The sequence below is a fragment of the Lacticaseibacillus zhaodongensis genome, assembly GCF_009687905.1.
Classification (GTDB): domain Bacteria; phylum Bacillota; class Bacilli; order Lactobacillales; family Lactobacillaceae; genus Lacticaseibacillus; species Lacticaseibacillus zhaodongensis.
The window spans coordinates 1-57,671 of sequence record NZ_BLBG01000006.1 but is presented as its reverse complement, the minus strand read 5'-3'; the positions used below and the strand labels follow the sequence as shown (position 1 = coordinate 57,671).

General features: G+C 53.9%; 54 protein-coding genes, 1 other RNA gene, 1 pseudogene, 1 riboswitch and 1 other annotated feature (1 of these 58 running past the window's edge). Of the genes and pseudogenes, 48 read left to right on the top strand and 8 right to left on the bottom strand.

Translation table 11 applies throughout. The annotated features are described in order from the left end of the window. From GN107_RS06075 to GN107_RS05890, 38 genes and pseudogenes are all read left to right on the top strand, one after another. On the top strand, window positions 1-459 hold the 3' end of the coding sequence (locus tag GN107_RS06075; protein ID WP_155287106.1) for an extracellular solute-binding protein. The gene continues 777 nt to the left of window position 1, outside the view; 459 of the gene's 1,236 nt are visible here — the last part of the coding sequence; its start codon lies beyond the left edge, outside the window; the stop codon is at window positions 457-459. Between the two features lie 89 nt (window positions 460-548). Further along, window positions 549-1,907: a carbohydrate ABC transporter permease gene (locus tag GN107_RS06070; protein ID WP_155287107.1), complete on the top strand. Its 1,359-nt coding sequence runs from the start codon at window positions 549-551 to the stop codon at window positions 1,905-1,907. Window positions 1,908-1,909: 2 nt separating this feature from the next. Then, complete coding sequence (locus GN107_RS06065; RefSeq protein WP_155287108.1) at window positions 1,910-2,767, top strand: sugar ABC transporter permease; 858 nt, start codon at window positions 1,910-1,912, stop codon at window positions 2,765-2,767. 221 nt (window positions 2,768-2,988) lie between these two features. Then, window positions 2,989-3,942, top strand: a complete 954-nt coding sequence (locus GN107_RS06060; RefSeq protein ID WP_155287109.1) for a LacI family DNA-binding transcriptional regulator — start codon at window positions 2,989-2,991, stop codon at window positions 3,940-3,942. A 118-nt stretch (window positions 3,943-4,060) separates the two neighbouring features. Next, the gene (locus tag GN107_RS06055) at window positions 4,061-4,408 is read left to right on the top strand and encodes a hypothetical protein (RefSeq protein WP_155287110.1); all 348 of its coding nucleotides are present in this window, start codon (window positions 4,061-4,063) and stop codon (window positions 4,406-4,408) included. Window positions 4,409-4,473: 65 nt separating this feature from the next. Then, window positions 4,474-4,806 carry a hypothetical protein gene (locus tag GN107_RS06050; protein WP_155287111.1) on the top strand — a complete coding sequence of 111 codons (333 nt, stop codon included), beginning with the start codon at window positions 4,474-4,476 and terminating at the stop codon, window positions 4,804-4,806. Window positions 4,807-5,230: 424 nt separating this feature from the next. Next, a complete protein-coding gene (locus GN107_RS06045; protein WP_155287112.1) occupies window positions 5,231-6,439 on the top strand; it encodes a quaternary amine ABC transporter ATP-binding protein in 1,209 nt (402 codons plus the stop codon). Continuing rightward, the gene (locus tag GN107_RS06040) at window positions 6,432-7,301 is read left to right on the top strand and encodes an ABC transporter permease (RefSeq protein ID WP_155287113.1); all 870 of its coding nucleotides are present in this window, start codon (window positions 6,432-6,434) and stop codon (window positions 7,299-7,301) included. The genes GN107_RS06045 and GN107_RS06040 overlap by 8 nt, the downstream gene beginning before the upstream one ends. 9 nt (window positions 7,302-7,310) lie before the next feature. Beyond that, window positions 7,311-8,219: a glycine betaine ABC transporter substrate-binding protein gene (locus GN107_RS06035; protein ID WP_230678576.1), complete on the top strand. Its 909-nt coding sequence runs from the start codon at window positions 7,311-7,313 to the stop codon at window positions 8,217-8,219. A 519-nt stretch (window positions 8,220-8,738) separates the two neighbouring features. Next, on the top strand, window positions 8,739-9,197 hold the full coding sequence (locus GN107_RS06030; protein ID WP_155287114.1) for a GNAT family N-acetyltransferase: 459 nt from the start codon (window positions 8,739-8,741) through the stop codon (window positions 9,195-9,197). A 605-nt stretch (window positions 9,198-9,802) separates the two neighbouring features. Next, on the top strand, window positions 9,803-10,417 hold the full coding sequence (locus GN107_RS06025) for a class I SAM-dependent methyltransferase (protein ID WP_155287115.1): 615 nt from the start codon (window positions 9,803-9,805) through the stop codon (window positions 10,415-10,417). A gap of 2 nt (window positions 10,418-10,419) precedes the next feature. Continuing rightward, window positions 10,420-10,917: pseudogene (gene tadA, locus GN107_RS06020) on the top strand (tRNA adenosine(34) deaminase TadA); the annotation flags it as partial. Window positions 10,918-11,190: 273 nt separating this feature from the next. Next, window positions 11,191-11,288: signal recognition particle sRNA small type (gene ffs / locus GN107_RS06015), an RNA gene on the top strand. 364 nt (window positions 11,289-11,652) lie between these two features. Then, window positions 11,653-13,401 carry a DNA polymerase III subunit gamma/tau gene (gene dnaX, locus GN107_RS06010; RefSeq protein ID WP_155287117.1) on the top strand — a complete coding sequence of 583 codons (1,749 nt, stop codon included), beginning with the start codon at window positions 11,653-11,655 and terminating at the stop codon, window positions 13,399-13,401. An 80-nt stretch (window positions 13,402-13,481) separates the two neighbouring features. Next, window positions 13,482-13,781, top strand: coding sequence for a YbaB/EbfC family nucleoid-associated protein (locus GN107_RS06005; RefSeq protein WP_155287161.1), 300 nt, complete (start codon window positions 13,482-13,484; stop codon window positions 13,779-13,781). 33 nt (window positions 13,782-13,814) lie between these two features. Next, entirely contained in the window at window positions 13,815-14,414 is a 600-nt protein-coding gene (gene recR / locus GN107_RS06000) for a recombination mediator RecR (protein ID WP_155287118.1), read from the top strand. Between the two features lie 13 nt (window positions 14,415-14,427). After that, on the top strand, window positions 14,428-14,691 hold the full coding sequence (locus GN107_RS05995; RefSeq protein ID WP_155287119.1) for a DUF2508 family protein: 264 nt from the start codon (window positions 14,428-14,430) through the stop codon (window positions 14,689-14,691). A 16-nt stretch (window positions 14,692-14,707) separates the two neighbouring features. After that, on the top strand, window positions 14,708-15,352 hold the full coding sequence (gene tmk, locus GN107_RS05990; RefSeq protein ID WP_155287120.1) for a dTMP kinase: 645 nt from the start codon (window positions 14,708-14,710) through the stop codon (window positions 15,350-15,352). Between the two features lie 24 nt (window positions 15,353-15,376). Beyond that, window positions 15,377-15,712 (top strand): cyclic di-AMP receptor DarA, encoded by a 336-nt coding sequence (gene darA / locus GN107_RS05985; protein WP_155287121.1) that lies wholly within the window; start codon window positions 15,377-15,379, stop codon window positions 15,710-15,712. Beyond that, window positions 15,712-16,692 (top strand): DNA polymerase III subunit delta', encoded by a 981-nt coding sequence (gene holB, locus GN107_RS05980; RefSeq protein ID WP_155287122.1) that lies wholly within the window; start codon window positions 15,712-15,714, stop codon window positions 16,690-16,692. Before darA ends, holB begins: the two co-directional genes overlap by 1 nt. 61 nt (window positions 16,693-16,753) lie before the next feature. Continuing rightward, window positions 16,754-17,101 carry a DNA replication initiation control protein YabA gene (locus tag GN107_RS05975; protein WP_155287123.1) on the top strand — a complete coding sequence of 116 codons (348 nt, stop codon included), beginning with the start codon at window positions 16,754-16,756 and terminating at the stop codon, window positions 17,099-17,101. A 41-nt stretch (window positions 17,102-17,142) separates the two neighbouring features. Continuing rightward, window positions 17,143-18,021, top strand: coding sequence for a 16S rRNA (cytidine(1402)-2'-O)-methyltransferase (gene rsmI / locus GN107_RS05970; protein WP_155287124.1), 879 nt, complete (start codon window positions 17,143-17,145; stop codon window positions 18,019-18,021). Then, a complete protein-coding gene (locus GN107_RS05965; protein WP_155287125.1) occupies window positions 18,021-18,755 on the top strand; it encodes an acyl-[acyl-carrier-protein] thioesterase in 735 nt (244 codons plus the stop codon). The genes rsmI and GN107_RS05965 overlap by 1 nt, the downstream gene beginning before the upstream one ends. 152 nt (window positions 18,756-18,907) lie before the next feature. Next, window positions 18,908-19,243, top strand: a complete 336-nt coding sequence (locus GN107_RS05960) for a hypothetical protein (RefSeq protein ID WP_155287126.1) — start codon at window positions 18,908-18,910, stop codon at window positions 19,241-19,243. Window positions 19,244-19,308: 65 nt separating this feature from the next. Continuing rightward, window positions 19,309-19,404, top strand: a riboswitch (THF riboswitch). 30 nt (window positions 19,405-19,434) lie between these two features. Then, complete coding sequence (locus tag GN107_RS05955; RefSeq protein ID WP_155287127.1) at window positions 19,435-19,962, top strand: folate family ECF transporter S component; 528 nt, start codon at window positions 19,435-19,437, stop codon at window positions 19,960-19,962. 131 nt (window positions 19,963-20,093) lie between these two features. Beyond that, entirely contained in the window at window positions 20,094-20,816 is a 723-nt protein-coding gene (gene tsaB, locus GN107_RS05950) for a tRNA (adenosine(37)-N6)-threonylcarbamoyltransferase complex dimerization subunit type 1 TsaB (protein ID WP_155287128.1), read from the top strand. Beyond that, a complete protein-coding gene (rimI, locus tag GN107_RS05945) occupies window positions 20,800-21,369 on the top strand; it encodes a ribosomal protein S18-alanine N-acetyltransferase (protein WP_155287129.1) in 570 nt (189 codons plus the stop codon). The genes tsaB and rimI overlap by 17 nt, the downstream gene beginning before the upstream one ends. Then, window positions 21,362-22,384 carry a tRNA (adenosine(37)-N6)-threonylcarbamoyltransferase complex transferase subunit TsaD gene (gene tsaD, locus GN107_RS05940; RefSeq protein WP_155287130.1) on the top strand — a complete coding sequence of 341 codons (1,023 nt, stop codon included), beginning with the start codon at window positions 21,362-21,364 and terminating at the stop codon, window positions 22,382-22,384. The genes rimI and tsaD overlap by 8 nt, the downstream gene beginning before the upstream one ends. A gap of 160 nt (window positions 22,385-22,544) precedes the next feature. Then, entirely contained in the window at window positions 22,545-24,080 is a 1,536-nt protein-coding gene (locus GN107_RS05935) for an ABC transporter permease/substrate-binding protein (RefSeq protein WP_155287131.1), read from the top strand. Beyond that, entirely contained in the window at window positions 24,080-25,063 is a 984-nt protein-coding gene (locus tag GN107_RS05930; RefSeq protein ID WP_155287132.1) for an ATP-binding cassette domain-containing protein, read from the top strand. The genes GN107_RS05935 and GN107_RS05930 overlap by 1 nt, the downstream gene beginning before the upstream one ends. A gap of 53 nt (window positions 25,064-25,116) precedes the next feature. Continuing rightward, window positions 25,117-26,454, top strand: coding sequence for a dihydrolipoyl dehydrogenase family protein (locus GN107_RS05925; protein ID WP_155287133.1), 1,338 nt, complete (start codon window positions 25,117-25,119; stop codon window positions 26,452-26,454). Between the two features lie 148 nt (window positions 26,455-26,602). Continuing rightward, window positions 26,603-27,544 carry a LacI family DNA-binding transcriptional regulator gene (locus GN107_RS05920; protein WP_155287134.1) on the top strand — a complete coding sequence of 314 codons (942 nt, stop codon included), beginning with the start codon at window positions 26,603-26,605 and terminating at the stop codon, window positions 27,542-27,544. A 3-nt stretch (window positions 27,545-27,547) separates the two neighbouring features. After that, entirely contained in the window at window positions 27,548-28,321 is a 774-nt protein-coding gene (locus tag GN107_RS05915; protein WP_155287135.1) for a Cof-type HAD-IIB family hydrolase, read from the top strand. 286 nt (window positions 28,322-28,607) lie between these two features. Next, entirely contained in the window at window positions 28,608-30,059 is a 1,452-nt protein-coding gene (locus GN107_RS05910; RefSeq protein ID WP_155287136.1) for an NCS2 family permease, read from the top strand. Window positions 30,060-30,101: 42 nt separating this feature from the next. Beyond that, window positions 30,102-31,049: a nucleoside hydrolase gene (locus tag GN107_RS05905; protein ID WP_155287137.1), complete on the top strand. Its 948-nt coding sequence runs from the start codon at window positions 30,102-30,104 to the stop codon at window positions 31,047-31,049. Window positions 31,050-31,947: 898 nt separating this feature from the next. Beyond that, complete coding sequence (locus tag GN107_RS05900; RefSeq protein WP_155287138.1) at window positions 31,948-32,580, top strand: sugar O-acetyltransferase; 633 nt, start codon at window positions 31,948-31,950, stop codon at window positions 32,578-32,580. Between the two features lie 221 nt (window positions 32,581-32,801). Continuing rightward, window positions 32,802-34,685, top strand: a complete 1,884-nt coding sequence (locus GN107_RS11470; protein ID WP_155287139.1) for a sensor domain-containing diguanylate cyclase — start codon at window positions 32,802-32,804, stop codon at window positions 34,683-34,685. Between the two features lie 79 nt (window positions 34,686-34,764). Further along, window positions 34,765-37,302, top strand: coding sequence for a M1 family metallopeptidase (locus GN107_RS05890; RefSeq protein WP_155287140.1), 2,538 nt, complete (start codon window positions 34,765-34,767; stop codon window positions 37,300-37,302). 112 nt (window positions 37,303-37,414) lie between these two features. On the opposite strand, the gene GN107_RS05885 is transcribed toward GN107_RS05890, so the two are convergent. Beyond that, complete coding sequence (locus tag GN107_RS05885; protein ID WP_155287141.1) at window positions 37,415-38,128, bottom strand: histidine phosphatase family protein; 714 nt, start codon at window positions 38,126-38,128, stop codon at window positions 37,415-37,417. A 171-nt stretch (window positions 38,129-38,299) separates the two neighbouring features. Between GN107_RS05885 and GN107_RS05880 the strand changes: the two genes are divergently transcribed. Beyond that, complete coding sequence (locus GN107_RS05880) at window positions 38,300-39,493, top strand: MFS transporter (RefSeq protein ID WP_155287142.1); 1,194 nt, start codon at window positions 38,300-38,302, stop codon at window positions 39,491-39,493. A gap of 71 nt (window positions 39,494-39,564) precedes the next feature. Here GN107_RS05880 and msrA read toward each other — a convergent pair whose 3' ends face one another. Continuing rightward, window positions 39,565-40,401 carry a peptide-methionine (S)-S-oxide reductase MsrA gene (msrA, locus tag GN107_RS05875; protein WP_155287143.1) on the bottom strand — a complete coding sequence of 279 codons (837 nt, stop codon included), beginning with the start codon at window positions 40,399-40,401 and terminating at the stop codon, window positions 39,565-39,567. A 306-nt stretch (window positions 40,402-40,707) separates the two neighbouring features. On the opposite strand from msrA, the gene GN107_RS05870 reads away from it, so the two are divergent. Both GN107_RS05870 and GN107_RS05865 read left to right on the top strand, forming a co-directional pair. Continuing rightward, window positions 40,708-41,124: a cytidine deaminase gene (locus GN107_RS05870; protein WP_155287144.1), complete on the top strand. Its 417-nt coding sequence runs from the start codon at window positions 40,708-40,710 to the stop codon at window positions 41,122-41,124. A 118-nt stretch (window positions 41,125-41,242) separates the two neighbouring features. Continuing rightward, on the top strand, window positions 41,243-42,097 hold the full coding sequence (locus GN107_RS05865) for a patatin-like phospholipase family protein (protein WP_155287145.1): 855 nt from the start codon (window positions 41,243-41,245) through the stop codon (window positions 42,095-42,097). Between the two features lie 965 nt (window positions 42,098-43,062). Here the strand turns inward: GN107_RS05865 and asnA are convergent. Next, entirely contained in the window at window positions 43,063-44,070 is a 1,008-nt protein-coding gene (asnA, locus tag GN107_RS05860) for an aspartate--ammonia ligase (RefSeq protein ID WP_155287146.1), read from the bottom strand. A 102-nt stretch (window positions 44,071-44,172) separates the two neighbouring features. Further along, window positions 44,173-44,415, bottom strand: a binding site (T-box leader). A gap of 193 nt (window positions 44,416-44,608) precedes the next feature. Continuing rightward, on the bottom strand, window positions 44,609-45,355 hold the full coding sequence (locus tag GN107_RS05855) for a matrixin family metalloprotease (RefSeq protein ID WP_230678577.1): 747 nt from the start codon (window positions 45,353-45,355) through the stop codon (window positions 44,609-44,611). Window positions 45,356-45,558: 203 nt separating this feature from the next. Between GN107_RS05855 and GN107_RS05850 the strand changes: the two genes are divergently transcribed. The 3 genes from GN107_RS05850 to GN107_RS05840 all read left to right on the top strand — a co-directional run bounded on the left by GN107_RS05850 (window position 45,559) and on the right by GN107_RS05840 (window position 49,358). Beyond that, on the top strand, window positions 45,559-46,431 hold the full coding sequence (locus GN107_RS05850) for an ROK family protein (RefSeq protein WP_155287147.1): 873 nt from the start codon (window positions 45,559-45,561) through the stop codon (window positions 46,429-46,431). Window positions 46,432-46,501: 70 nt separating this feature from the next. Next, window positions 46,502-47,494 (top strand): aldo/keto reductase, encoded by a 993-nt coding sequence (locus GN107_RS05845; RefSeq protein ID WP_155287148.1) that lies wholly within the window; start codon window positions 46,502-46,504, stop codon window positions 47,492-47,494. Window positions 47,495-47,912: 418 nt separating this feature from the next. Then, a complete protein-coding gene (locus GN107_RS05840; RefSeq protein WP_155287149.1) occupies window positions 47,913-49,358 on the top strand; it encodes an amino acid permease in 1,446 nt (481 codons plus the stop codon). A 66-nt stretch (window positions 49,359-49,424) separates the two neighbouring features. On the opposite strand, the gene GN107_RS05835 is transcribed toward GN107_RS05840, so the two are convergent. Next, entirely contained in the window at window positions 49,425-50,117 is a 693-nt protein-coding gene (locus GN107_RS05835) for an N-acetylmannosamine-6-phosphate 2-epimerase (RefSeq protein ID WP_155287150.1), read from the bottom strand. A 216-nt stretch (window positions 50,118-50,333) separates the two neighbouring features. Between GN107_RS05835 and GN107_RS05830 the strand changes: the two genes are divergently transcribed. Next, a complete protein-coding gene (locus GN107_RS05830) occupies window positions 50,334-51,212 on the top strand; it encodes an RluA family pseudouridine synthase (protein WP_155287151.1) in 879 nt (292 codons plus the stop codon). Between the two features lie 207 nt (window positions 51,213-51,419). Here GN107_RS05830 and rpmG read toward each other — a convergent pair whose 3' ends face one another. Beyond that, the gene (rpmG, locus tag GN107_RS05825; protein ID WP_155287152.1) at window positions 51,420-51,569 is read right to left on the bottom strand and encodes a 50S ribosomal protein L33; all 150 of its coding nucleotides are present in this window, start codon (window positions 51,567-51,569) and stop codon (window positions 51,420-51,422) included. A 173-nt stretch (window positions 51,570-51,742) separates the two neighbouring features. Between rpmG and GN107_RS05820 the strand changes: the two genes are divergently transcribed. Both GN107_RS05820 and GN107_RS05815 read left to right on the top strand, forming a co-directional pair. Then, window positions 51,743-52,282, top strand: a complete 540-nt coding sequence (locus GN107_RS05820; protein WP_196246284.1) for a GNAT family N-acetyltransferase — start codon at window positions 51,743-51,745, stop codon at window positions 52,280-52,282. Between the two features lie 96 nt (window positions 52,283-52,378). Beyond that, a complete protein-coding gene (locus GN107_RS05815) occupies window positions 52,379-52,933 on the top strand; it encodes a hypothetical protein (protein WP_155287154.1) in 555 nt (184 codons plus the stop codon). 105 nt (window positions 52,934-53,038) lie between these two features. Here GN107_RS05815 and GN107_RS05810 read toward each other — a convergent pair whose 3' ends face one another. Together GN107_RS05810 and GN107_RS05805 are read right to left on the bottom strand one after the other, a co-directional pair. Further along, window positions 53,039-54,556, bottom strand: a complete 1,518-nt coding sequence (locus GN107_RS05810) for a helix-turn-helix domain-containing protein (protein ID WP_155287155.1) — start codon at window positions 54,554-54,556, stop codon at window positions 53,039-53,041. A gap of 146 nt (window positions 54,557-54,702) precedes the next feature. Beyond that, window positions 54,703-55,341: a deoxynucleoside kinase gene (locus tag GN107_RS05805; protein WP_155287156.1), complete on the bottom strand. Its 639-nt coding sequence runs from the start codon at window positions 55,339-55,341 to the stop codon at window positions 54,703-54,705. 428 nt (window positions 55,342-55,769) lie between these two features. Between GN107_RS05805 and serS the strand changes: the two genes are divergently transcribed. Then, on the top strand, window positions 55,770-57,053 hold the full coding sequence (serS, locus tag GN107_RS05800) for a serine--tRNA ligase (RefSeq protein ID WP_155287157.1): 1,284 nt from the start codon (window positions 55,770-55,772) through the stop codon (window positions 57,051-57,053). Window positions 57,054-57,671 lie beyond the last annotated feature (618 nt).

The following is a 57,671-nucleotide window of genomic DNA, read 5'->3' as shown; positions in this document are numbered from 1 at the left end:
GCCAACATTAAGAAAGTTTTGGGCAGTAACTTTGGGGTTGCACCATACCCAACGGTCACAATTGGGGGCAAGAAAGTGCAAATGCAGGCCTTCCTCGGAATCGAAGCCTTTGCGGTTAACTCACACACTGATGCTAAGAACCAGAAAGCAGCAGCAAGCCTTGCACAGTTCATTACCAACAAACAGTCACAGCTGATTGTCTACAAGCACTCCGGCCAGATTCCTGTCGACAAGTCAGCACAGAAGGATTCCGCTGTCGCTAATGATGCCGCCGCACGGGCAGTTATGACCATGGCTAAGGAAGGTAATTCCACAGTTATGCCGAAGATGTCACAGATGGCAACCTTCTGGAACCTGGCAACGCCACTCATCAATGGTGCTTACACCGGTTCTATTAAGGCTAACGAGTACCCAGCCAAACTGCAGAAATTCTATGACGGGATTTCCAAAGCTAATTAGCACAAATTTAGGCTAAGGACGGCTTAACAGAAAAGTACTATTGCTAACCGGTAGCACCGTTGCCGGTTGGTGTTGAGGAAGGAGAAGCTATGTTTCAACGTAAGAAAAAGTTGCCACAAGCGGCAACGTATAGGGAAGTGTGGCAGCACGGTGATACATCCACCAAGCTATCCTTCCTCATCATGGGTTTGGCCCAACTGAGAAACAAACAGTGGGTCAAAGGCTTAGGGTTTTTGATCACCGAAATCGTTTTTGTTCTCTGGATGGCGTTCAGTGGAATCAGTACGCTGAGCATGCTGACGACCCTAGGAACAATCAAACACAAGAAAGTGGTATTTGACGCGGCACAAGGAGTTTACATCACGAAAATGCCGGATAACTCGGTTGTTATCCTACTCTTCGGAGTGTTGGCGGTCATTCTCTTGGTTGCCATGATTGGCCTGTATATTGTTAACTTGAAATCGGTTCGCAACCTATACGTCTTGCACCGTGATGGGGAACACGTTCCGACCAACGGTGAGGAATTAAAGTCACTGCTTGATCAACGCTTGCACATAACATTGCTAGCAATCCCCATTGTTGGAATTGTTGCCTTCACAATTTTGCCAACGGTTTACATGATTTCAATGGCGTTTACCAACTACGATGCTAAACATTCAATTGGTTTTTCTTGGACTGGTTTCAAGGCGTTTGGCAATGTTCTAACCGGCGACCTGGCCGGGACTTTCTTCCCCGTTCTGGGCTGGACCCTAGTTTGGGCGGTTTGTGCAACAGCCACCACGTTTTTCTTCGGGGTATTGCTGGCCATGCTGATTGAGTCTAAGGGGATTAAGCATAAGGGGCTGTGGCGGACAATTTTCGTGATTGTCTATGCTGTCCCGCAGTTTATCTCGCTGCTCATGATGGCTCAGTTCTTGGATCTACAAGGGCCGCTGAACACGTTGCTCCTCAATTGGGGGTGGATCAGCCACCCAATCAATTTCATCAGTGCATCGGCTAGCCCATTAGTGGCCCGAATCACTGTTATCGTTGTTAACATGTGGATTGGGATTCCAGTTTCAATGCTGGTCTCTACGGCTATTATTCAAAATCTGCCGCAAGATCAAATCGAGGCCGCACGGATGGACGGTGCGAACGCCTTTCAAGTGTTCAGAGCAATCACTTTCCCCCAGATTCTCTACGTAATGGCGCCAGCACTGATTCAGCAGTTCATTGGGAATATTAACAACTTCAACGTCATCTATCTGTTGACCGGTGGTTACCCAATGAACAATAACTACAATGGTGCCGGGGATACAGACTTGCTTGTTACCTGGCTCTATAACTTGGTATTCGGGCAAACGCAGCGATACAATGCATCGGCAGTGTTGGGGATTCTCATTTTCATAATCAGCGCTACCTTCTCGCTTCTGGCATATCGCCGTACCAACGCATTTAAGGAGGGTTAGCCTTGAAATCGTATAAAACGCAGCGCCGCATCTCACTGATTTTGCGCTACATCCTACTAAGTCTGCTGGCCGTTGTTTGGATTTTCCCGATTGTTTGGATCATTTTGGCCAGTTTCTCGTACAACGATACGGGGTTCGTTTCGACCATCTGGCCGGATAAATTCACGTTGCAGAACTACGTTGGTATTTTCACCAGTTCACAATTTCCGTTTGTGCACTGGTTGGCCAACACGTTCTTTGTTGCAGTAATCTCCGCCACTTTGTCCACCTTCGTAACCATCTGTGTGGCGTATGTTCTCTCGCGTTTGCGTTTCCGCTTGCGCAAACCATTCTTGCAAATTGCCTTGGTCCTCGGAATGTTTCCGGGCTTCATGTCAATGATTGCGCTTTACTACATCCTGAAGAGCTTCAACATGTTGAATCTTTTCGGACTGATTCTGGTGTACGTTGGTGCTGCAGGCTTAGGGTTTTATGTCGCTAAAGGGTTCTTCGACACTATTCCCCGGGCAATTGACGAGGCAGCAGAGATGGATGGTGCTACTAAGTGGCAGACCTTCATTCACATCGGCTTACCAATGTCACGGCCAATCATCGTTTACACGGCCTTGATGGCATTCATCGCACCATGGATTGATTTTATCTTCTCGGGGATTATCCTGTCGTCTAGTGGTAACGCGAAGAACTATACCATTGCGTATGGGCTCTACAATATGGTGCACACAACAAAGGGCACCTCTACGTTGTACTTCACCCAGTTCATCGCGGGTTGTGTTATCATCGCGATTCCGATTACGATTCTGTTCATCATCATGCAGAAGTTCTACGTGAACGGTATTACTGCTGGTGCAGATAAAGGATAACTATGAACAGCAACTGCTGCAGCCAGTGGTTGCTGTTTTTGAGCTCTTTGGCAAAGATAACTGATGCGAACGTACACATACGCATTTGTGGATTAACAAGCATATGTTGTTGGGCAATTGTCCCACCAATAAAAGCGCTTTAATAACGGCAGTAATTTATGCTAAACTTATAGGTGCGGCTCGCCGCTGAATAGAACATAACAAACAGGAGGGACCCGCACTTGGTTACTTTATCTGATGTCGCAAAAGAAGCAAATGTTTCCAAAATGACAGTGTCACGAGTCATCAATCATCCGGAACAGGTGACAGATGAGCTGCGGCAACTGGTAAAGGACGCAATGGCGTCGCTCCAATACCAACCTAATGTGGCGGCTAAGGCTCTTGCCAACAATCGCACGAATGTGATCAAAGTGGTCATTCTTGAGGATGTAGAAGTAACTGAACCGTACTACATGAATTTATTGTTTGGCATTGCTAAGGGGTTGGATCGGCAGCAGTATGCACTACAGCTTGTGACTGATCGAAGTCACTTGACTGATGGTAATCCGGATGGCTACATTGTGACCGGAGCACGCAATGATGATATCAAGTTGCTAGATCAGCTGGCCGAGCCCGTTGTGGTTTTTGGCGAGAATCGGTACGGCTATGATTTCATCGATACCGACAACAAACTCGGCATCCAAAAGGCGACCGAGTTTGCAGTCGCCAAAAATTATCAGTCAATCATCTTCATTGGTATTGACGTGAAAGAACCGTTCGAATATTCACGTGAAGCGGGTTATATCAATACCTTGCAGAAGCATAAAATGCTGCCCCGGATACACCGGATGGCGAATCACTCCCATCTGTCGCAAAGGTTCATTAACGAACACTGGCATGAATTTGCACGGAATACTATTTTTATTTGTGCCAGCGATCGGCTTGCGGTAGGGGTGGTTCGGGCAATCATCCAAAACGGCGGTAGTATCCCCAAAGATTTTGGGGTCATTGGTTTTGATGGAGTGCTACTTGATCAGGTTAGTAATCCACAACTAAGCACGGTCCGTCAGCCAATTATGCAGTTGGGTGAACTACTTGCACGCATGCTACTGCAAAAGATTGCCCAGTCGGGTGCACAGCAAGGAGAAACAATGATTACGCCTGAATTGGTGATCCGTGACACAACCAGAAACTAGGATGATAATCGGTTACGGGTATCAATAGGCTTAGACGTTTATTAGTTTTAATTTACGCGCAAATGATTGTGTTAATTTGCGACTGGGTTTATGCTGGTGGCACTTTGGAGGGGATAACATGGCTAAAAAAGTTGAGCACCAAACTGATGCAGACCGGGCTGCTGCGTTGCTGGCTGCGCTCAGTCAGGCGTATGCAAGTGACTACGCGCAGGCGCACCCAGACTTGCGGCAGCAACTCTTGCAGGCTGCCAAGGAGCTGGATGCACACGCGGACCATTACGTGCAGGTCAGACACGACTTGCGCCAGATTTTGTTGAACCTGATCATGGTTGGCGGCATCAAGGAGCTGGACCCCGGGCTGGATGCGGTGGGCAAAATTGTCCTGGCCGTGGATAACGGCAGCCTGGAGAAAACGGCGGGGTTGTCGACCATCATGCTGCCAATTTGGTTTGGCGGTAAGCTGTAAGTCGCCCCAGTGTTGCTTAAGTGTAGTAAACTATATCTAGACAATTTAGAACTGGAGACGAGTTAATGCTCAATAAGGTGCAGCAAAATAAGTATGAGGTTACAGAGCCATTCAGCGGAGTGATTACGGTTGATGGCGCGGAAGCCAAGCAGGAACTGACGCGCGGCGACATCTTTGAAGTTGTCGAAGTGCGCAGCGATGCGGATGGCAACAAAATCGCCGTCGTGTGCAAGCCGGGCCTGAGCGACTACCTGGAACTGCCAGCCGCCGCTGTGCAGACCAACTGCCGGCCACTGACACAACTGGAGTTTATGCAGCGCGACGAAAAGTTTGGCGCCGCCAGCTGGAACTACCGCCTGTACCAGCAGGATGACCTCGAGGACGACTGCGCAGACTAAGACAATGTAATAAATCTAAACTGGACCACCCGCATGAGCAATGGGGGTGGTTTTTTAGTGGGTTGCGGAATCTAGAGGTAAACCTGATGTTGTTATCGTATGCAAAATGAATGCCGCCAAGCCGTCCAGAAGAGCTCCCATCTATGCAACAATAAATAAAGTGTAGGCCCTTTCAAAAAAATCTCTTAACTAAATAATTGACATATGAAAACAGTAAAATCGGCTTGTTTCCCAAAACGCTTACAAACCGTACCGCGTGCGGATTGGGGCAAAAGACAATGTTGTTGTTATGTTGCGAGATTCGTCACAAATTTGACATAGAGTTAAAATCTATGCAAAAATAAAGACAGTTGTTAACCCCGAAATAATAATCAAATAGTTACATCAGCATCGAAGAGTTGATTATATCTAAGAAGGAGAGCGTATGGAAAAAATAAGAGTGGAAAAGCTTACAAAGATTTTTGGCGGCCACGTCAAACAAGTGCAAAACATGCTTAAGGACGGCAAAAGCAAGCAGGAAATTCTCGCCGCAACTGGAGCAACGGTTGGGGTCAACCAGGCCTCCTTCAGCATTGAAGACGGCGAGATTTTTGTAATTATGGGTTTGTCCGGATCCGGTAAGTCGACCATGATCCGAATGATCAACCGCCTGATCGACCCGACCAGCGGCAGCGTGTATCTGGACGGCAAGGACATTGCTAGCATGGACAAAGAGGCCCTGCGCAATGTGCGCCGGCAGCAGCTGAGCATGGTCTTCCAGAATTTTGCCCTCTTCCCTAACCGCAGCGTGCTCGATAATGCCGCGTATGGGCTCGAGATTCAGGGTGTTAAGCAGGACGAACGCTACGAGAAGGCCATGGTCGCACTCAAACGTGTTGGTCTTGAAGGCTATGAGCAGCAATATCCAAGCCAGCTCTCTGGCGGGATGCAGCAGCGGGTCGGTTTGGCCCGCGCACTTGCCAACGATGCGGACGTGCTCCTGATGGACGAAGCCTTCTCCGCACTCGACCCCTTGAACCGGAAGGACATGCAGGATGAACTGCTGGAACTGCAGGAAGAACTGCACAAAACCATTATTTTCATCAGTCACGACCTGAACGAGGCGCTGCGAATTGGGAATCACATCCTGATCATGCGCGATGGGAACGTCGTGCAGGTGGGGACGCCTGAAGACATCCTCACCCAGCCGGCGAACGAGTACGTCGAACGCTTCATCGAAGACGTTGATCGGACCAAGGTCATCACCGCCGGGAGCGTCATGATCCGGCCGTACACCGTGAACATCGATACCGACGGGCCGCGAGTCGCGTTGCGGCAAATGCGGGCCAACGAGGTTTCTACCCTCATGGTCGTCGACAGCAAGCGTGAGCTCATCGGCGTGATCGATGCGCGGGACACAATCAAGTTGATTGAAGATGACAAGGAGCACAAGGTGCAGCGGCTCGACAGTATCGTTAACCACGACGTTGCTACTACGACCGCGGACACGCCATTGCACAAGCTGATGGATACCTTTGCGCAGACATCGATGCCGGTTGCCGTGCTTGATGACCGCAAAAAGCTGCGCGGCATCGTGATTCGTGGGGCCGTGCTCGCCGCAATGGCCGGAAGGGAAGTGGCAGATAATGACTAACTTATTCGCCTTAACGAGCGTGCCGAAGCTGCCACTTGCCGGCTGGATCGACAGTTTTGTTGACTGGCTTGCTAGCTTCACCGGCTTTTTCAACGCCGTGACCAATTTTGTTGCGGGCATAAACGCCGCGATTCAGTGGGTGTTTGATTTATTACCGATCCCGCTCTTCATCATCGTGATTATGGCCTTGACCTGGTACATCACCCGCAAAAAGCCGCGGAAGTGGAGCCTGCTTGTTTTCGAAGCGGTCGGCCTGCTGTACGTCTGGAACCAGGGCTTCTGGCGCGACATGACCCAGACGATTGCCTTGGTCTTGACCGCCAGCCTGATTGCGCTCGTCATCGGGATTCCGCTCGGGATCTGGATGGCCAAAAGTGACATCGTGCAGGCAATCTTCAAACCCGTCTTGGACTTCATGCAGACGATGCCCGCCTTCGTTTACCTGATTCCAGCGGTTGCACTGTTCGGAATTGGGACCGTACCTGGGGTGATTTCCGCGTTGATTTTTGCGATGCCGCCAGTTGTGCGCATGACCAACCTGGGGATTCGCGAGGTGCCGAAAGACCTGATCGAAGCCGCCGATGCGTACGGTTCAACGACCTGGCAAAAGCTGATTAAGGTGCAGTTGCCACTCGCCCAGCAGTCCATCATGGCCGGGGTCAACCAGACCATGATGCTCGCGCTGTCCATGGTTGTGACCGCATCAATGATTGGTGCGATGGGCTTGGGTGAAAAAGTTTACTTCGCTGTCGGCCGTAACGACGCCGGGAACGGCTTTGCCGCCGGGCTCGCCATCGTCATTTTGGCCATCATCCTGGACCGGATCACGCAGGCGCTGAACGCTCAGGGTCAGGGAAAGTAGGTGCTGATTTTGCATAAAGTTACTAAGCTCAAACTACTACTGAGCGGCTTGGCACTGCTGCTGGTCGTGCCACTCGCCGCTTGTTCGGCCAAGGCGGCCGCGTACGATTCCAGCAAGCCACTCGGACCGCAAGTTAACTACACCATTACTGGCATCGACGCCGGGGCCGGGGAGATGGAAACCACGCAAAAGGCCCTCAAGCAGTACCACCTTGAGGACCATAAGTGGCAGCTGCAAACCAGCTCGACCGCCGCGATGACCACGCAGCTCGGCAAGGACATCAAGAACAAGCAGCCGATCGTCATCACTGGCTGGCAGCCACACTGGATGTTCACCAAGTACAAGCTGAAGTTCCTGAAGGACCCCAAGAACGTTTATGGTAGTAGTGAAAATATCCACACCATCGTGCGCAAGGGCCTGAAGAAGGACAAGCCGTCCGCGTACACGGTGCTCGACCGCTTCTACTGGACGCCAGCGCAGATGTCGGCGGTCATGATCAAGGTCAACGCGGGGATGGCGCCCCGCAAAGCCGCACGGGAGTGGCTCAAGGCCCACCCCGAGCAGCTCGCCAAGTGGACCAAGGGCGTTAAGCACGTACACGGGGACAAAATTAAGATGACCTATGTATCCTGGGACTCAGAGATTGCCTCTAGCTTCGTGGCCGCTGAGGCACTGCGGACTGTTGGCTATAAGCCGACGCTGCAGGCGATGGAGATGCAGCCGCTGTGGGCATCGATTGCGACGAACGCCGCGGACGCGATGACCTGTGCCTGGCTGCCGAACACGTCCGGCCGTTTCTATCACCAGTACCGCAGCGAAATCACCGACTTGGGTGTTAACCTGCGCGGGGCGAAGGTTGGCCTTGCGGTGCCGACCTACATGACGAATGTGAATTCGATTGAAGATTTGAAGAAGTAGGGAAATGCTGCTGCATGACTGACTGGTCGTGCGGCAGCTTTTGTGTCTTAGTGGCCGGGTGGGGTGCGCATCTTCCTCCATTCCGCTATTGGGGGTGACGGCAGGCATGCTGGGGCCGCCTGCAGCCTTGGCAAAGTTCGTGCCAAGGCTTCCGGCTGAACTTCGAGCCCGCCGTGTTATCGTGCACTGCCACGGTAAACTATTTTGTGATACTTCCTAGTTACCAGCGGTCTCTACGTTCTCCCCGATAATCAGCGAAAATCACGCTGATTATCGCGACAGCATGGTCACCCCCAATAGCTGCACTCCGGAAGAGACGCACCCCGCCCTACTTTAGCTGTTTTGTAGTCGTATTGACGCGACTGGAATCACCGCGGCTTTTGCCAGTATATTGTCCAACCATCTGTTGTGCGGGTAGTAGTAAGAATTGACTCCAGCATGATTGGCTCTAATGCCCTGTTGTGTTAAATTTAGCGTTAATAAAGTCGCAGCGTTCAGACACTGAAAAAGGAGCTCATCATGATAGAAATTCGCTACATGAACCGTCCCGAAGCCAAAGAATATTTGCAATGGGACTATCCTGCACCGTACGCGTTTTACAACATTCCGGCCGCCGCACACGTTGACGAGATGGCGAATATTTTTGCTGACGATGGGGATGACTACTATTCCGTTCTTGAAGACGACATCTTGATTGGCATGTATGAGTTTTCCTTCCCGGACGGGGTGCTGGAGCTCGGATTGGGTTTAGCTCCTGAGTATATGGGTGCTGGGCGCGGGCGTGATTTTGTGCAGCAGGGAATTGACTTCGCCCGTAGTCGCTACCACTATGCCGGTCCAATCACATTAGAGGTAGCGGACTTCAACGCCCGTGCGCGCCACGTGTACGAAGAACTGGGCTTCAAGCAGATTGGTACGCGTGATGCCAATGCTTACGGGACGCCGGTGACGTTTATCAAAATGCAACTCGATAAGTAGGGCTTGACTGTGTTATCGCGACAACCGTGCTTTTCGGTATATTACCCGGGAAATAAGTCGGTATCATCGTTTGTTCACGCTGCAGTCAGCATTAACCGAGGCATACAATGTAGAACATTCTGATGGGTTTAGCTTAGACATTACCTGATAGTAGACAATTTTTTAGACAATCTGTTTTGCTTTGAATCGCTTAAGTAGGGCGGTGGGCGCCTCTTCCGGAGCGGAGTTTGTGGTAGTGACCATGCCGAAACGAATATTGAAGGTAGTAGTCTTGCGGGCTTTGCAAGGCTACTACATTCAATATTCGGGGATAGTGGAGAGACCGCTAGTATGATTAAAACTGCCTGGTAAGCTTACCGAAGACGTTGCGAAAACACGGCGGGCTCGGAGCTAAGGTGGAATAATTGACCCGGTTCTGGTCAATTATGTAACCGACCCCGGCATGCCTGTCTGTCACTACCGCAAACGTAGCGGAGGAAGATGCGCCCACCGTCCGGCAGCTTCACACCCACCCGATTTTGCGCGAACATTTACTGTGCTCTCAAGCAGCAACTGTTGTTTTCAGATATACTAGTCTGCAAAGAGTAATTACGAAAGGAACAATCATGAATCACTATTACACCAACGACCCAGATTTAGAACACAATGAACACACCTTCGCCTTTGAACTCGGCGGCCACGAGCTGCGCTTCACCAGCGATAACGGCGTGTTCTCCAAGCACACCATCGACTACGGCAGCCGCGTCCTTATCTCCGCGGTGCTGGACCAGCCCGCGCTGGCGGCCGGGTCCATTCTGGATCTTGGTTGTGGTTACGGCCCCATCGGTATTTCCATGGCGGCGGCCCTGCCAGAACGCAAAATTGTGATGAGTGATGTTAACGAGCGGGCGCTCGCGCTGGCTAAGCGTAACGCCGCCGCTAACGGGGTGGATGCGCGCTGCACCATCGTTGAGTCCTCCGTTTACGACGCAATTAGTGACCAGTTCGGGGTCATCGTCACCAACCCCCCAGTCCGGGCGGGCAAGGCAATTGTTAGTGCCATGATTAGTGGTGCCAAGGAGCACCTGCTGCCGGGCGGTGAGATTTTCGTTGTCCTCCAGAAGAAACAGGGGGCGCCGAGTGCCAAGAAGTTGCTCGCGGCAACTTTTGGCAACGCTGAAGTCATTAAAAAGGACAGTGGTTACTACATTCTGCACGCAACTGCCGCGCAGGAGGCTTAGTAATGGCACCGACACCTAAACAAATTACTGAATTCATGCACGCCGCTGAAGATGAGGCGCAGATGGCCGGCATCATCGGTGAAGTCCCCATCGGCGCGGTGGTCGTGCATGATGGCAAGATTGTCGGCCGTGGCCACAACCTGCGTGAGCACAGCCAAAATGGAACGCATCACGCGGAAATGATGGCGATTGAAGAGGCCTGCCTTGTTTTGCACACCTGGCGGCTGGAAGAGTGTGACCTTTACGTCACGCTCGAGCCCTGCCCGATGTGCGCCGGTGCGATGATCAACAGTCGCGTGCGCACCTGTTACTGGGGTGCGGCTGACCCTAAGGCCGGGGCCGCGGGGACACTTGTGGACCTGTTAACAGACACCCGTTTTAACCACCAAGTTGGTTCCGTTGGCGGCGTGGATGCGGACATCAGTGCCAAAATGCTGCAAGACTTCTTCCGCGGTATCCGGGCCAAGCGCAAGGCGGCTAAGAAGCAAAAGCAGGCTGCAGCCGCAGCTAGCACTACCACTGTGGTCGCTGACCCAGCCGTGGCGCACGCGGAAGCTGAGCACGAGGAACCGGAAATCACCGGGTTGGCCGTGCTTAAGTACGCCGCTAAGCTGGAAGCCAAGCAAAAGCAGGCGGACCAAGACGCAAAAGCTGCTAACAAGTAGGTAGAACATCATTTTGTCACTGGTAATGTGACACAGAACTTACCCGCGACATTAATGCGCGCTTCAACCCTAGCCAAACTAAGTGCAGGCGTGTATAATTAATTTTGCCGCAAGGCCTTAAGGCAATGGTGGGCTTCTGAATCGTGTCAGGTCCGGAAGGAAGCAGCACTAAGGTTGCATCGTCATGTGCCTTTTGTTTTTGAGATAATTGACACCCGAGAGTCGGAAACGACTGCTCGGGTTTTTGTTTTGAGAGTGGGCCCCAATGTGGTTAGCTCCTGAGCATTAGTATAAAAGCCACCAAGTCCTGTACCTTAGGACTTGGTGGCTTTTGGACTAAGCGGAAGGAGCTGCATTGGGATCCACGTTTGTAGGCCGACTCCTCACCGTAACTAAGATTGGTCAGGAGTCGGCCGGCAGCGATGGTGTTTACTAAACTTGGGATAGCTAAATATGCATTAACACTTTTGTTTTGCCCAGTGCTTTCCGCGGGAGAAAGCCCAGCTATGTATGTTAGAATGGAATGCAGATATAATATTTACATATAGGACGGAAGAGAGGATGGTTGCGGTGAGTTATCAGGCATTATACCGGGTGTGGCGCCCGCAGACTTTTGCGCAAGTGGTCGGTCAAGAGGCCATCACCCAGACGCTGAAGAACGCGGTCATCAGCAAGCAAACTAGCCACGCGTACCTGTTCACCGGACCGCGGGGCACAGGAAAAACGTCCGTGGCCAAAATTCTGGCGAAGGCGCTCAACTGTTTGCACCCAGTTGACGGCGAGCCGGACAACACTTGTGAAATCTGTACGGCAATCAACGAGGGCAGTGAGCCTGATGTCATCGAAATCGATGCCGCCAGTAACAACGGGGTCGATGAGATTCGCGACATTCGCGACAAGGCGAAGTACGCCCCGGCCGAAGCTAAGGTCAAAGTCTACATCATCGATGAAGTCCACATGCTGTCGACGGGGGCCTTCAACGCCCTGCTGAAGACGCTGGAGGAACCACCGGAGCACGTGGCCTTCATTCTGGCGACCACCGAACCGAACAAAATTCCGGCGACCATCATCTCGCGGACGCAGCGCTTTGATTTCCGCCGGATTACCAGTGCGGACATTCAAAAGCACCTCGCATTAATTTTGGACGACAAGGGCATCAGCTACGACCAGAAGGCGCTCGCCGTGATTGCGCGGGCGGCTGACGGCGGGATGCGGGACGCACTTTCCATTCTCGATCAGGTGCTTAGTTTTGGTCAGGATCACGTGACCGAAGCCAACGCCCGCTCGGTAACTGGCTCCGTCACCACGGCCCAACTCGGCGCCTACCTGAAGGCGGTCCATGGTGGCGACGCGGCCAGCGGAATGGGTATCATTGATGACATCCTGAGCGCCGGCCGGGATAGTGCCCGCTTGCTTGAGGACCTGATTGCTTACGCGCGCGACTTGCTTGTGCAGCAGTCAGCACCCAAGCTGATTGATGCCGCGGAGATGGCACTGCTGGACGAGCAGTTCGCTGACCTCGCCAAAGCATTGCCATCGCGCTGGCTCTACCACGCGATTGACGCCATGAGCAGCACTCAGCAACAGTTGCGGGCGACCAATCAGCCGGACCTATATCTGCAGGTCCTGACGGTGCGCTTGAGTGAGCCGCTTCCGGAAGTGAGCGGTGCAACTGCGGCTGCAGCGGCACCTGCACCGCAGCGCAATGACGCGGACGCCGCGACCATTGCCAAACTGCAACAGGCTGTCCAGCAGTTGCAGGCAACTGTTCAGACGCTCAGCACCACTGGGACTTCAGCGCCCCAGAAGGCCAAGGCCGCGCCGAAACGCAGCGGTCGGCGTCCGGCGGCGGTCAACACCAATGCGATTTACCCGATTTTGGAACACGCGACCCGGGATGACTTGAACAAACTCAAGGATGTCTGGCCGGACGTTTTGGACCGGCTCGCGGGCATGCAAAAGAGCATGATGAAAATCAGCGAACCCGTTGCCGCCAGTCCAGACGGCGTGATCGTTAGTTTTGACAATGACTTCTACATCGAGCAGGTCAAAAGCGACGCAACGCTGCTCCAGGACATGGCGGACGGCTTGAAGGCCATGACCGGGCGGGACGAACGTGTCGTGCTGGTCGAGCAGAAGCAGTGGCCAACGGTGCGGCAGAACTTCATCAAGGAAGTCGGCTTCAAGAAGAGCAAGCAGCAGGAGCAGGAGAATCCGCCCCTCCAGCCGCAGCCGGCCCCAGAGAAGCAGGAGCCGGAAGTGGTTAAGAAAATTACCGATTTGCTCGGTAGCGACAACGTTCAAATCAAGAACGACTAATATACAAGCATATGCTCCCCGCGTGTGTGGGGGTAATTAAAACAACTAACAAGGAGAACTGAACAATGCCAAATATGGGAATGGGTAACATGCAGAACATGATGCGTCAGGCACAGAAGCTGCAGAAGCAGATGGAAGAAGCACAAAAGGAGCTGAACGCCAGCACTTTTGAGGGCGTTAGTGCCCAGAACTTAGTCAAGGTCACCTTCACTGGTGAACGCAAAATGACCGACATCAGCATTGACCCAGCCGCAATCGATCCCGACGATCCCGACACGCTGGCGGACCTGGTTCTAGAGGCCGTTAACGATGGTTTGGGCAAAATCGACACCACCACGCAGCAGAAGATGGGCCGGTACACCAAGGGCTTCGGAATGTAATTTTTCCTGCCAGCAGGTTTAGTGAGGTAAGCAATGCAATATCCTGATCCAATTAACAAGTTAATTGATAGTTACATGAAGCTACCCGGAATCGGCGAGAAGACCGCGACCCGGCTGGCTTTTTTCACCATCGACATGAACAAGGACGACGTGGACGCTTTTGCCAAGAGCCTCGTTGATGCGAAGACCAAGCTGCACTACTGCTCCATCTGCGGGAACATCACCGAAGACGATCCCTGCAGCATTTGCAGTGACCCGTCCCGCGACCAGAGCAAAATTCTGGTGGTTGAGCAGCCAAAGGACGTCATGAGCATGGACCGCATGGATGAATTCCACGGCTTGTTCCACGTTTTGCACGGGGTACTGTCCCCAATGGAGGGCGTCGGGCCCGATGACCTCAACATCGCTAGCCTGCTGCGTCGCCTGCAGGACAACGAAACGGTGACCGAGGTGATCGTTGCGACCAACGCTACGCCTGAGGGTGAGGCAACCGCAACCTACTTGGCGCGGCTGATCAAGCCCGCTGGTATCAAGGTCACCCGGCTCGCGCACGGCTTGTCCGTTGGTAGTGACATCGAGTACGCCGACCAGATGACCTTGATGAAGGCTGTCGAGGGCCGGACAGAACTGTAAGGAGAGGATTCCGATGTTTGGACGCAAGAAAGAAACAGTTAAGCAGGAAACAGACGGGAAGCTGCTGGAACTGATTTATGCGACGCGTGATCAGCTCGCCAAGGAGCGGAAGCTGCTGAACACCGCCACTGACGTCGACACGGAGCGGCAAAAGGCCAGTGTGGCGCTGCAGGAAGGCTTGTTTGATTTTCTGCACCGGCAGGCTCGGACCAGAAACGTTGATCCAGCGCAGGTGGCCAGTTTCTCCATCCGCAATAATTTGGAACGGATCAACTAAGTAAGGATGAGTGAACATGACAACTAGGTTTATCACCTTCGAGGGTCCGGACGGTGCTGGTAAGGACAGTGTCTTGGACATAGTGATTCCCCAGGTGCGGGAACATTTACACCGCGAGCTCGTGGTCACCCGCGAACCGGGTGGCGACCACATTGCCGAGCAGATCCGTGACCTGATTTTGGATCCCGATAACAAGGCAATGGACGAGCGGACCGAGGCGCTGCTGTATGCGGCGTCCCGGCGCCAGCACCTGCAGGCGGTCATTGAGCCGGCCCTGGCGCGCGGCGGCGTGGTGATCTGCGACCGCTTCGTGGATAGTTCCATCGCTTATCAAGGTGCCGGGCGCGGCATCGGCGAACAAGCAGTTGCGGATCTCAATGGTTTTGCAACGAACGGCCGGACTCCGGACCTGACGATTTATCTCGATGTACCTGCCGCCGTGGGGCTCGAGCGGATCCGGACGCACCGGAAGAATCAGCAATACGACCGCCTCGATCAAGAGGAGGCGGCTTTTCATGAGCGGGTGCACGACGCCTATCTGCGCTTGGTGCATAACAATCCGCAGCGCATCGTGACCGTGGACGCCACGGCAGCCTTGCAGGACGTTGCGGCCGAAACGCTCAGTATCCTGCGCGCCCATCTTGCCGGCGATTGGCAGTAGGCGCCTAATCAAGGAGGATTTTTCATGAAGTTAGTACTTGCCATCATTCAAGATCAGGATGCAGGCCGTTTGAGTGCTGCATTCGTTGACGAAAACGTGCGCGCCACCAAGCTCAGTTCGACTGGGGGCTTTTTGCGGGCGGGTAATTCGACCTTCATCGTTGGGGTCGAGGATGACCGGGTGCAAAAGGTTCTGGAAATCATCAAGAACAACTGCCAAGCGCGCGATGAGTACACGACTGCGCCACTGATCTCTGTGGATGCAGTTAGCACTGACGCGACAGCGGGCCAGCCACTCGAAGTCCGGGTTGGGGGCGCAACCGTCTTTGTACTGCCGGTTGACGCCTTCCACCGTTTCTAATGGCCGCGATTACCGAGCTCCAGGGCGAGCTCACGCAGCAGTTTCGGCAAATCATCGCCAATGATCAGCTGAGCCAGGCATATATTTTTGCCGGTGCCCGCGGGACGGGCAAGGAGGCGCTGGCGCAATGGATCGCCCAGCGCTTGTTTTGCACTAACCTGCAGGACGGGATGCCCTGCGGCGAGTGTGCCGAGTGCAAGCGGATCGCTTCTGGCAACAACCCCGATGTGCTGACCGTCCGTCCCGACGGCCTGAGCATCAAGACGGAAGCCGTGCGCAACCTGAAGGAAGAAATGAGCAAAAGCTCCGTTGAGGGTCACGCCCGCGTGTTCATCATTGAAGATGCGGACAAAATGACCGTTAGCGCGGAGAACAGCTTGCTCAAATTCTTCGAGGAGCCCTTGCCGGGGATGCTGATTATTTTGACCACGACCGCCAAAAACCAGCTGTTGCCAACCGTGCTCTCACGGGCGCAGATCATCAACTTCCCGGCGCCCGCGCGGAAACTGGTGCTCGCGCAGCTGCGGGCCGGGGGCGTCTCGACGCACTTAGCGGGCTTGATTGCCGGCATCACCAGCGACATTCCGGGCGGGATCGCACTCGCAGCCGATGAGGAGTTCACAAACCGCCTGGGCAAAATCCTAGGCTTGTGCAGCTTGCTGGCTAAAGGTGACAGCCTAGCCTTTCCCTATATTCAGACCGACATTGTGAAACAGGTGACCGGCCGCGATGAGCAGCGGCAGGTGCTGCAGATCCTCGGTCTTGTGTATTCAGAAGCACTCAGCCGTAGCTATGGCCGCGAACCCCTAGTGCTGCCGGATAGTGACGCGCTTACTGAGCTGAGCCGGCAGTCATCCGCGCAGCTGGCGAACGCACTGGCTGTAGTTCTAGAGGGCACGGGGCTTTTGAACAGCAATGTGGCTTTTCAGGCCCTTTTGGAACAACTAGTGCTGCGGATTTTGAAGGGCAGCGCGGCTTAAATACTAGTACCAGCAGTGAACTAATGAGATGTGGACGGAACAAGACCACAGGAGGATTTAGATGGCTAAGACGGACGTATTTGGAGAGTTTATGAACGTCAGCAAGCAGGCCGCTGATCACGCCGCCAAGCTCGCGCAATTGAAGGATGACGTAACGGCAATCATGGAACAAAACGCGGAACTGCGGATGGAGAACCAGCACCTGCGCGAGCGCGTTGAGGAGCTGACAAATCGCGATAACGCGAAGGCAGCCGAATTGCGTGGCGCTGGCGGCATGACCAAGTCCAAACAGAATTTGGAGAAGATTTACGGTGAGGGTTACCACGTCTGCTCGAAGTTTTACGGGCAGCACCTAGAGGCCGGTGAATCCTGTGCGTTCTGCTTAGACATACTGTACGGTGACCGCTAAAGCCGGGGCGTTTGCTGCGCTCGGGTTGATATGGAGGGATTATGCAAGTTCAATCAAGTTTCGCAAAGCACCAGACGGGGACCTTATACTTAGTGCCAACGCCAATTGGCAATCTCGACGACATGACCTTTCGCGCCGTTGCGACGCTTAAGGACGTTGATTTAATCGCCGCGGAGGACACGCGTAATACCAAGAAGCTGCTCAACCATTTTGAAATTGAGACGCGCCAGATCAGTTTCCACGAACATAATACGCAGCAACGGATCCCCGAGCTGATTGCTAAGCTGCAAGAAGGAACTAACATCGCGCAGTGCAGTGATGCGGGGATGCCCTCGATTTCGGACCCCGGTAAGGAGCTCGTCGTTGCGGCAATTGCTGCCGATATTCCCGTTGTGCCCTTACCTGGCGCTAACGCCGGCATCACGGCACTGATTGCGTCCGGACTCGCACCGCAACCCTTTACTTTCTATGGTTTCCTGCAGCGCAAGAAGAGCCTGCAGGAGGAAGAACTGGCCGCGCTGGCCCACCACCAGGCGACCCTGATTTTCTACGAGGCGCCGCACCGGTTGGGCAAAACCCTGCAGGCGATGATCACGGCATTCGGCGCGGACCGGCAGGCGGTACTCGCTCGGGAACTGACCAAGCGCTATGAGGAATTCGCCCGCGGCACGCTTGAGGAACTGACCATTCAGGCCCAGGAGCCGCGCGGAGAGTACGTCATTTTGGTTGCCCCTGGTCCCGCGGAGGAAGACGCGGCCGTTGAAGCGGCCAACGAGCTGCCACTGCGCGAGGAGATCGACCAGCTGATCGCCAAGGGAATGAAGCCGAACGCGGCCATCAAGGTGGTTGCGAAGGACCGCGGCCTGCAACGGCAGGATGTGTACGCGGAGTACCACGAATTCAAGGAGGACGACGAATAATGCGTTATGGAGAGAAGATGCGCCTTCCTGTATATTTTGCCACCCAAGACGGCAGTATTAGCATTGCCGCCATTGTGAACATCGTGCAGCAGGTGTCAGAGAACCAACTGACCGCGCTCGGTGAGGGGATGAAGGGACTCGCCGAATATGGTGCCGGTTGGGTCATCACCCAGTCGCACATTCAGATCACCCGGACGCCGCGCGCCGAGGAACCCGTGACCGTCTGGACGGAAGCCAACAGTTACAACCGGCTTCTGACCTACCGTGACTACGGAATCGATGACGCGGATGGGAATGCGCTGGTGCGCGTTACCAGTACTTGGGTCATGATCGACCTCAAGAAGCGCAAGCTTATCCCCATCATCGAAGAGGCCGTCCAGGGTGTCGGCGCCAAGAAGGACCCGCACGTGAAGCGCCTGCCACGGGTTGCCAAAATTGACACGGTGACCGGCTCCAAGCCGTACCAGGTTCGCTACTTTGACATTGATCCCAACCGGCACGTCAACAACGTCCACTACTTCGACTGGATGCTAGATGCGCTTGGTGACGACTGGTTGCTCAGCCATCGCCCGCGGGAAATCAACATCAAGTATGAACGTGAAGTCGAAATTGGTGCGGCACTGAATTCTGAATTCGAAATCGTTCAGGAGGACGCAACACCGGTTACGCGCCACCGCGTTCGCAGCGGTGACACCACGAACGCCGAGGCGGAGATTGCTTGGGTCGAGCTCTAAGAATGGTAATTGAATAACTATTGGTGCGGCTGCGGTCGCCCCTTTTTTGTTCTTAAATTCAAAAACAAAAAGCATAGTTTACCGATTCTGCACGAAAATACCAGTGGTGCGTCCATATAATAACAAGCAGGGGGGAAGACTGGAGAAGATAAATGAAAAATTCAGTACTTCCAATGAAACAAGTTGTCGGCAATTTGGGCGCAATCAGAGATTACTTAGCGGCGTGGGCCCGCGTGACGGCCACACTGCAACGGATCAACGAACAATCCGGGCGCACGATGACCACGGTTTGTTTTACCGACGAAATCAGTCAGGACGTAATCAAAATCAACGTTGTTTTTGGTGGTCCGCTCGATGTGAAGCGTGCGAACGCACGAACGCTATGGAACTTGTGGCGCTCCGGTTACACCTTCCGCTGGCATGACTCCGCCATAGGTCCGAACGACTACAACGTGAATCACCAAGTTTATTGCCGTATGCGTGGATGATCATGTCTTGTCAGACAGGCATATTCGTGATATTGTATGTAAGTAAGCTTATTGCTTATAAATAATAAGGAGTAGGGCGCAGCGCGTTAAGTGTCGGTGGAACGGAATGTGAACACCGAACGAAGTCTTCATGACGCGGTGCTGGGCCCGCATTCGCCTGGATAAGGCGTCTCCAATGGGAGATGGCAGCAATGCAAGTAGTAAGTTTATCAAGCCCCAAACTGACGACCAGAAACACCGTCTACATGGCCATGTTAATGGCAATGCAGCTGGTTCTGGGCCGGTTCTCGGTGGGTAATGACTGGATCAAGGTCAGCCCAGCGTTTATCGCGACCGCAGTTTTGGGCTATTATTTTGGCCCGTGGCTCGCCGCGCTGGCTGGGGCAATTAATGACCAGTTGGCCTTCCTGCTATGGGGGACTGGCGCCAATTTCCTCGGCTTCACGCTGTCCGCAGCGGTCGGGGCACTGATTTACGGTCTGTTTTTCTACAAACAGAAATTGACCGTTTGGCGGGCGGTTCTTGCGAGTTTGTTCGTGGTGGGAGTCGTTAACATTGGGCTCGACACCCTTTGGCTCGTGATGATGGGCTTTAAGTTTAACGTCATCATCTGGCCGCGGGTGCTGAAGAACCTGGTCGTTTGGCCGATTCAGAGCGCACTGATTTACACCATTCTGGAGGCGGTCCACCGCGTGCGGCCCCGTTTAGAGAAGAGATAGTTGATTAGTTCGAATATCGCTAAGGAACCTTCAGCTGCGTCCGCAGCTGGAGGTTCTTTGATTTAAAGGGAACTGTGCTAGAATTAGAGAGAATATTTTAGTGAAAATATTTTGGAGGGTGGAAACAGATAATGAACATACTAGCGTTAGATACTTCTCTACAGGCAATGAGTGTCGCGGTTTTGCAGGACGGCACCTTGCTCGGTGAGACCACCCTGAACCGGATGAAAACGCACAGTCAGCAATTGCTGCCAACAATCGAGAATTTGGTCAAGCTGGCTGGACTCACCCCGGAAGAATTAGACGGGGTTGCAGTGGCATATGGGCCTGGTAGTTACACGGGTCTGCGAATCGGGGTCACGACCGCCAAAACTTTGGCCTACACACTGCAGATTGCCCTCTATGGGGTTTCCAGTCTGGCTGTGCTTGCCGCGAACGTGCGCGCCGATGAGCGTTTGATCGTGCCACTAATGGACGCGCGCCGCGGCAATGTTTTTGCGGGCATGTACCAGTGGAAAAACGGCAAACTCGATAACGTCGCGCTCGACAAGCACGTCAGCTTGGAACAACTGTGTGCGGAGACGGCAGCACTGACGCAGCCGGCGATTTTTGTTGGGGCCAACGCGCAGATGCGTGCCCAGATCAAGGATGCACTGGGTAGTCAGGTCAGCTTTACGGATGAAGTGAGTGGACTGCCACGGGCTAGTCGGGTCGCGGAACTTGCGGCGCAGACAACACCCGTCGATGTCGACTCGTTTGTACCGCACTACTTACGCTTGACCGAGGCGGAGAACAACTGGCTGAAGACGCACCCCGGGCATGAACACGATGACAACTATGTTGAAAAAGTTTAGTGAGTGGCTACAAGGCCAAGAAGCACCGGACCGCAAGTTTCACGCGAAGAGCGTTACGCTTGGCGGACGGGTATACCAATTAAACCGAATGGAACTCCGCGATGTTGGAGTGGCATTAGAAATGGAGCGGGCGATCTATGGGGACACGCCCTGGGATCGCTACGCTTTTTTGTCCGAATTGCAAAAGCGGCGCACATCGCTGTATTTGGCGTGCTTTGACGAGCGGCAGGAGAACCTGCTGGGAATCATCGGCGGTTACTTTCGCGGCGACCGCGCACATGTCACCATTTTGCTCATCGATCCCCAGTATCAGCGCCAGGGTCTAGGCAGGATGCTAATGCAAGAGATGATTGAAATCGCGCGCCAGCAGGGCCGGCAGCGGATGACGCTGGAGGTGGCGGTGGATAACGTGCCCGCGTTGCATCTCTACCACGAACTCGGGTTCAAGGAAGGCCACATCCGCCGGAATTACTACACGAACGAACATAAAGATGCTATGGATATGGAGCTTAGTCTAGTTGACGTGGGCGCCGGGAGGGATACGAATGAGTAAAGACGAGTTAATTCTCGCATTTGAATCTAGTTGTGATGAGACATCGGTGGCGGTGATCAAGAATGGCGACGTCATCTTGAGCAATATTATTGCGACCCAAATCAACAGTCACAAGCGCTTCGGTGGGGTCGTTCCGGAAGTGGCCAGTCGGCATCATGTCGAAGAAATAACGATGATTATTGATGACGCACTGAAGGAGGCCGGGGTTGATTACGCCGACCTTGACGCCGTGGCCGTGACTTATGGGCCTGGCCTCGTGGGCTCGTTGCTCATCGGCGTGACCGCGGCCAAAACGATTGCCTACGCGCACCACCTGCCGTTGATTCCGGTCAACCACATGGCCGGCCACATCTACGCGGCGGCTTTTGTCACCAAGCTGCAGTACCCACTGCTGGCCCTGATGGTTTCCGGTGGGCACACGGAGCTGGTGATGTTGACGGGCCCCGCTGAGTTCACGATTATCGGTGAGACGCGCGATGACGCGGCCGGTGAAGCCTATGACAAGGTGGGCCGGGTCATCGGCATCACCTACCCCGCCGGTAAGGAAATCGACCGCCTCGCGCACCTGGGCAAGGACACCTTCGATTTTCCGCGGGCGATGGACAAGGACGACAACCTCGACTTTAGCTTCAGCGGTCTCAAGTCGGCCTTCATCAACACCGTGCACCACGCCGATCAGAAACACGAAAAGCTCAGCCGCGAAGACCTCGCCGCAAGTTTCCAGGCGGCGGTCGTTGACGTTTTGGTCGACAAGACCATGACCGCACTGAAGCAGCACCGAGTCAAGCAGCTGATCGTTGCCGGCGGAGTTGCGGCAAATTCAGGGTTGCGCGAGGCACTCAGCGCCCGGCTGGCCGTCGAGATGCCGGACGTTGAACTGATCGTGCCGCCACTACGCCTTTGCGGTGACAACGGCGCGATGGTTGGCGCTGCGGCGCACATTTTGCGCGGCAAGCAGGTTTTTGCTGACGCAACGCTTAACGCACAGCCAAATTTAAACTTCGCGCGCGCATAGAGACAGCAAATATGGCGAATTGTCAGTTGAAAATGCCTCTTTAGGCATGAATAATAGTAAATATAGGTAATGGGGACCCCCGGAGTTGGATAGAACAATCTGGCTTGGGGGGTTCTTCTTATATGCTAGGTAATCCCGAATTCAGAAAGATGGTGGCAAAATGGCCGCATTTATGAATACATTAGTTAGTCGGCGGAGTGATCTGCTCCAGGCGATTGGCCAACATCTGAGCATTTCCATGATTGCGCTCCTCATCGCGATGCTGATTGCGATGCCATTGGCGTACTGGACCCAGTCGCGGCCCAAAACCGCGAATATAATTTTGCAAGCGGCGAGTGTCCTTCAGACCATTCCGTCCTTGGCCTTGCTCGGGCTGCTGATTCCCTTCGTGGGGATTGGGACTGTGCCGGCCGTCATCGCGCTGGTGGTTTACGCGGTGCTGCCCATTTATCAGAATACTTACTTGGGCTTGCACAATATTGATCCGGACCTGGATGAAGCGGCCGATGCGTTTGGCATGAGCCGCACCCGCAAGTTGATCAAGGTCCAGTTGCCGCTTGCAGCTTCGACAATTCTTGGCGGGATCCGCACCGCGCTGGTCATGATTATTGGCACGGCAACCTTAGCCGCTTTGATTGGTGCGGGCGGTTTGGGTTCGTTTATCCTGCTGGGTATTGACCGGAACGATACCTCATTGATTTTAATCGGGGCCATCTCGTCCGCAGCCTTAGCCCTGATTTTGAGTGGCTTAGTTTCGTGGCTGTCGCACCACCACTGGCAGTGGACCGCTTCATTAGTGGCACTGCTCGTCATTGGCGGCGGGGGCACTGCGCTTTATGGGCAAATGAATCATGACGAGACCATCACGATTGCCGGCAAAATGGGTAGTGAACCGGACATCCTCATCAACATGTATAAGGACTTGATCGAGCAGGATGATCCGCACATCCACGTGCAGCTCAAGGAGAATTTTGGCAAAACCAGCTTTCTCTTCTCGGCTCTGAAGAACGGCTCGATTGACATCTATCCTGAGTTCAGCGGTACGGTGCTGGAAAGTCTGGTTAAATTACCGGCAGGACAGCTGCGCACGCACCGGACCGCGGCGCAGACTTCTTCCCAGGCGACTAGGCTCTTGCAAGAACAGGACCAAATGCGGCTGCTGCAGCCGATGCGTTACGACAACACCTACGCGCTGGCGGTGACCAAGTCTTTTGCTAAGGCCAACCACCTGCGGACAATCAGTGACCTGGCGCGGGTGCAGGATAAGCTGCACGGCGGCTTCACCCTGGAATTCATTGACCGCCAGGATGGGCTCAAGGGCATCAAGAAGACTTACGGGCTGACGATTCCTAACCGTAGTTTCGAACCAGCGCTGCGCTACACCGCGATCCACAACGGTAAGGTCAACATTGTGGATGCGTATTCCACGGACAGTGAGCTGCGCCAGTACAACTTGCAGGTGCTACGGGACGACAAGCAGATGTTCCCGTCGTACCGCGGCGCACCGCTGATGAAGGATGACTTCGCCAAAAAGCACCCGCAAATCGTGCGTAGTTTGAACAAGCTCGCCGGCCACATTACTTCCAGCGAAATGAGCGAGATGAACTATGAAGTCAATGTGAAGCAGGAAAGCACGGCCAAAGTGGCGCGGAACTACCTTGAAAAACACGGTTTGCTCAGGAAGGGGGCGCGGTGATGACTGAAAGTGAAGCAGCAGTTAGTTTCAAACACGTCAGTAAGGCTTTTGCGGGCGGCACGGTTATCAGCGACCTGAACCTCGACATTCCGGCGCACGGGATTTTCGTCCTGGTTGGGCCCTCCGGCAGCGGCAAAACCACCACGCTCAAAATGATCAACGGCCTCGTTGTGCCGACCGGCGGGGATGTCTATTACGCTGGCAAACGGGTTAAGGACTATGATTTGCAGCAATTGCGCTGGCGGATCGGTTACGTCCTGCAAACAGGCGCCCTCTTTCCCAACATGACGGTTGCGCAAAATATTGCCGTTATTCCCGAGATGAAGCACGTCGCGCCCGCCGAAATTAAACGGACTGGGGATGAACTCTTGGCGGCCGTGGACCTGCCGGCTGCCGACTATGCCGCCCGGTATCCGAGCGACCTGTCCGGTGGTGAGGCGCAGCGGGTCGGAATTGTGCGCGCCCTGGCGGCTGACCCACCCACTATTTTGATGGATGAGCCCTTCAGCGCGCTGGACCCATTGTCCCGGCGCCAGCTGCAGGACTTGTTACTGAGCCTGCAGGCCAAGCTGCACAAGACGATTATTTTCGTCACCCACGACATGAATGAAGCACTCAAAATGGGCGACCACATTGCCATCATGCATGAGGGTCGGATTCAGCAGGTCGGCACGCCGGAAGAAATTAAACAAAGCCCCGCTAACCAGTTCGTGGCGGACTTCTTCGCCGGCGCGGGGAAGGCGGATCCACTTAGCGCCGAGTTTGAGGACGTGGTCGCCGCCGGTTTGGCTGCGCGCATTCAGGAGCTGCCGGCTGCCGGCAAGTTCATTGCGGGCAAGACCGCACTGGACGCTGGCGTCGAGCAACTGGCCGCGGCCGGCCAAGTATACGTGCAGTGTGCTGATGGTGATTATGTCGTCACGGCCGGTGCGGTCCTGCAATACATTGCACGCGCTCGGGCACAGGACGATAATGGGAACTAAGCCACACGAGTAAGCGTTTTTGCACATGTGGACAAGGACTGGAGGTTATGAGGATGAAGGATGATTACGACACCTTAATTATTGGCGGGGGTCCCGGCGGGCTCGCCGCCGCGTACACTTTGCAGCCGAGCCAAAAGCTCATGGTGATCGAAGGCAACCTGTGGGGCGGCACCTGCCCCAACTTTGGCTGTGACCCCAAGAAGATGCTGTATGGGGTCGTCGAGAACCGGCGCCAGGCCCAGAATTACGGCGGTAAGGGCATCGCGGCCGCACCAAAGGTTAACTGGCCGGACATGATGGCCTTCAAGCACAGTTATACCGACAAGGTGCCAACTGGGACCGAGGTTGGCCTTGAGGGCAGTGGCATCGAGCACCGGCATGGCCAAGCCGAGTTTGTTGATGCGCACACGGTGCGGGTTGGGGATGAGCAGATCAGCGCCCAAAACATCATCATTGCGACCGGTGCGCACCCTGCTAAACCGGATGTTGCCGGCGCTGACCTGCTGGAAACGAGCACCAACTTCCTGAACCTACCGGACTTACCAGCAGAAATTGGCTTTATTGGTGGTGGTTACGTCGCAATTGAACTGGCCAACATTGCGGTGCTCGCCGGTAGTAGGGTGCACATTATCCAGCACAACGAGCGGATTCTGCGCGGGTTCCCAGAGGAGTACAGCACCATCGTTGCCAAGCAGCTGGCCGCTAAGGGCGTCCAGTTCCACTGGAACACTAGCGTTAACAGTGTGACCAAGGACGATGCGGGCGGCGTGACGGCCTTAACTGATGCTGGCACCGAACTCCATTTTGACCACCTTTACGCCGCAACCGGCCGGCCAGCGAACATTGATGGTTTGAATTTGGCTGCCGCCGGGATCGCCAGCGAGCGCGGCGGCATTACGGTCGACGAGAACCTGCGCACGACCGCGGCTAATGTTTACGCCGTGGGGGACGTGGTTGCCCGCAAAATTCCGAAGCTCACGCCCGTGGCCGGATTAGAAGGGCGCTACGTCGCGCGGGTTATCCAGGGGGACAAGGATCCAATCGTTTACCCACCGATCCCGCACGTGGTCTTTGCGGGGCCAGAGCTCGCCGAAGTTGGCGTCGACCTGAGCACTGCGGAGCGCCAGTCTGGCAAGTACGAAGTGACGACGCAGGACGTTGGCAGCTGGTACACTTACCAGCGCCTTGCCGATAAGGACGCGCGCGTCACGACCATCACCGACCGCAAGAGTGGCCAACTGGTGGGCGCAGTTGTCCTAGCTGCTGACGCCGAGGAGTTGATCAATTACCTCACCGCCTTGATTACTGCCAAGGCCCCAGCCACTGCGTTAAGCAAGTGGGTGCCGGCATATCCAAGTGTTGCGAGTGACCTCGGGTACTTTTATAACTAAACTGTTAAGTTAATATTTACGCCACGCTGGCGGGTTGGGAATGCACTTATTTCCCGACTCGCCAGTTTGCGTCTTTGTTAAAAGCCCCACAAACTCTGAAAGCATGCTATGATGGAAAGCGTAACCATTTCGGAGGAGGAGTTTATTAATGGCCACGATCCACGATGTCGCCCGCATATCGGGTTATTCACTGGGGACAGTGTCAAACGTTATCAACCATCCAGACAGTGTCGCAGCGACCACCAGGGCTAAGATCGAAGCCGTGATGGCCAGTTTAGACTACACCCCAAACGCGCTTGCCCGCAGTTTGTCCCTTGGCCGCAGCCGGAACATTGGGGTGGTGCTGCCGAACAGTCACCACCCGTATTTTGCATACATATTGAACGGCATTACGGAAGCAGCGTTTCCAACTGGCTACCGGGTCACCCTCCTGCCCACGAATTATGATGTCGGTTTGGAATTACGCTACCTGCACGAGTTCCAGCAAAAGGCTTATGCCGCGCTAATTTTCACTTCCCGGCAGATGCCACTGAAAGAGCTGGAAGTTTACAGTAAGTGCGGGCAAATCGTCTGCTGCGAGAACGTTGGTGATGAGCCGCTTTCCGCCGCGTATTCGGACCGCATGCCGACTTATGAGGCCGCCTTTCGCTGGATTTGGGAGCACGGCTATCGCGAGGTCGCCATTTTGGCGCAGCGGGCCCCGGACGTGAGCGAAACCACGCGGGATATGCTGCGCGCCTACAAAATGGTGTTCGGCCGCGACTTAGGGCAGCAACGTCTGCGTCTGGGTATCACCAGTCAGACCGATGGCTATGACGCTGCGTGTTTCCTGCAGACGACCGATCCCAAGGTGGATTTTGTGCTCGCCAATGGGGATGATATTGCCGCAGGAGTATTGCTGGCGTACCGAGCGTGGGGAAAGGGAATTCCTGGTATAATGGGGACCGAGAACCAGCTGTCGAGTCGGCTACTCAACTTTCCGACTATTAACCACCACCTCGAAACATTGGGGCACATCGCCTTTTCACTCGCGATTCGGCCGGGTGTGCGGCACCAGTTGGTCAAATCTGATTTTATTGTGAGGAATTAAAGTATGTCTGCAAATAAGCTAGTTGTTTTTGATATTGACGGGACTTTGGTCAATCGAGCCAAGCACATTCTGCCGAGCAGTCTGGCCGCCATTAAGCAGCTCCAGCAGCAAGGGGTGCACGTTGCCATCGCGACCGGCCGTAATTATCAGATGGCCAAAGCTGTGATCCAAGCCGCTGGAATTCATGATTACGTCCTGTGCACCGGCTCGGCAGTCTACATCGACGACCAAGTCCGGGCGCGGCGGACGCTTGATCGCAAAGAGATTGCGGACCTGAACCTCTTCACGCGCAGCATTGGCACCAACTTTTTAGCCGAGGCGACTAGTGGCCTCTACGCTGACCACTTGCCTGATCCAGTCATGGAGCAGCTGATGGCCGAATGCAAAACCACTGCGGTGGCGCGCCCCGGTTACGCGCTGACAAACCCGATCGTGCAGGGCCTGGCACTGTTGACGTCCGCGCAGGAGGCCCAGGTGCCACGTTACCAGCACCTGCGTTTCAAGCGTTTCGGACCGGCCGGTGTCGATGTGCTGCCCGCGGATGGTTCCAAGGCGCGCGGCATCAAGCGCCTGGCTGATGAGCTGGACGTTCAGCAGCAAAATATTGTTGCGTTTGGCGACAACCAGAACGATAAGGAGATGCTGCGGGCGGCCGGCATTGGTATCGCCATGGGCCACGCCGATGCCGACGTGCGGGCGGCCGCCGACTGGGTCACCGCGGATTCCGAGAGCGATGGCATCGAGCTGGGCTTGCGGCACATTGGTTGGCTCAAATAACTACGAATGATGAAAGGCTTAAGTTTTGCTGGTTGGCGAAATTTAAGCTTTTTTCTTTTCCACGGATTTACAGAAAAGTTAGTGCCCGTGTTGACAGCAAATTACTGAGCCCGATTATTTTTTACGACAGTAGCGCGGTTGGTAGCGGCACCACGATTATTGTTCGGATTGTCCCTCTTGATAATTTCAGAAAAGGCGCGTAATTTTGATTTAATACGTTTTTATCAATCAATCAAATTGCGGGAATTAACCTTGCCGCGATTACATCATAAAAAAGGGGCACATCATGGATCACTTTTTCCAACTTGAGGCCAATCACACCACGCGTGGACGTGAGGTGGTTGCCGGTTTAACGACCTTCTTTGCAATGTCGTACATTCTTTTCGTTGCACCGCAAACCTTGTCCCAGACGGGGATGCCCACGCAAGCAGTTTTCCTCGCAACCATCATCGCCAGCGTCACCGGGACGCTGATCATGGGCCTGTTCGCTAACGTGCCGTACGCGCTGGGACCAGGACTCGGGCTGAACGCCTTCTTCACTTATACCGTTGTTGGCGCACTGGGTTTCACCTGGCAGGAAGCACTTGCCCTAGTTTTCCTGTGCGGGGTCATCAACATTCTAATTACCGTGACCAAAATCCGGAAGTTGATTATTGTGGCGATTCCCGAAGTCATGCAGCACGCAATCAGTGGTGGGATCGGGGTGTTTGTTGCTTACATCGGGCTGAAAAGCGCCGGTTTTTTGCAGTTTACTTCTAATGCTTCTAGTATTCTGAGCATTAATGGTGGTTCGCCGGCAGCTCACAGCTTCAACCACGGCATTGATTCCATCGTTAGTGGGGGCGGCATCACGCCCGCCTTGGTCAACTTCACTCGTCCGGGGGCAATCGTGGCGCTGCTTGGGCTGCTGCTCATGGCCGTGCTCGTGGTTAAAAAGGTGCCAGGTTCCGTGCTGATCGGAATTGTCGTAACAACACTGATCGGAATTCCTTTTGGGGTAACCAACTTGCACCTGTCAGCTGCTAATTCCCTGGGAAGTGCCATCAATCAGCTCGGAACGACTTTTGGTGCGGCCTTTTCTGCCAAGGGTTTCGGCAGCCTGTTCACCGACCCGCATCATATTTTGCTATCGGTCATCACAATTTTTGCCTTTAGTTTCTCCGATATTTTTGATACGCTGGGGACCTTCATCGGGACTGGGCGCCGGACCGGCATCTTCACAAATGCGGACATGCAGTCCATGGAACATGGGGCCGGCTTCTCGTCCAAAATGGACCGGGCGCTCTTCTCTGACGCGATTGCTACCGGGGTGGGTGCGCTCTTTGGTACCAGTAACATCACCGTCTTCGTTGAATCTGCGACCGGGATTGCTGCGGGGGGCCGGACCGGTTTGACCGCCGTTGTCGTTGCCATCTGCTTCCTCTTCTCCTCACTGCTGGCGCCAGTTATTGCCATCGTGCCGAGTGAGGCCGTTGCGCCAGCCCTGATCATGGTTGGGGTCATGATGATGTCCAGCTTCAAAGAAATTGATTGGGATGACATGTCCGAAGCCATTCCGGCCTTCATGGCGTCCATCGTCATGGGCCTGGTTTACAATATTTCTTACGGGATTGCGGCCGGCTTTATCTTCTACTGCCTGATCAAGCTCGTCACCGGTAAGGCTAAGGACGTCCACCCGGTACTCTGGGTCGTGACCGCCGGCTTCATTCTGGACTTCGTGTTCATGGCGCTGATTTAATTCCGCTCTGGTTGAGCAACACGAGAAAGGTGTTAACTACGCATGCAGCAGACAAATATTATTTTGGATTCAGACCCAGGGATTGATGATGCAGTTGCTTTTGCCATGGCTGCGGCTAGCCGGGAGCAACTGAACCTAATGGAAATCACCGCCGTCTCCGGCAATCAGAGCAGCGCCCGCGTCAGTCGCAACGCGTTGCGGCTCAGCAGTTTGCTCGGCTTGGAGGACGTCCCGGTCGTGCGGGGAGCAACTGAGCCCTTGATCAAGCCGGTCAGTGCCGCCGCGGACTTCCACGGTGAGTCCGGCTTAGGGGATTATGTTGCCCCCGCAACCAGCAAGCCACTTGCAGCGCCGAACGGGATTCTATTCATGCGCAACCAGATCATGGCCCTGCCGGCGGGGGAGCAAGTGACCCTCGTGCCAACCGGGCCGATGACGGATATTGCCCTTTTGCTCAAAACCTTCCCCGAGGTCCAGTCACGCATTGAGCAAATCGTGTTCATGGGCGGCTCCAGTATTGGTGGTAACACCTCAGACGTCGCTGAGTTCAACGTGTGGGCCGATCCGGAAGCGGCGCAGATCGTTCTCCACAGCGGGCTGCCCTGTGTAATGTGTGGTCTAGACATCACCCTGCAGTGTGGCTTGACCAAAAAGCAGATTGCCACCTTGCTCGCCAGTGCGGACCCAATCCTGAACGCGTACGGCCAGATGCTCAGCTTCTACGCCCACGTTCCGGGCCAAGAGGATGTCGATCTGGTCGCAATTCACGACGCGACGACAATTATCTACCTCACTAATCCAGAACTGTTTGGCGGTAAGTACGTCACGATTGACGTCGACTGCAGTGATGGCGCAGGCCGGGGCGAGACGATTTGTAAGGACGCGGCGGTGGATGATGACGATGCGGTCTACTTGCTGAATACAGTGCAGCTGGCTGCGTTCCAGAAGGTGCTGCTCGGCAAGCTTGACGCGCTGGCAGCAACTAAGTAAACGACATTGAAGCTGCCCCATCCTGTTGCGTTAAGACAGGGTGGGGCAGTTGGTGTATCTTATGTTGCTTGTTAGCTGCCGGGTGGTGGACCCAGCTACTCCCGCTGCTGCCCGGGACTGCTCCATGCACAGGGTCGCGTTCAAGCCTGGGGAAGGTCACCCAGTCTTGCCGCTAAGCTGGCGGCCAACGCTCGCCTCCGGCTCACCTTGTTGTCCGTGCGCTTCCCCCAATAATTGACGGCAAGCCACTTGCAAAAACGGCAAGTGTCTAGCAGTCAATTATTGCGATGGCATGGAGCAGTCCCGGGCCTCCGCTCCGTATCTGGCTCCACCACCCTCTGGTGACTATTTAACTGTAATTAGACAACTACTGCTACTAATGGTTTCGCGTAATGAGCATGACAATTAACGACTAAGTAGGGTTGAACGTGCTTCTTCCGGGAGCGGAACTGGCGGTAGTGACCATGCTGAAACGAATATTGGAGGCAGTAGTCTTGTGGGCTTTACAAGGCTACTGCCTCCAATATTCGGGGATAGCGGAGAGACCGCTCAGAAAGATTAAAGTAGTTCTGCAAGTTTATCGATAATGCTGGAAAAACACGGCGGGCTCGTAGCTAAGGCGGAAGACTTGACCCGGGTTTGCCGGAGCTCTTAGCGCTTCAGCGGTTAGAGTTTCCGGACATCGGAGAGGTCAAGCCTGGAACCGTGCCCCAGCATGCCTGTCTGTCACTATCGACAGTGAAGCGGGAGGAAGGGGCGCGGTCAACCCGGCAGTGAACCACCACCCGGCAGCTAATGCTCCATTTGCTATTTTGCAATCAATGTATTAACTTAGATAACCAAATGGAGCCGTCATAATGTATATACATAAGTCAAAGCAACGAAAGGCAGAACAATCATGAGCGCAGACAAGGAATACGAACGTATGCTAGCCGGTAAGCTGTACGTCACCGACCGCATCAAGGACGTCAATCGCGAAATTCCCGGCAAGTTGCTGGTGCAGAAAATCAACCAGCTACCGGCCGACCATGTTGATGAAATCATGCAACTCGAGCAGCAGGTGTTCCACGGTGTAGGCGACAACGTGTTCGTGCAGCCACCTTTTGAGGTCGATTACGGTAGCCACATTCGGGTCGGTGCCAACTTTTATTGTAATGTTAACGCGATCTTCCTCGATACGAGCTGGATCACCATTGGTAACAACGTGAAGATTGGCCCGCGGGTTAATCTGCTGACGGCAGGGCACCCAATTGACGCCGCCGTGCGCGTCTCACTGCTGGAATTCGCCGAACCAATTGCCATTGGGGATAACACTTGGCTTGGGGGTAATGTCACCGTGCTGCCTGGTGTGACAATCGGCAGTAACAGCGTGATTGGTGCCGGGGCGGTGGTGACTAAGGATATTCCGTCTGGAGTCGTGGCCGTTGGGAACCCGGCACGAGTTTTACGTAAGATCGATGCTGCTGATCGACAGCGCTGGGCACGCGAAGCAGCTGAATATGAGCAGGCCCGGGCCCGAGAGACAGACTAAACGGGAAAATAACGGATGGTATTTGAACTAACCATCAACTTATTTTGATTTTATGCGTAAATGCCAGCCATTCTAGATAAAAAATTGCTATACTTAGAATGAAATATTTTATCATAAATGCTGACCGCTATTTTGCAAGAATGATTCAGTTTTGGTGAATACTCTTTGCGAATACTGGGGTGCAACGGTTCGCAGTGTAGTTATTGGGGGGCTCAAAATTGATGAACATGAACATGGACGCCGTTCCCAAGAGCGGGTCGAGTACTGATCCGCTCAGTTTGGCTATGTGGTTGGCCCAAATGCTGATCACTTGGATGTTTGCTACCGGCTTCATTACATATTATCAGCGTGCGTGGCATAGAGCGTACGAAAAGTACCGGCGGAACCGGCTCGTGAGCTATGCGCTGCGTGCAGGAATGTTGGTGATTGGCATTGCTGTCGGCATCGGGATGCACATGGTCGGCTGGATGGTGTTCACCGATGCGACCGGCTTGATGTTTCACAATCTAGGTTTATTCGTACTCACACTGACCTTACTGGATAAGGACAGTTCCATTTTTGAATACCTAATCAGAGTGGTGGCGGTACTTGAGGTCTGGATGATGCACCACGCGGGCTACTATGATCGCCCTCAATTCTGGATCTCACTCGCTGCACTGGGTCTTTCCGTAATCATTTTCCGGCTGTTCAGCGACCGGATTCGTAACCATGTTGGCCCGCACATTCTTGCTTACGGCTTCGTGGGGGTCGCGTTCTGGACCATGTTGCCGAAATATTCGGCGGGGCTGCACATGACGCCAATGATTGCGATTCAGGCGCTGGCGATGTACATGGGCATGACGATTGTGACCGCGATTTTCCTGCGCAACGAACATGTGGAAGAAAAGCGCATCGCCGCGGTTGCCCAAGAGGCCCATTTTGATACGCTCACCAATGCCAAAAGTTACGCGGTTTACCGCCAAGATATTGAATCCAAGTTTGATGAAGCTCAGCGCAACCACACTCCATTATCATTAGCGGTCATTGATATTGATCACTTCAAGCAGGTCAACGACCACTATGGCCATCTGGCTGGTGATGAGGTTCTGCGGGGCGTCTCCGGAACGCTAGAAGACGTCCTCCAAAAGTCGCCCTATGACCTGCAGCTGTATCGAGCCGGTGGGGAAGAATTCAACGTGGTGCTGCCCGGACTCACGGCGCAGCAGAGCAAGCCGATCATGCTCGCCTGCTGGAAAGCGATTCGGACGCGGCACTTTAAAGCTGCGGCTGAAGATGTCGTTGCGACGATTTCAATTGGGGTCGCGGAGTTGCAAGATGATGATGAGAAGTTCGACGCGCTATACGCCCGGGCGGACGACAGCCTCTATCAGAGTAAGCATTTTGGCCGCGATGCCATTACCATCACCGGTGAAACGATTGATGTTAAAAAGGAGCGGCGGGTTTACGCGACCAGTACGCTTTACACCCAGCACGTGATGGACGTACTGCAGAACCCGCCACTTTTGGTACACAACGAAATTCTGATTGCTGACTATGATTACGGTAAAGACCGCTGGAATTTTAACGAGCGCTTCGTGATTCCAATTAGCACCCAGCTGCGGTTTATCCATAAAGTGCTAGCCGTTTCCCCGTGCCCAAACATTACGATTAGTCTGTCGCCCCGGCAATTCCGCGAACCGGACACGCCGCAGCTAATTGGGGCGTTCATGCTCAAGAAAAAGAAACTGCGGCGGTTAGTCATCGGGCTGCACGACCTGCCTGAACCGGCCGAGATGTCCCGACTGATGAATGAGTACCGCCGCTTTAACGTTGCGATTGAGTACACCGTTGGCAAAGCCGATGCGGAAATCAATACTGTGCGGCTGCTGGCACCATATCTTGATGGCATCAAGTTCAGCTTGGCGGACCTGCGGCGAGACTACAGTGATGACGTAATCGTGCAGCGGATGCAGGATTGGGCGGGGATTGCCCACAGCGTTGATGCAGATTTGATCGTTAGTGGCGTTGAAAATCAGCACGATGTTGATTTCGTCAAACACGAGTTGCACGTTCGCTACGCCCAGGGTTATTACTTTGACCGGCCTGAATTACCGCGCTTTAGCTAAGCAGTCCGGAAGTTGGTGCGAAGTGGCCCATAAAAGCAGTATAATGAGGGGAATCTAATAAGTACTGGAGGCAATTTTAATGAGCGCGAAGACACATTTGTACGATTTGTTTCAGCCCGAACACTACGATCTCTACCTGGATATTGACCGGGCGAAAAAACAGATCAGTGGGAAGACGACAATCACGGGTGAGGCAAAAGCCAAGTCAATTGCCGTGAACCAGAAATATTTGACAATTAATTCTGTGCAGGTCGCAGGGGCAGACGTGCCATTTACCGTTGACGATGCCGCCGAAGCGGTCCGCATCGACTTGCCCGCGGCTGGTAAGGTCACCCTGACCATTGATTACGCCGCCAAGTTGACCGATACCATGATGGGAATTTACCCGTCATACTACCAGCTCAATGGCGAACAGAAGCAAATTGTCGGGACCCAGTTTGAAACGACTGCCGCCCGCCAGGCTTTCCCGGGCGTTGATGAACCTGAAGCTAAGGCCACTTTTGACCTTGCCCTCAAGTTCGATGAGCATTCGGGTGAAACAGTAATCGCCAACATGCCTGAGCTCCGGGCCGAAAACGGCGTGCACTACTTTGACACCACTAAGCGCATGTCCACCTACTTGGTTGCCTTTGCGTTCGGTGAATTGCAGAGTAAGCTCACCACGACTAAGAGTGGGGTGCAGATCGGCGTGTTCGCAACTAAGGCGCACAAAGCCAATGAGCTTGATTTTGCCCTAGATATTGCCAAGCGCTCCATTGAGTTCTACGAGGACTTCTACCAGACGCCATACCCACTGCCACACTCATACCAACTCGCCTTGCCAGACTTCTCTGCCGGCGCGATGGAGAACTGGGGCCTAGTTACTTACCGGGAGGCATACCTGACGCTCGACCCGGACAACAGCTCCCTTGCTACCAAGCAGCAAGTTGCGACCGTGATTGCCCACGAACTGGCCCACCAGTGGTTCGGTGACTTGGTAACCATGAAGTGGTGGGACAACCTCTGGCTCAACGAAAGTTTCGCCAACATGATGGAATACGTCGCTGTTGACGCTTTGCAGCCAGACTGGAAGATTTGGGAATTGTTCCAGACTGCTGAAGCATCCAGTGCTTTGCAGCGGGACGCTACCGATGGTGTGCAGTCCGTGCACGTGCAAGTTGAAGATCCAGCTGAAATCGACTCAATTTTTGACGGTGCCATTGTCTACGCTAAGGGTGCCCGGATGCTCGTTATGGCGCGGGCCCTCGTTGGCGACGAAGCACTGCGGAAGGGGCTCAAGGCTTACTTCGCAGCGCACAAGTACCACAACGCAACTGGTGATGATTTGTGGTCCGCGCTGAGCGATGCTTCTGGCATTGATGTCGGTGCCATCATGCACTCCTGGTTGGAGCAGCCTGGATACCCAGTTGTATCCGCAACGGTTGCCGCAGACGGTCAGCTGCAGCTCAAGCAGCAGCAGTTCTTCATTGGGGCCGGCAAGGAAGTCGGCCGCAAGTGGCAGATTCCGCTCAACAGTAATTACAAGGACGTGCCAGCCATCATGCGTGACGAGACAGTGACACTGGGCGATTACAAGCAGCTGCGCAGTGCCAATGGTCAGCCGTTCCGGCTCAACGATGGTAACAACTCGCACTTCATTGTGAAGTACGATCAGGACTTGCTCGCTGACATTTTGCAAAATGGCGCTTTGAATCCCATCACGAAGCTGCAGTTGCTCCAAGACCAGCGGCTGCTCGCTGAAGGCAGTCAGATTCCTTACGCCAACTTGGTACCCCTGTTGCCAAAGTTCAAGGATGATGAGGACGCAGTGGTTGGCGATGCAGTCTACACTGTCGCCGGTAACCTACGCAAGTTCGTTGATCCAGACTCTGAAGCAGAAGCAAACCTGCGCAAGTTCTACGATCAGCTCAGCGCTAAGCAGTTGACCCGTCTCGGCTGGTTGCAAAAGCCTGGCGAGAGCAACGATGACCAGTTGCTGAGACCTGACATTCTTGGCGCGGCTCTGTACGCCAAGAACAAGGACGCGGTTGCCGCGGCCCACGAGCTCTTCATGTCGAACGCCAGCAACCTTGCCGCACTGCCCGCTGACATTCGCGCGCTCGTGCTGAAGAACGAGGTCGAGAACCTTGGCGATAAGGAACTGGTTACCGAATTGCTGAAGCAGTACCGGCAGACGGCGGACGCTAGCTACAAGGCTGGTTTGGCCGCGGCCATCACCAGCACCACGGATCCTGACATTGTTAAGCAGCTAGTTGGACTGTTTGAAGATGCTGGCACCGTTAAGCCGCAAGACTTGCGCTCTTGGTTCCGCGGTTTGCTGAACAACAAAGCTGGTCAGCAGGCAGCTTGGGACTGGATCCGCAGTGATTGGCAGTGGCTTGAAGACACTGTCGGCGGCGACATGGAATTCCCAACCTTCATCACGGTTATCGCCGGGATTTTCCGGACCCCAGAACGTTTGGCTGAGTTCAAGGAATTCTTTGAACCAAAGCTGCAGACGCCAGGTTTGACCCGTGAAATCACCATGGACACCAAGGTCATCGAGACCCGGGTCGCACTGGTTGCGAGCCAGGCGGACGGAGTTAACAAAGCGGTTGCTGAAGCGATTGCTGACTAAGCAGGTAGCTGCAAAATTAATCTAAATCAAAAACGCGCCGCAAGCACTAGTTGTAATTACCATTTGGTAGTTGCAACGGGGCTTGTGGCGCGTTTACTTTACCTAGATTTAATTAGTCGAGTTTGAATTCCTGGGTGGGGATGTTCTTGGTGCCACCACCGGCCTCAACGTACTGGCGGTCGTTCATGCTGAGAATGGTGCACTTGCCGTCATTGAACAGAATGCGCGAAACGGCCACGTTCTTGATGAAACCGGCGTCGGCAGGCATTCCTAAGCTGTTGAGCCACAGCCAAATGATGGCACCGTGGGCAACGATGAACACGCGCTGCTGGTCATTTTGCTCGGCGGTGCGGCCGATTTGCTGGATAGCCGCGTTGAAGCGGGCGAGGCTCATTTTGCTGCTCTCGGCTGTGCCTTTGCCGCCGTGAATGTCGAGGATGCGAACCAAGTTGACCATCTGCAACATGTTGAGGGAGTCAACGTTAGCGACCCCAGCATCCGCGAGCATTTTGGCCAGGGCACCTTGGCGCTGGGTCTCCGGCTGACCATCGAACATGCCGAAGTTCTGTTCGCGCAGTCCAGGCAGCTTAGTGATTGGTAAGTCGATGTTGGCTGCACGGAGCGCAATCTCCGCCGTGTCGACCGCCCGCTGCAAGTCACTAGCATAAGCAGCGTCAAAAGTGATATGCTTAGCCGCAAAACCGCGGCCGAGCGCTTGGGCGTCCGCTGCGCCACGTTCAGTAAGGTTCGAGTTGACGATTCCCTGGACGACCCCGTTAGTGTTGTACTCAGTTTCGCCGTGTCTAGTTAACCAAAGTTCGAGCATAATATTACCTCCTGCCTGTGGGTTCTGCTACACAATCTAATCCTTAACTCCATCGTCGCACAGAACTGCTTGCGCCGCAATTAAAGCACGATTAACTTTCACTCACTACATTTTAGATGGGCGCATGTGCTATAGTTGCATTAGTTAAACTTTCTGAAAGAGGCCTGAAGCATGAGTGAAAACACTGCGCAACACCCGCAAACAACTAAATTATTTACGCGCGACACTATCCTGATCCTGTTCGGAGCCTTTAGTTACATGTCCGCTTCAATGCTGATCAACCCCTTGATCGTGGGTTTCACCCGTAGCATCGGGGCCAGTGCGCTGACTGCGGGGCTCATTGCGGCGATGATGAACCTCGTCTCGCTGGTCTGCCGGCCCTTTGCGGGTCAGCTCACCGACCGCATCTCCAAGTACAAGTTGGCTTTTGCCGGTGGCGTCCTGCTCTTCATTTCCGGAATCGGTTATGCGCTCGCGGTTGCACCGTGGATGGTTGTGATTTTCCGGATCACTAACGGGGTGGGCTTCGCGCTGTGCTCCGTCTGCATGGCCACCTGGCTGTCTGGCTTGCTCCCGCGCAACCGCGTCGGCACGGGGATGGGCTACTATGGCATGATGAACGCCTTGGGGATGGCCGTTGCGCCGGCACTAGGAATCTACGTGTACTCGCATTTCAGCTACCGGGCGGCTTTCCTCTGTGCAACGGTGTTCAGTGGCACCTTGGTCATCCTCGTCCAGTTCGTCGTGAACCGGGGCGAGCCCTTGGTCAAGAAGCCCGTGGCCAAGCAAAAGTTCCGCATCGTGCAACCAAAAGTGGTGCCCGTGGCAATCATCATTATGCTGCTATCGATTCCTTACTTTGCAACGCAATCCTACATTGTTGAGTACGTGGCGGCGCGGCACCTGCACGTCGCCGTGGGCAGTTTCTTCATCGTGTACGCAATCATCTTGCTACTGATGCGGATCGCCCTCAAGGATTATTTTGACCGGGTGGCTTTCAAGTGGTTCCTGCTTGCCGGAATTATCTGCGAGTTCGCGGGCATCATCGGCCTGACTTTCCTTTACAACAACTGGCTGCTGCTCCTCGCCGCGGCGGGCTTGGCCGGGGGCTACGGGCTGATGTATTCTGTCTGTCAATCGACCGCACTGCTGCTCGCACCGATGGCAGAGCAGGGGCTAGCGAACAGCACCTTCTACATCGGCATGGATACCGGCATGGTGCTGGGGCCGATCATCGGCGGGGTGCTCTTCGACTTTCTGCCTTATCGCCTGTTCTACCCGGCGATTCTGGTGATTCTACCAATCACCGCGCTGGTTTACCTTATCTACCGCAGGCAACTGGGCGCAGCCGCGGCCAACGCGTAAGCAAAATTAACTTAATATTCGCTGCTTAGCGTTACTGGCTTGGTCTGTAGAGGCTAAGTTAGTAGCGCTTTTTAATTGATTTCGTTCCGTACCCGGTCACCGCGGTGGCGCAGACGTTGCCACTTGCCGCTTAGCCGTAGCCAGAACAGGTAGCGCGCGTGGCTGCGGCGCATGTCGCGGTACCGCCGGGGATGCTTCTGATAGAACTGCTGGTGGTAGTTTTCCGCCGGCCAAAAGGTGCTGGCATCCATAATGGCGGTTACAATCGGCTTGCGATACTTGCCACTAGCCGCCAGCGCCTGCTTGCTGGCAATGGCCGCCGCGCGTTGGGTGGGACTGCTGGTGAAGATGACCGGCCGGTACTGCGGTCCGCGGTCCAGGAATTGGCCCTGATCATCCGTTGGGTCGCTGATCTGCCAGAAGAGGGTGAGCAGTTCCTCATAGCTAACGATGGTGGTGTCAAAAGTAATTGCGACCGCTTCAACGTGACCCGTGCTGCCCCCAGTCACTTGTTCGTAAGTGGGGTGCTCCACGTGCCCGCCGGTGTAGCCGGACACGACGCTGATGATTCCTGGGCGCTGCTCAAATGGTTCGACCATGCACCAGAAACAGCCGCCAGCAAAAATTGCCCGCTCTTCATTGGGGGCCAGCGGGGCGTTCGCCGCGGCGTAATCAAAGCGCGCCTCTCCGGCCGGGTCGCCGGTTTGCGCCATGTAAAAGTCAGCGACGTCCGCGGTCAGGTTATCGCGGAGGGCGAGGGGCCGCAGCACGCCGATCAGTTCGTCCAGCGCCGCTGCGACACTGCCACCCGTTTCGATTTTGGCCTTCGCGGTGAGCAATTGTTCCCGTTCCCACGTGCGGGTTGCCGGATTGAGCACGAGCGCGTAAAGCTGGTCCAAGGTGGTCATGGCCTGCCTCCATTTCTGTGGTTGTTAGTGGGTGCTTACTAAGTTAATTATAGCATCTCACTAACTGAAAGTAAGCATAGCGGCTTTGGTATGCACGCTGGTTCCCACAAACCACCGTCATATTTGCAGAAATCAGTAAAAGAATTTTGGGGTGACCGGTACTTACTACCCTGCCTTGATCACGGTCTAGACCGGAATAATGCTGATAAAATGCGGGCCTGCACTTAGATGTAATTACGACTATAGTTGACAGCTTTCAGCAAATGGTATAATTAAGAATCATTTAAGGACGAAGGAGTAAGCAAAATGCCACAAGATTACGGTGCAGAGTTGTACCAACGAACCAATCAATTTCTAAACAGCCGCTATCCTAAGGGCTGGGGTGGTGTCGCTGGGGTCCGCCTAGCCGACGGAACGATTCTAACCAGCATTTCCTTGGATTTTCCCAACGAAGCTTCTAGTGTCTGCATGGAGCTCGGCGCGATTCTTGAGGCGGCTAAGCGGAACGTGGCAGTGACGCACACCATCTGCCTCGTGCGGGAAGACGAGACCGCACCGGTGCACATACTGACACCATGCGGAATCTGCCAAGAGCGGCTTAGCCTTTGGGGCCCGGACGTGCAATGTGCCGTGACCGTCCCGGAACAACCTGACCAGTTGCGTTATGTACCCCTGGCAACACTTCAGCCGTATCACTGGCTCCGGGCATTTCCTGAAGTGTAGTCACTAGTCACCCTGCGAATGAATCAGGTGCGGCAGGTGCCAAGACGGCAGGCTTGTGCTATCTTTAAAGCATTAGGCGGTAATTTAGACTGTGAAGTAGTCGGTTTGGAGGCGCAAAATGTACAAAGCAGCATTAGTACTCGAAGGTGGGGCCATGCGCGGGCAGTATACTGCCGGTGTTCTGGACACCCTCATGCAAGACGGCGCGATGTTTGAGACTGTAATCGGGGTGTCGGCAGGTGCGCTCTGCGGGGTGAATTATGTTTCCCAGCAGATTGGACGGACTAACGACATCAACGTTAACTACCGGCATGACAGTCGGTACATTTCCGCCCGGCGCGCGCTGCGGCGGCAGGACATTATCAACCTCGATTACCTGTTCGCACACCACGGTTCTGGTTGGCAGGATTTTGATGAAGATACATATCGCAATTCACCAATGAACTTTGTGGTGGTGGCGACGGCGATTGAGTCGGGGCAGGCGGTTTACTTTGACCGGCCGGTTGGGCCCGAGATGAAGAATGTGCTCAAGGCGTCCTCATCAATGCCCTTCCTGTCAGCGCCCAAGCGGACCAGTCAGGGCCTGTGCCTAGACGGGGGTATCGCTGATTCGATTCCTTACGCTTACGCGCAACTGCTTGGTTATGACAAAATTGTGGTTGTGCGGACCCGCAACCGGGAGTACCGCAAGTCACCAACGTCACCACTGCTGCGGCGCGCATACGAGCACGCTTTTGCCGCGCACCCACAGTTCGTGGTGTCAGCGGTCGGGCGGCCGGAGATGTATAACCACCAGGCACAGCAGTTGCAGAAGCTGGAAAAGATGGGGCGGGTGTTCACCGTGGCTCCGGCAGATCCAGTCAACGTTGGCCGCATCGAGGGCAATACCGAGAAGCTGGCGGCACTGCATGACTTGGGCGTTCAGGACATGAAGCAGAACCTGCACGCGATGCGGATTTACTTGGAAAATTAGTTTGGATGGGCCTTCTCCAGTTGGAGGGGCCCATTTTTGTTGCTTAGCTCCCGGGGGGCTAGGACAAGGCCGCGGGGAGGGGCACCGCTGCTCCGTTACATATATGCTTTCGCGTGGGACAGCCCGGGGCCGGCTCACGCCTAGCTTCGCTGGGCTGCCGCCTAATTTTGGGGCCGCCTTCGCGTTGCTCAGTCGCGGTCCCAAAATCACCCCCAGTTGTTAAGCAGAAACCCACTGCTTAACAACTGTTTGGGCTTTACGCGGCATATATTCCGCTACGCAGCGGCGCCCCTCCCGGCTACATTGGCCTTCTCGTCAGTAGGTGGTGGATTAGGCCAGCCAACCAACTAGTGTGTTTACAGCACACTGTGAACTGAAACTATCGTCGACCATTCACACGGTCCGCTGTTGTACTCCCCTAGGAACGCCGGAGATTCAAATTGCTAGAGGTAAACTGAAGTAGTCAGAAAATAGGTATATTTAACTGCAGGGTCGCATAAACGTCCCGTTTAGGTAGGCGTAGGAACGGGTATGTAGGGCGGCGGGCGCCTTTTCCGGGAGCAAAACTGGCGGTAGTGACCATGCTGAAACGAATATTGAAGGTAATAGTCTTGCGGGCTTTGCAAGGCTACTGCCTTCAATATTCGGGGATAGCGTAGAGACCGCTAAGAAAGATTAAAGAAGTACTGCGAGTTTACCGGTGGTGTTGGGAAAACACGGCGGGCTCGGAGCTAAGGCGGAAGACTTGACCCGGGTTTGGTCAAGCCTGGAGCCGCGCCCCAGCATGCCTGTCTGTCACTACCGCCAGTGTAGCGGACGGAAAATGCGCCCTCCGCCCGGAAGAAGCTGCGTCCCTCCCGGCGAGTCAGTAGCCACCCTAAAAACACAAAAGGAGGCTTGACCCCATCACGGGACCAAGCCTCCTTTTGCACATTTAATCGTTCATTTAATCGCGGAGCTAATGCTTACAGGATGTGGATGCCAGCAGCCGCACACTTGTCGAGCATGTCCTGTGGCCAAACGCTGGCCTGGACTTCGCCGACGTGGGCCTTACCCAGCAGCAACATGCAGACGCGGGACTGACCGATCCCACCGCCGATGGTGAAGGGGAGGTCTTCGCTCATGATGGCCTTGTGGTATGGCAGCTGGAGCCGGTCTTCCTGGCCTGCTTCCTTGAGCTGTTCAGCCATCGCCTTGGCGTCGACCCGGATGCCCATGCTGGAGATTTCGAGGGCCTTCTGGAGTGGGGTGTACCAGAAGAGGATGTCACCGTTTAGCTTCCAGTCATCGTAGTCAGCGGCGCGGCCGTCGTGAATCTGGCCACTCTTCATTTTGCCACCAATCTGTTCAAGGAAGACACAACCGAGTTCCTTACAGATGGCGTCTTCACGCTCTTTTGGCGTGTAATCTGGCCAGCGGTCTTCGAGTTCTTGGGTGGTAACGAAGTGGATTTCGTCAGGCAAGTGGTAAACGGCCTTAGGGTACTTGTACCAAACTTCGTGTTCCATGTGTTTGAGGACTTTGAAGATCTGCTTAACGGTTGCTTCAAGAGTTTCCTTGGTGCGCTCGTCCTTGCTGATGACCTTTTCCCAATCCCACTGGTCAACGTAGATGGAGTGGATGTTGTCCAGTTCTTCGTCCTTACGAATGGCGTTCATGTTGGTATAGAGGCCGGTGTGCATTTTGAAGTCAAAATGCTTGAGGGCCCAGCGCTTCCACTTAGCGAGGGAGTGGACGATTTCAATGGTCTTGCCAGGCATTTCCTGCATGGTGAAGGAAACCGGCTGTTCGAAGCCGTTCAGGTTGTCGTTCAGGCCGGTGCCTTTTTCGAGCATCATTGGTGCGGAAACCCGGGACAGGGTCATCTGCTTGCCGAATTCATCTTGGAACGTTTCGCGAATGTAGCGAATTGCTTCTTGGGTTTCGCGAACGGAAAGCTTTGGGTCGTAATCTTCTGGAATTGTGAGTTGCATAAGTAAATCCTCCTGTGGTTGCACTTAGTTACGGACATCGAGGTATTCGGGACCGCCTGATTGCGGCGTTTAGCGGACAAAAAAAGTCTTCCGCCCCTTAATAAAAGGGACGAAAGACTTCGCGGTACCACCCAAATTGTTTATCGTAAATAAACCACCTCATAGAGTACTAACATACTCCGGCACTGATAACGTAGTGTGACGTCTAAGCCTACTCTGGCAGGGCCATTTGGGTTAGCAGCATAAGCAAGGGTTTTTCGAAATGGTCAGGGCCTGATTGAGTTTCCACTAGCCTCAATTCACTGTTAGGATGACCGTCCTACTCGTCTTGCTTCTCGCCTTTTTTTAATGTATGCCAGTATACTAGCATGCATTTCTTAGCTTGTGAACAGCAAATTGCAAAAAAATTGAATAGCATGCAGCTGCTCAGCCGCCTAAAAGGCGCCGCGAAGGCATTTTGACGGTCAAAACTTTTTTGTGCACAGCCATATTCAGTTTATTATCCAGAGGCTAAATTATAAAAGCTCTAATCTTGAGGCTACTGCTGGTAAATTTTGCGCAGGGCGGTGATGTCCGCCGGGGCCAAGCTCGTGTGGCCCTGATCTTCGGGGTACATCACGGAACTGCGGCTCGGGCTGTGGTCTAGCCCCAGCGCGTGGCCTAGTTCGTGCAGGGCGACTGATTCGCGGATCGCTTGCGGGTAGTAAACGTTCAGCTTGGCGTTCGCGTGGTTGACGGCGCCGCGGGCATACAGTGCGCTCGTGATGATTGTCGGCCCACCGATACCAAGTTCAATGGCATTATAGTCCGGGTTGCCCTCGTTTTTAGAATAAGTGCTGATGCTGATCTGATTGTCGCCGTCCTGGCCGCTGCCCGGGACCAGCTTGACGATGCCGGTGCGGTTGTAAGTCGCAATCGCGGCTGCAAACACTTTGTGGACTGAATTCGGGGTGCCCGCGGCGTAGTGGTAATAGTAAGTGTTCGCCAGTGAGACGTTTTGAATGATGCTTTCCTCAGGGGTGGCAGCGCTGCTGTCGCTGGTGCTTTGACTGCTGCCAATGCTAGCGCTAGTACTGGTGGTTCCGGATTCGGTGGCCGGGGTGATGTCCGTAAAGCGCGTAACCGCTGTGGTCAGCTCGGCCTGAAAATTCTGCCAGCGCGCGTTGAGGTTGCTGCGTACGGCGGGTGGGAGGTGCGCGCCGATGTAGTGCCGGCTCGTTCCGTTTAGCAGCAGCAACGCAATGACGACGAAAAGTACGGTGAGCAAATTGTTCAAGCGGCGCACGGGGCAGCCCTCCTTTCGGTAAGTCCAGAATTAAAATCATTATACCGCCCGCAGTCAGATGCATGTGTAACCGTAGTGCGACTTAATAAATCGCTAAGCAGCGCGCAGGCAAATAGTGAGCATGCAGGCTGTTTTCAAAATTGATTGCGGGTTACAATCAGTGTAAGCGATAACAATCTAATTATAATTTTGGAGGCACATTTATGAGTGAGATTCGTTTGGGAAGTATTGAAGCTGGGGGCACCAAGTTCGTGCTCGCCGTGACCGATGGTGATTACAATGTATTACTGCGCAAGCGGGTGCCGACGACCACCCCGGAGGACACATTAGCCGCTGCGATCGAATTCTTCATGGCCCACCCAGTTGCCGCGCTGGGCATCGGCTCCTTTGGTCCCATCGACATCATGCCGGATTCACCCACGTATGGGCACATTTTGAAGACGCCAAAACAGGGTTGGGCCGATACCGACGTACTGGATCCGCTGCGCGCCGCCCTCGACATCCCCATTGCCTTCACGACTGACGTCAACGCCTCTGCCTATGGCGAGTACAAGTTCGGTGCCGGTCGCGGTGTGAACTCGCTAGTTTACTTCACGATTGGGACTGGCATTGGCGGTGGGGCGATTCAAAATGGTCAGTTTATCGGTGGCGTTGCCCACAGTGAAATGGGGCACGCGCCGGTCATTGCGCATCCTGACGATGATTTTGCTGGCTTGTGCCCATTCCACGGCAACCGCTGCTTTGAAGGCATGGCGGCCGGGCCGACGATTGAGGCGCGGACCGGGATTCCGGGTGAAAAGCTGGACCGGAGCAATCCGGTCTTCGACTACATCAGCTACTATGCCGCCCAGATGGCCTACAGTGCCTACGTCAACCTTGCGCCGGCGCGCATCGTGTTCGGTGGCAGTGTGCTGAGTGACGCCGAGCTGCCCAAGATTCGCAAATACTTCGCCCAGCTGAACAACGGCTACGTTCAGCACCCAGCCTTGGATGAGCTGATCGTGCGCAGTCAGGTGCCGGATAACGGCTCCGCAACGGTCGGTGATGCCGCACTGGCCCAAAATCTCCTGGCTTAGTTCACCAGTGCACAACATGTTAAACTGAACTGGGAACATTATTTAATTTGAACGAAGGGGTATGAATACTATGTATAAAGCAAATGATGATCGTTATGGCCACTTGCCACTGCGCCACGCGGGTAATAGTGGTTTGGTGCTGCCGCCAGTTTCGCTGGGCTTGTGGCGCCACTACAGCGCCGCGGATCCATTCGCTGACCGCCGCAAGGTAATTTTGGCCGCTTTTGACCACGGCATGTATCACTTTGACGTTGCTGACCACTACGGGACGCCGTACTATGGCTCCAGTGAACAGTTGCTCGGGCAGATCCTCGCCAGCGACCTGAAACCGTACCGGGATGAAGTTGTTGTTTCGACCAAAATTGGTTACGAGATCCACGATGGTCCGTTTGGCAACGGGACTTCCCGCAAGTCGATCCTGCAGGGGATTGACGGTTCGCTGCAGCGGCTCCAGACAGATTACGTCGACGTGCTGTACGCTCACCGTTTTGATGACGAAACGCCACTTGCCGAAACTGTTCGCGCCTTGGATGACGTGGTCCGGGAGGGTAAGGCCTTATACATCGGGATCTCTAACTTTGAGACCGCGCAGGCCCAGGCGGCAATCAAGTTGTTCAAGCAGCTTGGCACGCCACTGGTTCTGAACCAGATGAGTTACAACATGTTCAACCGCTCCGTTGAAACCACCGGGCTGCTGGACACTCTGGATAAAGCCGGTGTGGGGCTGATTGCGTATGGCCCGCTGTCTGAAGGGCTGTTAAGTGACCGCTACCTGCACGGCATTCCTGCTGATTTTGAGATTCACCGCACCAACACCGGTACGCTCGCACAGGGGCGGGACGTGGTCGTGGCCAAGCTCAACGCGTTGAACGCGATTGCTGCCAAGCGTGGCCAGACGCTATCCCAGATGGCACTCGCCTGGCTGCTGCGGAAGCCGGTTGTTACCAGTGTGATCATTGGTACGACGAGTGTGCAGCACCTGGAGGATAACCTCAAGGCCACTGATAACCTGCAGTTCGCGGACGACGAGCTGGCCGAAATCGATGCAATTTTGAAGAAGTAACCGATCTTTCTGTGACCCCCAGCTGTTTAAGCAACTGGGGGTTATTTTTTCTGGTCTTCACGGCCGTAACGAGCGGCAGGACGCACGGCTGCGGGTGTGAATCCAGTAAAATTAGTTGGCTCAGTGGCAGTCACTACTCCGTTCAGGAGTTGGTGGCTGCCACTACTTTCGTTTGGATTAATATACTCTAAGGATTCTGATGCAGATTCGCGATTAATCTGTGACACTCCCGGTTACACGCTGTGACAATAATGGGACTGGATAGACAGTCCACATTGATTATGGTACAAAAGAATCATTGTACTTTGAACAGTCGCAACTAATCGCATTTTACGTCACACTGCGGCAGTTACTGACCGTTCATATTCGTCTGAAATCAATGGGTAATTATGTACCCGCAGCTTAGGAGTGAATAATTGTGGCAGAAAAAGAGGGGGGCAGCGTCAAGCGCGAGCTAAAGACGCGGCACCTGTCGATGATCACGCTCGGGGGCAGTATCGGGACCGGGCTATTCGTGGCTAGCGGTTCGGCCATCTCAACCGCGGGACCAGGTGGGGCCATCCTCGCGTACGCAGGAATCGGCATCATGGTTTATTTCCTGATGACCAGTCTGGGGGAGATGGCGACCTTCATGCCGGTTTCCGGTTCGTTTGCGGAGTACGCCAGCCGCTTTGTGGACCCGGCGGCGGGTTTTGCACTGGGCTGGAATTATTGGCTCAACTGGGCCATCACCCTCGCAGTGGACGTCTCGACTACGGCCATCGTGATGCACTTTTGGTTACCGAATGTCCCCGGGTGGATTTTCAGCCTGGGTTTTCTCGCGCTGATTTTCCTGATCAACATCACCTCGGTCAAGGCCTTTGGGGAGACCGAGTACTGGCTCTCAATGGTCAAGGTGCTGACGGTGATTGTGTTCCTGATCGTGGGTGTTCTGACAATCGTGGGTGTTCTCGGTGGCGGACCGGCAATCGGCCTGCGGAATTACCAGATTGGTGATGCGCCGTTCCACAACGGCTTGCCGGCAACCTTGTCTGTATTCGTTGTCGCCGGTTTTTCTTTCCAAGGTACGGAACTGATCGGGATTACGGCCGGTGAGTCGGCGACCCCAGAAAAGAGTATTCCTAAGGCCATCAAGGAAGTATTTTGGCGAATCCTCTTGTTCTACATCCTGGCAATCGCGGTCATTGCGGCGATCATTCCGTACATGAGCCCCAACTTGTTGGGTGCCAGTGCCAGTGACGTGGCGATTTCGCCCTTCACGTTGGTCTTCAGACGCATCGGTCTTGCGGGGGCGGCTAGCCTGATGAACGCGGTGATTCTGACCTCAGTCATTTCCTCGGCCAACTCGGGAATGTATGCTTCAACGCGCATGTTGTGGGCGATGGGGGGGACAGGTTTTGCTCCGCGCATCTTCAGCAAAACCAGTGACCGCGGGATTCCGCTGCCGGCGCTTCTACTCACGAGCTTCGTGGGTGCGCTGACCTTCTTGACGAGCATCTTGGGACCGCACGTTTACGAACTACTCGTGACGGCTTCCGGCCTGACCGGGTTCATCGCCTGGCTCGGTATCGCGGTGTCGCACTACCGCTTCCGGCGGGCGTTTATTGCGCAGGGCCACCACGTGAAGGAATTGGTGTATCACGCCAAATGGTTCCCGTTCGGACCCTTGCTCGCAATCGTCATGGGCGTCATCGTGATTTTGGGCCAGGGCTTCGCGTCCGTCGCCCACTTCTCCTGGGAGCGGCTGCTCATTTCCTACGCTTCGATTCCGCTGTTCGTCGGGCTGTATCTCTATTACAAAATTAAGCACAAGACGCACCTAATCAAACTGCAGGATGTTGACTTGAGTAAGCACCGCGAATAAGATTTTGGCAAAATAATGCGCCGTCACGACTGAACTTCATCGTGGCGGCGCATTTTCGATTGTAGTTTATTTTTGGAGTGCTGCGACGAAACGGCCGGCGATTTCTAGCGGCCGGGTGATAGCCCCACCGACAACGATGCCGGCAACACCGAGGCTCTGAACCTCCTTGGCCTGCTCGGGCGTGTGGATGCGGCCCTCAGCAAGCACATCGACGCCGGCATCCTGCAACTGCCGCATCAGTGCTAAGTCGGGGCCGGCCTGCTGCACACTCTCGTCAGTGTAGCCGCTGAGCGTGGTGCCGACAAAATCGATTCCGGCCTGCCAGGCGTTCATGCCTTCCTCAAAATTGGAAATGTCGGCCATGAATAACTGGTCGGGGTACTTGGCTTTGACTTGGGCGATGAACTCATTCACCGTCTGGCCGTCGTGGCGGGGGCGCAGGGTGCAATCAAGGGCGATGACCGCAACCTTGCATTCCGCCAGCTCGTCAACTTCTCGCATCGTGGCCGTTATGTAGGGCAACTCTGGTTTGTAATCACGTTTGATGATGCCAATGATCGGTAAGTCGACCGCGGCCTGGATTTCCTTGATGTCGCGCACCGAGTTGGCCCGAATTCCGCGTGCGCCGGCTTGCGCTGCGGCTTTTGCAAATAGGGGCATGACGCCACCAGCTTCGGTATACATTGGTTCCCCCGGTAAGGCCTGGCACGATACAATGAGGCCGCCCTTGATCTGGTGCTTGAACTGCTCTTTATCCATTCTAAATTCCTCCACCCGTTGGTTTGCACTTTTGCTAGTCCTCATTGACTGTAGCATGCACGGCGGAAATTGTAAACGGTTACGCAAGAACGCCATTAGCTCAACAATTATCAATATCGTTACCGGTAGGGCCCCGTAATCTGTAGTAAAATTAGGCATAGATAAATGAAACTGCGCGGCTGGTTGTGAGTTAACGCACGAATGGGGGAAGCAAGAATGTTATTTAGCTTTGAAATCAAAGTGACCAAGGATTCAACCGTCAAGCGGGTGCTGGACCGCTATGGTGTCAGTCACCGCCTGTTCATGCGCCTGCGTGACGCCAAAATGATCATGCTGGATGGTGAAACGGTGGCCAATGTTCCCGTCCACGCGGGTCAGCGGGTCAGCTTTGTGCTCCCAGCTGCAGAGCAGGACGCGGTGGTACCAAGCGCGGCACCGCTAGCAGTCGTTGTGGATAATCCCAACTGGCTCATTGTGGACAAGCCAGCCGGGCTGAGCAGTGTGCCCGGGCCGAGCAGCCCTGATGATAGCGTCTTGAACCGTGCGGCTAATTACTTGCTGGCGACGGGCATCACTGCGCCCCAGCCAGCAATCATCACGCGTCTGGATCGGGACACGACCGGTCTGATGTTGATTGCCAAGCACCCATTCGCGCAGGGACGTTTGGACCGCCTCGGCGTCAGCAAGGTAGTCACCAAGCGCTATTACGCGCTAGCGGGGGGGCAGATGCCCGAGCTGAGTGGGGTTATTAGTGCGCCCTTAGCACCGGCTGCGGACGGGATTCGCCAGGCCGTTACTCTTGAAGGAAAGAAGGCTCGCACCGATTATCGGGTCCTGCAGCGCGGCCAAAACTGCACCTTGCTGGAGTGCACTTTGCGCACCGGCCGGACGCACCAGATTCGCGTCCATATGGCTAGCTGCGGGCACCCACTCGTTGGGGATGAACTCTATGGCGGCGATACCAGCGTTTTGCACGAGCAGGCGTTAGTCGCAGCCAAACTCAGCTTTGTGGATCCCTTTAGTGGTCACAAGCTGGCGGCGGAATTGCCAGTACCGGAAGCAATGAAGCAATTGGTGGGGGAAGAGAAAGTCTAGGGTACGGTGACGAGTTTCTAGCTTGAGCTACACGGGGCAAAGATTCTAGCCTACGGTGCTGAGTCGAGCTACGCGGGGCAGAAGCTGAGCGCCCCGCTCCGCTCTGTGATTTTGCGCTCTGTGTACAAAAAAAGCCGCCCCGAGAGGCGGTTTCCGGTACGATTCGGGTACCAACCTGCAAATGTGCCGGCGTACCGCGATTCGTTTCTACTTAACTTCTGTGAAAACCACGCGCTTGCGCAGCTTTGGCGAATACTTCTTCAAAGAAAGCTTATCAGGAGTATTGCGCTTGTTCTTGGAAGTCAGGTAGATACGTTCGCCAGTTTCGGCGCATGCAAGCAAAATATTGTTACGCATCTAATTCACCCCACTTTCTCTTTCTAGTAACTAACTAAGTTTACAATATGCCGCTGGAAAGTCAAGATGAACGCGACTAATTTGCACGGGCTGTTGTGACAAATTGCAATGAGTGCGTTTGCAGTACTTTTCTGCTATGCTAGCGGTTAGGTTCCATTAGGAGGAAGTCATCATTGCTAAAGAAAGAACTAGTGATTGTTCGGCCAATTGAACTGACGGATGCAGCAGCTTATCTGCATTACACGCAGCAACCTGAGGTATATGTTCCCGCGGCGGTCATTCCGCCCCTGAATGTCGCGGCGGCGCGGACCCGTTTGCAGGAATTCGTTGGCGGCGACCAGATGTATGCAATCGTACTTCCAGAAAGTGGCCAGATGATCGGTGACGTGGGCATCTATTACCGAATCGCTGAAGATGGCGGAGATGACCCACAGCATCGGGAGCTCGGCTATGAACTCGATCCGCAGTTCTGGGGTCACGGTTACGCAACGGCGGCCTTGGCGCGGATACTAAGCCTGGCTTTTGAAAAGCAGGGGGTTGCCCGAATCAAGGCGGATGTTTACGTGGATAACGTGGTTTCGTTGCACTTACTGCAAAAATTTGGCTTTAGGGAAGCAACTCGTGGTGTCCACCTGCCACCAGCGTTGCAACAGCACCAGACCGCACTTAGCGAACAGTTTTTAGACCGAACTGATTGGCTTAAGCAGCATTAATCGCAAGTTTTCAGTAAAAAAGGCCCCGTAATTGTGACGTTTTAAGACTAAGTTAATGTTATACTTTGTTTAACAAAGATTCTGGAGGTCAACGCATTGGTATCAGAGACGGAATATACGCAGCTATACGCCAAACGCATGGCGCTAATTGAAGCCGATCCACAGTACACCGTGCTTGCCAGCATGAACAAGCCGATGGCGGACGGTGCGACTAAAGTCACGCAGTACATCGTGTACACCGACTTTAAGAACGAGGGGCAAAAGGAACGGACAAGTTCGATTTTTGTCTACACACCGTATGCCAACGTCGACAAGTACGGCCATTCGAAAGCTGACTTCCAGGCCCAGCTGCTCTTTGAGCTGAACCAGTGGAACGATGTCATCCACATTACCGTGCTGGAGACTCTTGGCAGTGAGAGCCGCCTAGCATTCTTTGATTACCAGAATCTTGGTCTTGCGCAGTTAGCGTTGCGCTCCTTGCTCAACTTGGCTAACAAGTTGGGTGTCGGGACAATTGATGGTAACATCAGCTCCTTCGATAAGGAGAAGTTCGCCAAGATCGTGCACATCTTCGAGAAGTTCACCTTCAAGGTCACAATTATGGATGCGGAGCACGGCATCGGCAAAATTAGTAAAACACTGCAATCTTAATGTTTTGATTGCATAAGTTGGTCTCACCCCGTGAGAGGCTTTTTTATTTTACAATAAACAAAAAGCCGCTGCGGCCGGGTTTTTCCCGACCAGAGCGGTTTTTTGTTAAATCCGGATGGCATCATAGGTCTCCGGCAAGCCGAGCTTGCGGAAGGTGATGCCCTTAATCGTGAGGTAAAGCTGGTAGAAGTCACTCGCGGTTGCGTCGTTATACCATGTAACCAGTGTCTGGCCATCTTTGACTTGTTCTGCGACCTGCGGAATGTCATCCACACAGGTCAGAATTAAGTCGGCCGAAGTTAGCGGTTCGTCTGGGTGCATGACACGGGCGAAACTCATGCACTGCAGGAAGGTTGTTACGTGGTGGACGTTCAGGTTGACTTCATCAAGCATGATCTTGCAGTTGACAGTTTGACTCGGCGTGAACATTTTGGCTTGTGGACCGAGCAGGTAGCAATAAATCATGGTCATGTCGATTGCATTGTCCTTGAAGACAGCATACTCTGCTGTGTCTGGCAGCTGTTCATGGAACTGGATGAGCCACAGGTAGATGTTGCTGTGGGGGTAGGTGACGCGGTTCTCATCGGTAAAGTCAATGATCTGCGGAAAACCGCCATCGAAGAGGTAAAAGCCCGCCGCAACGCGGATCATGTTGGTGACCAGCAAGCTATTGTCGCTCATTGCGAGCTGGGCGTCCTTGCGCCAGAACTGTTCCAGGTAATCCGTCAAGCGGTCGATGTAGTGGTGGACAACGTTATCGTGGTTCATTACGTTGGCGTAAGTCTCCAACCAGTTGTTTTGCACCCGCGTGAACAGGTAATGGTTGTGCTGGTAGAAGCGGAAGAACTGTGATTCTGCTTGCCGCTGCATTGGGGTTAACTTCGGGAACATCTTTTGACTGTAGACGTTGGTGTTCATGGCCGGCGCAGCCCCGTACAGTTCGTCGTATCGAGCCCATGGTTCCAGGACGTGACCGCGTACGATCCGCAGCCGGCAGATACCCCAGAACAACATTTCCTGCAGCCCGACGAGGGGACTGCGGGGGTCATCGGCAAGGTTACGGTAAGCCGAATTGAGTTGTTGCGGCTGAATTGCCGCAATCGGCCAGCGAACACCGTGGAAGCCGAGCCAGTAGAAAGCAAAGAGAAAGTAACGAATTTTGCGTTCATCACCGACAAAACCAGGTTTGGTGAATGAAATTTGAATTCCATACTTTGCTAACATTTGCCGCAGGGGAACAGTTTTCCGGGTCAAAGTGGACCGGGAGATGAAGCGGTCTTGGCAGAACTTATCGACGCTAAGGCTGGTTGCCTGCACTAGGTAGTCAACGAACTGAAACTGCACGGATTGCTCAAGTAGAAACAAGCGGTAATCGTCAACTGAGGACGGGAAGCTATCGTGAGACATGACGCGCTTCTTGCTCAGCCGCGTGTTCTTACCGGTCAACTGTTCGATATCCGTCAACATTTCGCGGAAAATGTTGTACGCCTGCTGGTAGGAGACGTGCATCTTGACACTCAAGTCGTTGATGGTGAAGCCATAGTTATCAATCGTCTTGAGCACGCGGTACATCTCAAACTTTTGTAGGTCCGCGTTATCAAGAAATGTTTTCTCGAAAAGCATTAACTTTACCCCCAAAACCTGTGACGAGCATCTCAAGCTAGTATACCAAAAGACGGCCCCTGCGGAAGCGATATTGACGAAAAAATATCGTATCCGCAAGGGCCGTCTGTCTTAATTTTGCTTGGTTAATTATGCGTTTTGCGCACTTATGCGCGAATTTCTGCAATCTTGGTGTCAACCATGCCTAATACCTCGGCCCGGGCAGCCGCGTCATCAACGAAGTTCAGGCAGTCGCCATCAATTTGCATTTTGGGACTAGCATTGTAGTTAGCGTACCAGTCTTCATAGCGATTGTTGAGCTGTTTGTAGTAATCGTAGAGGTCGGGGTTGGTTGATACTTGTTCGTAAGGCCGACCGCGCTTTTGGATGCGTTCCAGCATTGTATCGAAGGAAACCCGGATGTGGATGAGCAGGTCAGGAGCTTTCTGGTGGCTTTCAAAGGGGAGCTCTTGCATCATGTTGGCCAGCAGGTCGTTGTATACGTTAACCTCAGTCGTTGTTGCGCGGCCCATGTCGGCGTTCAGCTTAAACAAGAGGGGGTCTTCGAAAATCGAACGGTCGAGCACGTTGTTGTCATTGTCAAACGCTGCCTTGATTTCGTCGAAGCGCTTATTCAAAAAGTAGATTTGAAGAAGAAAGGCGTATTTCTTCGGATTCTGGTAGAAAAGTGGTAAGACCTTGTTGTCATCGACAGACTCGTAAAACGCCTTGGTACCCAAGTGTTCAGCAATCATCTGCGTGAGACTGGTCTTACCGGCCCCGATAGTTCCTGCTAGTACAATCATGTTGTGTGCTCCTCTTAATTTCTTATCGACAAAAGTTCCTTATCCAGTCTACTGGTGGTATGGCTAAAAATCAACAGTACAGCATTTGGCCGTCCTGCAAAATTTTGCTTTATTTACATAGTATGAATCCGGCTTGAAATTAATTGGGGGATGCGGTATTTTATAGGCAACAACAAACACGTCTAAAGCGCCTATTTGCAATTCAGAGAGCCGGAGTAGTGGTGTGAGCCGGCATTGCAGCATTCCAGCGTTAAAGTGGGCGGCGATGAGCCGCACGGCACTGACCGTTACCCAGCTTGAGAGCACCAGTAATGGTGAATTTGGGTGGTACCGCGGAAAGCAAGCCTTTCGTCCCATGTGGATGAAGGGCTTTTTGTGTGCATTCAGATACATGCAGATAGGTAGACAAACAATTAGGAGGAATTATTATGTTGGATTTGAAACTGATTCGTCAGCGCCCAGATTGGGCAAAAGATAAGTTGAGCCGTCGCGGCATTAAGGCTGAGGAAATCGATGAACTGCTTGCACTGGACAAACAGCGCCGGGACAACATCGTCAAGACTGAAGATTTGAAGGCTAAGCGTAACGAGGTTTCTGCCGCTATTGCCAAGATGAAGCGGAACAAGGAAGACGCTAGTGCTGAGATCACCGCAATGCGCGAGGTCGGCCAGGAAATCAGCAAGCTGGACAAGGTAGTTGCGGAGCTCGAGGAGAAGGTCAACTACATCCTTGTGCGTCTGCCTAACTTCCCTGATGACTCAGCTCCAGCTTCCCTAGATGAGAATGATGCCCGTGAAGAGCGTAAGTGGGGGCAGATCCGCGACTTCGGTTTCACTCCTAAGGCCCACTGGGATGTCGGCGAGGACCTGGGCATCCTGGATTTTGAAAATGCGGCTAAGGTTTCCGGCAGTCGTTTCGTCTATTACCGTGGTTCCGGTGCGCGTTTGGAACGGGCCGTATACAACTTCTTCCTGGACCAGCACTATGCTGAAGGCTACACAGAAGTTCTGCCGCCTTACCTAGTTAATGATGAATCCATGTTTGGCACGGGCCAGTTCCCTAAGTTTGTTGGCGACAGTTATACCGTCACTAATGAAGGAATTGACTTGACCTTGATTCCAACCGCCGAAGTGCCACTGGTCAACTACTACCGTGATTCCATTGTTGACGCGGACAAACTGCCGATCAATGTGACTGCCCTTTCACCAGCTTTCCGTTCTGAAGCTGGTAGTGCCGGCCGCGACACTCGAGGTCTCATCCGGATGCACCAGTTCAATAAGGTCGAGATGGTCAAAGTGACCAAGCCTGAAGATTCATGGCAGGAACTGGAGAAGTTGACGCACGATGCAGAAAATCTGCTGCAAAAGCTCAACCTCCCATACCATGTCATCACACTTGCAACGGGGGATGCTAGTTTCACTTCCGCGAAGACCTATGACCTTGAAGTCTGGATCCCAGCACAGAACACCTACCGCGAAATTTCTAGTTGCAGTAACTGCACGGACTTCCAAGCGCGGCGGGCGCACATTCGTTACCGGGACGCTGACGGTAAGCTGCAGTTCGTCCACACCCTCAACGGTTCTGGGCTCGCAGTCGGCCGGACCGTGGCTGCCATTTTGGAAAACTATCAGAATGAAGACGGCACTGTGACAATTCCCGATGTTCTTGTTCCATACATGGGTGGCCAGAAAGTGATCACCAAGGAAAACTAATTCTACTTTCTCTGAGGGAGCAGCAAATGCTGCTCCCTTTTTGTGTCCGCCGCGTTCAATGGTATGGCGGACCGGCCGATTGAACGTGTAGATTTTGCTGGCAGTCGATAGTTCCGAATTGTTGCACGCTACTGGAGGACTTATGGGTTTTAGCTTTGCACATTCTGCAGCTATAAGTGATAGGATTATAGTTGTTCCCAAAAGTTGCGTAGTAGTTAAAGATTTTTGCCTCTAATTTACTGGTTTCGCGGGGGCGGAGCTTTTCAAGGCTGATGCGCACTGTTTACCAATAAAGTGTATATTTGCCGGAGCATCTGGACCTGAGTTGTGACAAAATTGTTCGTCATTTGCAAAAACGTGCTTGACGGTCGCAAAATGTGCTGGTAATATACTCTGTGTTGTCACGTGAGTAACGCGGCAGGGCAGTGCGTTCAGCGGATTGCCCAAATGATAATTTAAAGGCGTTGCCAATAATAATTTCAAGTTTTTATTGACACACTTAGCAACAAATGATATTATATCAAAGTTGCTTTTGATAGTTCTTTGAAAACTGAACAAAGTTTCGTATAAATGTAGGTTCTTCAGCATTTTGCTGAAGGAAGAATTAAAACATTAAAC

Coding starts and splice junctions, on each gene's coding strand:
- holB (WP_155287122.1), top strand. CDS start 15,712: ATGGCCGCGATTACCGAGCTCCAGGGCGAGCTCACGCAGCAGTTTCGG.
- GN107_RS05975 (WP_155287123.1), top strand. CDS start 16,754: ATGGCTAAGACGGACGTATTTGGAGAGTTTATGAACGTCAGCAAGCAG.
- GN107_RS05870 (WP_155287144.1), top strand. CDS start 40,708: ATGCCACAAGATTACGGTGCAGAGTTGTACCAACGAACCAATCAATTT.
- GN107_RS05965 (WP_155287125.1), top strand. CDS start 18,021: ATGCGTTATGGAGAGAAGATGCGCCTTCCTGTATATTTTGCCACCCAA.
- GN107_RS05960 (WP_155287126.1), top strand. CDS start 18,908: ATGAAAAATTCAGTACTTCCAATGAAACAAGTTGTCGGCAATTTGGGC.
- GN107_RS05915 (WP_155287135.1), top strand. CDS start 27,548: ATGTCTGCAAATAAGCTAGTTGTTTTTGATATTGACGGGACTTTGGTC.
- tmk (WP_155287120.1), top strand. CDS start 14,708: ATGACAACTAGGTTTATCACCTTCGAGGGTCCGGACGGTGCTGGTAAG.
- GN107_RS05835 (WP_155287150.1), bottom strand. CDS start 50,117: ATGGATAAAGAGCAGTTCAAGCACCAGATCAAGGGCGGCCTCATTGTA.
- GN107_RS05845 (WP_155287148.1), top strand. CDS start 46,502: ATGTATAAAGCAAATGATGATCGTTATGGCCACTTGCCACTGCGCCAC.
- GN107_RS06025 (WP_155287115.1), top strand. CDS start 9,803: ATGAATCACTATTACACCAACGACCCAGATTTAGAACACAATGAACAC.
- tsaD (WP_155287130.1), top strand. CDS start 21,362: ATGAGTAAAGACGAGTTAATTCTCGCATTTGAATCTAGTTGTGATGAG.
- GN107_RS05930 (WP_155287132.1), top strand. CDS start 24,080: ATGACTGAAAGTGAAGCAGCAGTTAGTTTCAAACACGTCAGTAAGGCT.
- GN107_RS06045 (WP_155287112.1), top strand. CDS start 5,231: ATGGAAAAAATAAGAGTGGAAAAGCTTACAAAGATTTTTGGCGGCCAC.
- darA (WP_155287121.1), top strand. CDS start 15,377: ATGAAGTTAGTACTTGCCATCATTCAAGATCAGGATGCAGGCCGTTTG.
- GN107_RS11470 (WP_155287139.1), top strand. CDS start 32,802: ATGAACATGAACATGGACGCCGTTCCCAAGAGCGGGTCGAGTACTGAT.
- GN107_RS05920 (WP_155287134.1), top strand. CDS start 26,603: ATGGCCACGATCCACGATGTCGCCCGCATATCGGGTTATTCACTGGGG.
- rimI (WP_155287129.1), top strand. CDS start 20,800: ATGTTGAAAAAGTTTAGTGAGTGGCTACAAGGCCAAGAAGCACCGGAC.
- GN107_RS05905 (WP_155287137.1), top strand. CDS start 30,102: ATGCAGCAGACAAATATTATTTTGGATTCAGACCCAGGGATTGATGAT.
- GN107_RS05850 (WP_155287147.1), top strand. CDS start 45,559: ATGAGTGAGATTCGTTTGGGAAGTATTGAAGCTGGGGGCACCAAGTTC.
- GN107_RS05830 (WP_155287151.1), top strand. CDS start 50,334: ATGTTATTTAGCTTTGAAATCAAAGTGACCAAGGATTCAACCGTCAAG.
- rpmG (WP_155287152.1), bottom strand. CDS start 51,569: ATGCGTAACAATATTTTGCTTGCATGCGCCGAAACTGGCGAACGTATC.
- tsaB (WP_155287128.1), top strand. CDS start 20,094: ATGAACATACTAGCGTTAGATACTTCTCTACAGGCAATGAGTGTCGCG.
- serS (WP_155287157.1), top strand. CDS start 55,770: ATGTTGGATTTGAAACTGATTCGTCAGCGCCCAGATTGGGCAAAAGAT.
- GN107_RS05890 (WP_155287140.1), top strand. CDS start 34,765: ATGAGCGCGAAGACACATTTGTACGATTTGTTTCAGCCCGAACACTAC.
- GN107_RS05910 (WP_155287136.1), top strand. CDS start 28,608: ATGGATCACTTTTTCCAACTTGAGGCCAATCACACCACGCGTGGACGT.
- GN107_RS05925 (WP_155287133.1), top strand. CDS start 25,117: ATGAAGGATGATTACGACACCTTAATTATTGGCGGGGGTCCCGGCGGG.
- rsmI (WP_155287124.1), top strand. CDS start 17,143: ATGCAAGTTCAATCAAGTTTCGCAAAGCACCAGACGGGGACCTTATAC.
- GN107_RS05955 (WP_155287127.1), top strand. CDS start 19,435: ATGCAAGTAGTAAGTTTATCAAGCCCCAAACTGACGACCAGAAACACC.
- GN107_RS05995 (WP_155287119.1), top strand. CDS start 14,428: ATGTTTGGACGCAAGAAAGAAACAGTTAAGCAGGAAACAGACGGGAAG.
- recR (WP_155287118.1), top strand. CDS start 13,815: ATGCAATATCCTGATCCAATTAACAAGTTAATTGATAGTTACATGAAG.
- GN107_RS06070 (WP_155287107.1), top strand. CDS start 549: ATGTTTCAACGTAAGAAAAAGTTGCCACAAGCGGCAACGTATAGGGAA.
- GN107_RS06050 (WP_155287111.1), top strand. CDS start 4,474: ATGCTCAATAAGGTGCAGCAAAATAAGTATGAGGTTACAGAGCCATTC.
- GN107_RS05900 (WP_155287138.1), top strand. CDS start 31,948: ATGAGCGCAGACAAGGAATACGAACGTATGCTAGCCGGTAAGCTGTAC.
- asnA (WP_155287146.1), bottom strand. CDS start 44,070: ATGCAACTCACAATTCCAGAAGATTACGACCCAAAGCTTTCCGTTCGC.
- GN107_RS06030 (WP_155287114.1), top strand. CDS start 8,739: ATGATAGAAATTCGCTACATGAACCGTCCCGAAGCCAAAGAATATTTG.
- GN107_RS06055 (WP_155287110.1), top strand. CDS start 4,061: ATGGCTAAAAAAGTTGAGCACCAAACTGATGCAGACCGGGCTGCTGCG.
- GN107_RS05935 (WP_155287131.1), top strand. CDS start 22,545: ATGGCCGCATTTATGAATACATTAGTTAGTCGGCGGAGTGATCTGCTC.
- msrA (WP_155287143.1), bottom strand. CDS start 40,401: ATGACCACCTTGGACCAGCTTTACGCGCTCGTGCTCAATCCGGCAACC.
- GN107_RS06040 (WP_155287113.1), top strand. CDS start 6,432: ATGACTAACTTATTCGCCTTAACGAGCGTGCCGAAGCTGCCACTTGCC.
- GN107_RS05810 (WP_155287155.1), bottom strand. CDS start 54,556: ATGCTTTTCGAGAAAACATTTCTTGATAACGCGGACCTACAAAAGTTT.
- GN107_RS05865 (WP_155287145.1), top strand. CDS start 41,243: ATGTACAAAGCAGCATTAGTACTCGAAGGTGGGGCCATGCGCGGGCAG.
- GN107_RS05805 (WP_155287156.1), bottom strand. CDS start 55,341: ATGATTGTACTAGCAGGAACTATCGGGGCCGGTAAGACCAGTCTCACG.
- GN107_RS05885 (WP_155287141.1), bottom strand. CDS start 38,128: ATGCTCGAACTTTGGTTAACTAGACACGGCGAAACTGAGTACAACACT.
- GN107_RS06005 (WP_155287161.1), top strand. CDS start 13,482: ATGGGTAACATGCAGAACATGATGCGTCAGGCACAGAAGCTGCAGAAG.
- GN107_RS05880 (WP_155287142.1), top strand. CDS start 38,300: ATGAGTGAAAACACTGCGCAACACCCGCAAACAACTAAATTATTTACG.